At 23.4% G+C, this 57,671-nt stretch carries 66 protein-coding genes (2 of these 66 running past the window's edge); 31 read left to right on the top strand and 35 right to left on the bottom strand.

Annotation, left to right across the window (positions count from 1 at the left end; genetic code table 4):
• The 8 genes from AACK81_RS03630 to AACK81_RS03595 form a co-directional block, all read left to right on the top strand.
• A protein-coding gene (locus AACK81_RS03630; protein WP_338962750.1) for a hypothetical protein crosses the window boundary here: on the top strand, positions 1 to 131 show its final stretch. Its footprint begins 838 nt before the window's first position; the window shows 131 of its 969 coding nt (coding positions 839-969); its start codon lies off the left edge, out of view; the stop codon is at positions 129 to 131.
• 86 nt (positions 132 to 217) lie between these two features.
• Positions 218 to 1,168 (top strand): IS30 family transposase, encoded by a 951-nt coding sequence (locus tag AACK81_RS03625; protein ID WP_338960236.1) that lies wholly within the window; start codon positions 218 to 220, stop codon positions 1,166 to 1,168.
• Entirely contained in the window at positions 1,169 to 1,426 is a 258-nt protein-coding gene (locus tag AACK81_RS03620; protein WP_338962747.1) for a hypothetical protein, read from the top strand.
• A 14-nt stretch (positions 1,427 to 1,440) separates the two neighbouring features.
• Entirely contained in the window at positions 1,441 to 2,865 is a 1,425-nt protein-coding gene (locus AACK81_RS03615) for a hypothetical protein (protein WP_338962745.1), read from the top strand.
• Between the two features lie 297 nt (positions 2,866 to 3,162).
• The gene (locus tag AACK81_RS03610; protein ID WP_338962742.1) at positions 3,163 to 4,875 is read left to right on the top strand and encodes a hypothetical protein; all 1,713 of its coding nucleotides are present in this window, start codon (positions 3,163 to 3,165) and stop codon (positions 4,873 to 4,875) included.
• Positions 4,876 to 4,879: 4 nt separating this feature from the next.
• Positions 4,880 to 5,002 (top strand): hypothetical protein, encoded by a 123-nt coding sequence (locus AACK81_RS03605; RefSeq protein ID WP_255495924.1) that lies wholly within the window; start codon positions 4,880 to 4,882, stop codon positions 5,000 to 5,002.
• Between the two features lie 18 nt (positions 5,003 to 5,020).
• On the top strand, positions 5,021 to 6,262 hold the full coding sequence (locus AACK81_RS03600) for a hypothetical protein (RefSeq protein ID WP_338962740.1): 1,242 nt from the start codon (positions 5,021 to 5,023) through the stop codon (positions 6,260 to 6,262).
• On the top strand, positions 6,213 to 8,228 hold the full coding sequence (locus AACK81_RS03595) for a hypothetical protein (RefSeq protein ID WP_338962737.1): 2,016 nt from the start codon (positions 6,213 to 6,215) through the stop codon (positions 8,226 to 8,228). The genes AACK81_RS03600 and AACK81_RS03595 overlap by 50 nt, the downstream gene beginning before the upstream one ends.
• Before the next feature lie 10 nt (positions 8,229 to 8,238).
• Here the strand turns inward: AACK81_RS03595 and AACK81_RS03590 are convergent, their stop codons facing one another.
• The gene (locus AACK81_RS03590) at positions 8,239 to 8,472 is read right to left on the bottom strand and encodes a hypothetical protein (RefSeq protein ID WP_338962736.1); all 234 of its coding nucleotides are present in this window, start codon (positions 8,470 to 8,472) and stop codon (positions 8,239 to 8,241) included.
• 133 nt (positions 8,473 to 8,605) lie between these two features.
• Entirely contained in the window at positions 8,606 to 8,779 is a 174-nt protein-coding gene (locus AACK81_RS03585; protein WP_338962734.1) for a hypothetical protein, read from the bottom strand.
• Between the two features lie 300 nt (positions 8,780 to 9,079).
• Between AACK81_RS03585 and AACK81_RS03580 the strand changes: the two genes are divergently transcribed.
• Positions 9,080 to 10,201, top strand: a complete 1,122-nt coding sequence (locus tag AACK81_RS03580; RefSeq protein ID WP_338962732.1) for an Mbov_0401 family ICE element transposase-like protein — start codon at positions 9,080 to 9,082, stop codon at positions 10,199 to 10,201.
• A 222-nt stretch (positions 10,202 to 10,423) separates the two neighbouring features.
• Here AACK81_RS03580 and AACK81_RS03575 read toward each other — a convergent pair whose 3' ends face one another.
• A complete protein-coding gene (locus AACK81_RS03575) occupies positions 10,424 to 11,386 on the bottom strand; it encodes a hypothetical protein (protein ID WP_338962729.1) in 963 nt (320 codons plus the stop codon).
• A 122-nt stretch (positions 11,387 to 11,508) separates the two neighbouring features.
• On the bottom strand, positions 11,509 to 12,111 hold the full coding sequence (locus AACK81_RS03570; protein WP_338962726.1) for a hypothetical protein: 603 nt from the start codon (positions 12,109 to 12,111) through the stop codon (positions 11,509 to 11,511).
• A gap of 359 nt (positions 12,112 to 12,470) precedes the next feature.
• Here AACK81_RS03570 and AACK81_RS03565 point away from each other — a divergent pair, with 359 nt between their 5' ends.
• Genes AACK81_RS03565 through AACK81_RS03555 form a run of 3 tightly spaced genes read left to right on the top strand, consistent with a single transcriptional unit; the run spans position 12,471 to position 16,441 of the window.
• Positions 12,471 to 14,021: a hypothetical protein gene (locus tag AACK81_RS03565; protein ID WP_338962723.1), complete on the top strand. Its 1,551-nt coding sequence runs from the start codon at positions 12,471 to 12,473 to the stop codon at positions 14,019 to 14,021.
• Positions 14,022 to 14,042: 21 nt separating this feature from the next.
• The gene (locus tag AACK81_RS03560; protein ID WP_338962720.1) at positions 14,043 to 15,053 is read left to right on the top strand and encodes a hypothetical protein; all 1,011 of its coding nucleotides are present in this window, start codon (positions 14,043 to 14,045) and stop codon (positions 15,051 to 15,053) included.
• A gap of 26 nt (positions 15,054 to 15,079) precedes the next feature.
• Positions 15,080 to 16,441 (top strand): Sapep family Mn(2+)-dependent dipeptidase, encoded by a 1,362-nt coding sequence (locus tag AACK81_RS03555; RefSeq protein WP_338962718.1) that lies wholly within the window; start codon positions 15,080 to 15,082, stop codon positions 16,439 to 16,441.
• 52 nt (positions 16,442 to 16,493) lie between these two features.
• Here AACK81_RS03555 and AACK81_RS03550 read toward each other — a convergent pair whose 3' ends face one another.
• Both AACK81_RS03550 and AACK81_RS03545 read right to left on the bottom strand, forming a co-directional pair.
• Positions 16,494 to 16,619 (bottom strand): hypothetical protein, encoded by a 126-nt coding sequence (locus AACK81_RS03550; RefSeq protein WP_338962716.1) that lies wholly within the window; start codon positions 16,617 to 16,619, stop codon positions 16,494 to 16,496.
• 124 nt (positions 16,620 to 16,743) lie between these two features.
• Positions 16,744 to 17,643 (bottom strand): hypothetical protein, encoded by a 900-nt coding sequence (locus AACK81_RS03545; RefSeq protein WP_338962713.1) that lies wholly within the window; start codon positions 17,641 to 17,643, stop codon positions 16,744 to 16,746.
• Positions 17,644 to 17,883: 240 nt separating this feature from the next.
• Here AACK81_RS03545 and mnmA point away from each other — a divergent pair, with 240 nt between their 5' ends.
• Both mnmA and AACK81_RS03535 read left to right on the top strand, forming a co-directional pair.
• On the top strand, positions 17,884 to 18,999 hold the full coding sequence (gene mnmA, locus AACK81_RS03540; protein ID WP_338962711.1) for a tRNA 2-thiouridine(34) synthase MnmA: 1,116 nt from the start codon (positions 17,884 to 17,886) through the stop codon (positions 18,997 to 18,999).
• A gap of 197 nt (positions 19,000 to 19,196) precedes the next feature.
• Positions 19,197 to 19,889: a hypothetical protein gene (locus tag AACK81_RS03535; protein ID WP_338962709.1), complete on the top strand. Its 693-nt coding sequence runs from the start codon at positions 19,197 to 19,199 to the stop codon at positions 19,887 to 19,889.
• A 142-nt stretch (positions 19,890 to 20,031) separates the two neighbouring features.
• On the opposite strand, the gene AACK81_RS03530 is transcribed toward AACK81_RS03535, so the two are convergent.
• On the bottom strand, positions 20,032 to 21,180 hold the full coding sequence (locus tag AACK81_RS03530; RefSeq protein WP_338962706.1) for an Mbov_0401 family ICE element transposase-like protein: 1,149 nt from the start codon (positions 21,178 to 21,180) through the stop codon (positions 20,032 to 20,034).
• Between the two features lie 222 nt (positions 21,181 to 21,402).
• Between AACK81_RS03530 and AACK81_RS03525 the strand changes: the two genes are divergently transcribed.
• The 11 genes from AACK81_RS03525 (at position 21,403) to AACK81_RS03475 (ending at position 31,787) form a co-directional block, all read left to right on the top strand.
• Positions 21,403 to 21,720 (top strand): hypothetical protein, encoded by a 318-nt coding sequence (locus AACK81_RS03525; RefSeq protein ID WP_338962703.1) that lies wholly within the window; start codon positions 21,403 to 21,405, stop codon positions 21,718 to 21,720.
• Between the two features lie 161 nt (positions 21,721 to 21,881).
• Positions 21,882 to 22,277, top strand: coding sequence for a terminase small subunit (locus AACK81_RS03520; protein WP_338962700.1), 396 nt, complete (start codon positions 21,882 to 21,884; stop codon positions 22,275 to 22,277).
• The gene (locus tag AACK81_RS03515) at positions 22,271 to 23,623 is read left to right on the top strand and encodes a phage terminase large subunit (RefSeq protein ID WP_338962698.1); all 1,353 of its coding nucleotides are present in this window, start codon (positions 22,271 to 22,273) and stop codon (positions 23,621 to 23,623) included. The genes AACK81_RS03520 and AACK81_RS03515 overlap by 7 nt, the downstream gene beginning before the upstream one ends.
• A 3-nt stretch (positions 23,624 to 23,626) precedes the next feature.
• Complete coding sequence (locus AACK81_RS03510) at positions 23,627 to 24,877, top strand: hypothetical protein (RefSeq protein WP_338962696.1); 1,251 nt, start codon at positions 23,627 to 23,629, stop codon at positions 24,875 to 24,877.
• Positions 24,878 to 24,889: 12 nt separating this feature from the next.
• Positions 24,890 to 27,565, top strand: coding sequence for a hypothetical protein (locus tag AACK81_RS03505; RefSeq protein WP_338962694.1), 2,676 nt, complete (start codon positions 24,890 to 24,892; stop codon positions 27,563 to 27,565).
• Positions 27,566 to 27,574: 9 nt separating this feature from the next.
• Positions 27,575 to 27,748 carry a hypothetical protein gene (locus AACK81_RS03500; protein ID WP_338962692.1) on the top strand — a complete coding sequence of 58 codons (174 nt, stop codon included), beginning with the start codon at positions 27,575 to 27,577 and terminating at the stop codon, positions 27,746 to 27,748.
• Positions 27,749 to 27,764: 16 nt separating this feature from the next.
• Entirely contained in the window at positions 27,765 to 28,250 is a 486-nt protein-coding gene (locus AACK81_RS03495) for a hypothetical protein (RefSeq protein WP_338960942.1), read from the top strand.
• 4 nt (positions 28,251 to 28,254) lie between these two features.
• On the top strand, positions 28,255 to 29,049 hold the full coding sequence (locus tag AACK81_RS03490; protein WP_338962689.1) for a hypothetical protein: 795 nt from the start codon (positions 28,255 to 28,257) through the stop codon (positions 29,047 to 29,049).
• A 17-nt stretch (positions 29,050 to 29,066) separates the two neighbouring features.
• Positions 29,067 to 29,444, top strand: a complete 378-nt coding sequence (locus tag AACK81_RS03485; protein ID WP_338962688.1) for a hypothetical protein — start codon at positions 29,067 to 29,069, stop codon at positions 29,442 to 29,444.
• A 5-nt stretch (positions 29,445 to 29,449) separates the two neighbouring features.
• Entirely contained in the window at positions 29,450 to 30,229 is a 780-nt protein-coding gene (locus tag AACK81_RS03480) for a hypothetical protein (RefSeq protein WP_338960938.1), read from the top strand.
• A complete protein-coding gene (locus tag AACK81_RS03475) occupies positions 30,213 to 31,787 on the top strand; it encodes a hypothetical protein (protein ID WP_338962686.1) in 1,575 nt (524 codons plus the stop codon). The genes AACK81_RS03480 and AACK81_RS03475 overlap by 17 nt, the downstream gene beginning before the upstream one ends.
• Here AACK81_RS03475 and AACK81_RS03470 read toward each other — a convergent pair.
• The 13 genes from AACK81_RS03470 to AACK81_RS03410 all read right to left on the bottom strand — a co-directional run bounded on the left by AACK81_RS03470 (position 31,686) and on the right by AACK81_RS03410 (position 38,235).
• Positions 31,686 to 32,609 (bottom strand): hypothetical protein, encoded by a 924-nt coding sequence (locus AACK81_RS03470; RefSeq protein ID WP_338962684.1) that lies wholly within the window; start codon positions 32,607 to 32,609, stop codon positions 31,686 to 31,688. The genes AACK81_RS03475 and AACK81_RS03470 overlap by 102 nt on opposite strands.
• Positions 32,610 to 32,620: 11 nt before the next feature.
• Positions 32,621 to 33,679 carry a hypothetical protein gene (locus AACK81_RS03465; RefSeq protein WP_338962683.1) on the bottom strand — a complete coding sequence of 353 codons (1,059 nt, stop codon included), beginning with the start codon at positions 33,677 to 33,679 and terminating at the stop codon, positions 32,621 to 32,623.
• Between the two features lie 2 nt (positions 33,680 to 33,681).
• On the bottom strand, positions 33,682 to 33,873 hold the full coding sequence (locus tag AACK81_RS03460; protein ID WP_338962681.1) for a hypothetical protein: 192 nt from the start codon (positions 33,871 to 33,873) through the stop codon (positions 33,682 to 33,684).
• A gap of 9 nt (positions 33,874 to 33,882) precedes the next feature.
• Positions 33,883 to 34,080: a hypothetical protein gene (locus tag AACK81_RS03455; RefSeq protein WP_338960392.1), complete on the bottom strand. Its 198-nt coding sequence runs from the start codon at positions 34,078 to 34,080 to the stop codon at positions 33,883 to 33,885.
• Positions 34,081 to 34,082: 2 nt separating this feature from the next.
• Positions 34,083 to 34,457 carry a hypothetical protein gene (locus AACK81_RS03450; protein ID WP_338962680.1) on the bottom strand — a complete coding sequence of 125 codons (375 nt, stop codon included), beginning with the start codon at positions 34,455 to 34,457 and terminating at the stop codon, positions 34,083 to 34,085.
• Between the two features lie 11 nt (positions 34,458 to 34,468).
• Complete coding sequence (locus tag AACK81_RS03445) at positions 34,469 to 34,723, bottom strand: hypothetical protein (protein ID WP_338962677.1); 255 nt, start codon at positions 34,721 to 34,723, stop codon at positions 34,469 to 34,471.
• Between the two features lie 22 nt (positions 34,724 to 34,745).
• Complete coding sequence (locus AACK81_RS03440) at positions 34,746 to 34,952, bottom strand: hypothetical protein (protein WP_174480363.1); 207 nt, start codon at positions 34,950 to 34,952, stop codon at positions 34,746 to 34,748.
• 1 nt (position 34,953) lies between these two features.
• Entirely contained in the window at positions 34,954 to 35,187 is a 234-nt protein-coding gene (locus tag AACK81_RS03435; RefSeq protein ID WP_338962675.1) for a hypothetical protein, read from the bottom strand.
• Positions 35,187 to 35,435, bottom strand: coding sequence for a hypothetical protein (locus AACK81_RS03430; protein WP_338962672.1), 249 nt, complete (start codon positions 35,433 to 35,435; stop codon positions 35,187 to 35,189). Before AACK81_RS03430 ends, AACK81_RS03435 begins: the two co-directional genes overlap by 1 nt.
• A 2-nt stretch (positions 35,436 to 35,437) precedes the next feature.
• Positions 35,438 to 36,292, bottom strand: a complete 855-nt coding sequence (locus AACK81_RS03425) for a hypothetical protein (RefSeq protein WP_338962669.1) — start codon at positions 36,290 to 36,292, stop codon at positions 35,438 to 35,440.
• Positions 36,293 to 36,508: 216 nt separating this feature from the next.
• Positions 36,509 to 36,712, bottom strand: coding sequence for a hypothetical protein (locus AACK81_RS03420; protein ID WP_338962667.1), 204 nt, complete (start codon positions 36,710 to 36,712; stop codon positions 36,509 to 36,511).
• 59 nt (positions 36,713 to 36,771) lie between these two features.
• Positions 36,772 to 37,047, bottom strand: a complete 276-nt coding sequence (locus AACK81_RS03415; RefSeq protein WP_281748222.1) for a hypothetical protein — start codon at positions 37,045 to 37,047, stop codon at positions 36,772 to 36,774.
• A 231-nt stretch (positions 37,048 to 37,278) separates the two neighbouring features.
• Positions 37,279 to 38,235, bottom strand: a complete 957-nt coding sequence (locus tag AACK81_RS03410; protein WP_338962665.1) for a rolling circle replication-associated protein — start codon at positions 38,233 to 38,235, stop codon at positions 37,279 to 37,281.
• A 362-nt stretch (positions 38,236 to 38,597) separates the two neighbouring features.
• Here AACK81_RS03410 and AACK81_RS03405 point away from each other — a divergent pair, with 362 nt between their 5' ends.
• A complete protein-coding gene (locus tag AACK81_RS03405; RefSeq protein ID WP_338960498.1) occupies positions 38,598 to 39,017 on the top strand; it encodes a hypothetical protein in 420 nt (139 codons plus the stop codon).
• Positions 39,018 to 39,169: 152 nt separating this feature from the next.
• On the opposite strand, the gene AACK81_RS03400 is transcribed toward AACK81_RS03405, so the two are convergent.
• The 5 genes from AACK81_RS03400 to AACK81_RS03380 form a co-directional block, all read right to left on the bottom strand.
• A complete protein-coding gene (locus AACK81_RS03400) occupies positions 39,170 to 40,375 on the bottom strand; it encodes an ISNCY family transposase (protein WP_422397553.1) in 1,206 nt (401 codons plus the stop codon).
• 94 nt (positions 40,376 to 40,469) lie between these two features.
• The gene (locus AACK81_RS03395) at positions 40,470 to 40,844 is read right to left on the bottom strand and encodes a hypothetical protein (protein WP_338962662.1); all 375 of its coding nucleotides are present in this window, start codon (positions 40,842 to 40,844) and stop codon (positions 40,470 to 40,472) included.
• A gap of 224 nt (positions 40,845 to 41,068) precedes the next feature.
• Positions 41,069 to 41,908 carry a hypothetical protein gene (locus AACK81_RS03390; protein ID WP_338962660.1) on the bottom strand — a complete coding sequence of 280 codons (840 nt, stop codon included), beginning with the start codon at positions 41,906 to 41,908 and terminating at the stop codon, positions 41,069 to 41,071.
• 256 nt (positions 41,909 to 42,164) lie between these two features.
• A complete protein-coding gene (locus AACK81_RS03385; RefSeq protein ID WP_338962657.1) occupies positions 42,165 to 43,925 on the bottom strand; it encodes an APC family permease in 1,761 nt (586 codons plus the stop codon).
• 216 nt (positions 43,926 to 44,141) lie between these two features.
• Entirely contained in the window at positions 44,142 to 45,092 is a 951-nt protein-coding gene (locus AACK81_RS03380) for an IS30 family transposase (RefSeq protein WP_338960236.1), read from the bottom strand.
• A gap of 258 nt (positions 45,093 to 45,350) precedes the next feature.
• On the opposite strand from AACK81_RS03380, the gene AACK81_RS03375 reads away from it, so the two are divergent.
• Positions 45,351 to 46,844, top strand: coding sequence for a YfcC family protein (locus AACK81_RS03375; RefSeq protein WP_338962655.1), 1,494 nt, complete (start codon positions 45,351 to 45,353; stop codon positions 46,842 to 46,844).
• A gap of 74 nt (positions 46,845 to 46,918) precedes the next feature.
• Here the strand turns inward: AACK81_RS03375 and AACK81_RS03370 are convergent, their stop codons facing one another.
• Positions 46,919 to 47,392, bottom strand: a complete 474-nt coding sequence (locus AACK81_RS03370) for a hypothetical protein (RefSeq protein WP_338962653.1) — start codon at positions 47,390 to 47,392, stop codon at positions 46,919 to 46,921.
• Positions 47,393 to 47,722: 330 nt separating this feature from the next.
• Between AACK81_RS03370 and AACK81_RS03365 the strand changes: the two genes are divergently transcribed.
• A complete protein-coding gene (locus AACK81_RS03365; protein WP_338962651.1) occupies positions 47,723 to 48,643 on the top strand; it encodes a hypothetical protein in 921 nt (306 codons plus the stop codon).
• Between the two features lie 117 nt (positions 48,644 to 48,760).
• Here AACK81_RS03365 and AACK81_RS03360 read toward each other — a convergent pair whose 3' ends face one another.
• Positions 48,761 to 49,564: a hypothetical protein gene (locus tag AACK81_RS03360; protein WP_338962649.1), complete on the bottom strand. Its 804-nt coding sequence runs from the start codon at positions 49,562 to 49,564 to the stop codon at positions 48,761 to 48,763.
• 307 nt (positions 49,565 to 49,871) lie between these two features.
• Here AACK81_RS03360 and AACK81_RS03355 point away from each other — a divergent pair, with 307 nt between their 5' ends.
• Positions 49,872 to 50,333, top strand: coding sequence for a hypothetical protein (locus AACK81_RS03355; protein WP_338962647.1), 462 nt, complete (start codon positions 49,872 to 49,874; stop codon positions 50,331 to 50,333).
• A 76-nt stretch (positions 50,334 to 50,409) separates the two neighbouring features.
• Entirely contained in the window at positions 50,410 to 51,360 is a 951-nt protein-coding gene (locus AACK81_RS03350) for an IS30 family transposase (protein WP_338960236.1), read from the top strand.
• A gap of 162 nt (positions 51,361 to 51,522) precedes the next feature.
• Here AACK81_RS03350 and AACK81_RS03345 read toward each other — a convergent pair whose 3' ends face one another.
• From AACK81_RS03345 to AACK81_RS03310, 8 genes are all read right to left on the bottom strand, one after another.
• Positions 51,523 to 52,140 (bottom strand): ribonuclease HII, encoded by a 618-nt coding sequence (locus AACK81_RS03345; protein WP_338962645.1) that lies wholly within the window; start codon positions 52,138 to 52,140, stop codon positions 51,523 to 51,525.
• Positions 52,130 to 53,032, bottom strand: a complete 903-nt coding sequence (ylqF, locus tag AACK81_RS03340; protein WP_281747933.1) for a ribosome biogenesis GTPase YlqF — start codon at positions 53,030 to 53,032, stop codon at positions 52,130 to 52,132. Before ylqF ends, AACK81_RS03345 begins: the two co-directional genes overlap by 11 nt.
• 85 nt (positions 53,033 to 53,117) lie before the next feature.
• A complete protein-coding gene (gene rplS / locus AACK81_RS03335; RefSeq protein WP_338962642.1) occupies positions 53,118 to 53,483 on the bottom strand; it encodes a 50S ribosomal protein L19 in 366 nt (121 codons plus the stop codon).
• Positions 53,484 to 53,486: 3 nt separating this feature from the next.
• Complete coding sequence (gene trmD, locus AACK81_RS03330) at positions 53,487 to 54,248, bottom strand: tRNA (guanosine(37)-N1)-methyltransferase TrmD (protein ID WP_338962640.1); 762 nt, start codon at positions 54,246 to 54,248, stop codon at positions 53,487 to 53,489.
• A complete protein-coding gene (gene rimM, locus AACK81_RS03325; RefSeq protein WP_338962638.1) occupies positions 54,241 to 54,756 on the bottom strand; it encodes a ribosome maturation factor RimM in 516 nt (171 codons plus the stop codon). Before rimM ends, trmD begins: the two co-directional genes overlap by 8 nt.
• Position 54,757: 1 nt before the next feature.
• Entirely contained in the window at positions 54,758 to 54,997 is a 240-nt protein-coding gene (locus AACK81_RS03320; RefSeq protein WP_338962636.1) for a KH domain-containing protein, read from the bottom strand.
• Positions 54,998 to 55,028: 31 nt separating this feature from the next.
• Positions 55,029 to 55,403 carry a 30S ribosomal protein S16 gene (rpsP, locus tag AACK81_RS03315; protein WP_338962633.1) on the bottom strand — a complete coding sequence of 125 codons (375 nt, stop codon included), beginning with the start codon at positions 55,401 to 55,403 and terminating at the stop codon, positions 55,029 to 55,031.
• A gap of 260 nt (positions 55,404 to 55,663) precedes the next feature.
• Complete coding sequence (locus tag AACK81_RS03310; protein ID WP_338962631.1) at positions 55,664 to 56,536, bottom strand: hypothetical protein; 873 nt, start codon at positions 56,534 to 56,536, stop codon at positions 55,664 to 55,666.
• Positions 56,537 to 57,632: 1,096 nt separating this feature from the next.
• Here AACK81_RS03310 and AACK81_RS03305 point away from each other — a divergent pair.
• Positions 57,633 to 57,671 carry the beginning of a hypothetical protein gene (locus AACK81_RS03305; protein ID WP_338962628.1) on the top strand. It continues 939 nt past the right edge of the window, so 39 of the gene's 978 nt are visible here — the first part of the coding sequence; the start codon lies at positions 57,633 to 57,635; the stop codon falls past the right edge of the window.

Below are 57,671 nucleotides of genomic sequence, written 5' to 3'. Positions count from 1 at the left end.
TAACAGATGAAGAAACAACTTCACGCTGAATGTTATGTGCAATTGTTAATAATGATAAAAATGATTTAAAAACTAAAATTACAAGTTTAACAACTGATATTGCTGCAAATGTTGCTGAGTTATACTTGTAAGTGCAAGTAAATAAAATTGCAAAAAATTCTCATATAAAAATTTCATAATGCTAAATTTAGTTTAGAAAAAAGTAAGGAGTTTTTATATGAGTTATAAACATCTTGGCATAGATGAAAGGATTTATATTGAGAATCAATTGAAATTTAAATTTAAAATTAGTGAAATAGCTAAAAATCTTAATCGAAGTATTAGTACTATTATTCGAGAAATTAATAGAAATAAAGATAATAATCATTATTTTTCATTAATTGCACAAAATAAAGCTGAAAATCGAAAACAATCACATATTAGTTTTCATAAGTTTAAAAATAAGAATTTAGTAAAATATGTACAACAAAAATTACTATTAGGTTGATCACCTGAACAAATTTATGGCAGAATTAAAAATTTTCATAAAGAGTGAGTTATTAGTTTTAAAACAATTTATACTTGAATTTATTTTGGAATGCTTGATAAAGTTACTAGTAAAAATTTAAGAAGAAAAGGTAAAAAACGAAAATCTAAAGAAAATCGTGGCAAGTTTAATGGTAAATCAATTAAAGAACGAGATATAAATGTTAATGATCGTATAACACTTGGTCATTGAGAAGGAGATACTATAGTATCATCACGAGGTAAAAGCAAATCATGTTTAATAACTTTAGTTGAAAGAGTATCACGATTTACTTTAGCAATATTAGTTAAAAACAGAACTACTAAAGTTATTAATAAAAATGTTAGTTATTATTTATCAATTCTTCCTAAAAACATTGTTAAAACTATTACTTTTGATCGTGGCAAAGAATTTTCAAATTGACAACAACTTGAAAAAAATTTAGATATAAAAATTTATTTTGCCAATCCATATTCACCTTGACAAAGAGGTACTAATGAAAATACTAATGGTTTAATTAGAGAAAAATTTCCTAAAAAATTTATTTTTTCAAAAACTAATAAAAATGAAGTTCATAAATTTATATTGTCTTTAAACCAAAGACCAAGAAAAATACTAAATTATCTTTCACCAATCGAATATTTGGATAGAAAAATAATTTAGTTGCACTTACCTTTACAATTTAGCGTTAATAACAATAATAGTGAATTAAATACACAAATAAAAAGTACTAATGAACTTAAATCATTAAATCCTAATTTAACAAATCCAACTATTAAATATTTTAGTGATGCACAAGGAAAAACTAATGTAAGTAATCAAAAACAAAAAGCAGGTGACTTATATATAACCATTACTGCTAATGTTAATGACTTAAATTATAAAGGAACAACAAATCCAATTAAAATAACTCTTAAATAAAGGAAATTAATATTATGCCAATCGGTACAACTAGTACAGCAATACTTTTAAACATAAATAAACCAAAACATACTAGAACAAGTAACCAACAAGAAAACAAAAGTTTTTGATGAGAAATTTTAGAAATGATTGGTGTACAAGTTATAGCAGTAGCACTTGCTCCTTTTACTGGTGGATTAAGTGAAAGTGTAGCCCTTGGATTAGGTGCAAGTGATTTAATTGCTAGTATTAGTGCTGTTGGTGTAGAATTTTTAACTGATTTTACTATTAATCAAGTTTATGATTATTTAAAAGGAAATGTAACACCATTAAATACTTTTTTTAATATATTACCAGCATTTGCTGGACTTAATAAAATTAGTCGTGGTTATCGTACAACTAAATTTATTAAGTTAGCACAAAAAACTAAAACATTAGAACAAGTTGGTATTAAAGAAGCAAAAAACTTACAAGAAATTATTAGTCAAGTAAGTGGAAAAGAAATTTTAACAGATAAAATTATTGGTAATAAACGTTATTTAATGAAGTATAGTTTTACTCCTAATCGTGAAACAGTATTACGAGATTTAGGATATGTTGCTGAAAGACAATATAAGAATAATTTTCAAAAACTAGAAACAGAAAAATTAATGGAACACTTATTATTACAAAATACATTAATAAAATTAAGTCCACAATTAACTCCTAAATTTAAAATTAAAGATATTGAAAAAGCAAATAACTTTTTAAAAAAAATTAATACTGATTTAAAAGAAGTATTAAAAATGAATCAACATGATTGATTAAATTTAGTTCATACAATACATACAGAAAATAGATATGGAAAAACTTTAATTTTAGATTTACAAAAAATTCGTGCTAATGCTATTAAATTTAATTTTAAAAATAATGTTATTCATCAACTTGTTTTAAAAGCAAATCAAACTTTTAAATATTTTGATATTAGATTTTATTTAAAAAAAGGTTTAAATAAATTTTGAAAAGATACACCATATTTTGAAAAAATACGAGAAAGTATATATAAATTACAAGAAAAATTTGAAAAGTTAGAAAAACAAGTATTTGAAAAAATTCAGAAATTAAAAGAAAAAGCAACTGATTTATTTACTAGTGCAGAAAAAAGAGCAATTAAACACGCACAATTAATTCCATTAAATTCACCAGTATTTATGGGTTGTAAAATTCAACCTTTGTCATTAGATAAATGTGCAATTACTATTTATCATCGCAATCCTAAATATAAACCAATTACAGTTGTTGATAGTATTCTTAAATCAAAAACTTTTGTTACTCAAATACATCCATTCCATTGATATCGTTGATATAGTGGTTGATACATTGGTTATGGAGTTAATCAAAATAAATGATTAAAAGCAATAGCATTTGCTCCACCAGTGGTGCAACAAGTAATTAGAGATAGTTTTAAAGTATATAGATAAATATTTAGAACTATTAGAACTTATCATAAAGTAGTAAATGTTATTAATAATCCTATTGAAAATATTAACAAATCATTTAAAAATGTTGGTTTAAAATTTAGTGTTAATACTTTATTTGGTACTGGATTATTACATCATTTAGAAAAGTTTGCATATAGTCAAGTTGTAACAAAAAGTAAGAAAAAAATAAAAAAAGGTAAAAATAAAATACAAAAAGAAATTGAACATATAACACATAAAAAAACAAAAAAACATACTCATCATTATAAACAAACATTTTTTAAGGAATGATAAATTATGATTAATAAACTTTGAACTGATGTCAGTCTTGAAAATTATAATAACTGATATCCATTAACTGGAAAAATTACAGAAACACCACAGCAATACATACAAACATGACCTAATGTTAATGATTGATTTAAAACTTTTGCTATTCGTGCTCAAAATGATATTAATGCTTATCTTGATTTTATTTTATCTAAATTTCCTTTTGATAGTTTTAAAGATGAATTAATTAAAGAAACATTAAGAGATATGGTTTATGTAATGGTTGAACATTGAGTATTTAATCGTACACCAATTGAATTTAATGTTGATGCTACTATTCAATTTAATAATGGTACTCAATTTAGTGCAAATAGTACTCCTACAATTAATGTTTGAGATTTAGCACCTAGTAGAATGAAAATATGAGCAAGATTAACAGAATTAAAACAAATATTTTCAAGTTATAATGATGATGAAATAGATGTTGAAAAAATTGACTTAAAAGCATTTTATACTAGAAATCAAGTTGATGAATTAATTAAAGAACAAAAAGAATTTACATTATTAAAACAAATTAAATTATATGATGATTTAGTTGATGATAATGAAAATGAAATATATAGAGGTCCTATTAGTAAATTTGTTAATAAAGGTTATGTTGCAACTGGTTATGATAAAGAAACTGAAACAATGATTTTAGATTGACCAGATGAAATTGGAACATTACCACCTGAAGCATTACAAAATAATCCACAAATTGGTGATTTTACACATGCACCAACCTGTGATTTTTCTGCTAAACAACAAAAAAATATTACAGCCTTAACTAATACTAAACAAAATAAATTAATTACTGGCCATGGCATTAATATTACAGAAGATAATGTAATATCTGTAAGTTCTTATTTAATAACACCACAAGATTTTTTAAATAATCCACAATGAGAAGAGCAAAAATCAATGATTTTAACAAGAAATACATATTATCAAATTTTTTGGTCACCTAATATGTCAAGCAGTCAAGGACTTAAAGGAGTATTTTTCTTTTATGGTGCAGTACCAACAGCCCATAATGTAGCTATTGATTCAGCAGGTTATTACTCAAATTCTACTAATGAAATTAAAGCTCATTTAAGTGTCCAACCCGAAAATGATGAATTAATACTATCATATTTTGATGGTAATTCTTGAATAGTAACTAATCTAGATGGAAATAAACTAGGAACTAAAATATATAAGCCTAAAACAAGTAATAAAATTTATAGCATTAAAAGTAATACATTAGATATTACTTCACCAAGTGTAATTAATATAGATAAACCTATAAAAATTAATTCAAAAAATTTAGAAACTAATGAAATAGAAGAAAATAATTGAGATATTGAATTAAAAGATATTCCTCCAACACCAAGTCCAAGTGGTTCAAATTGAAAAGAAGTAGGTAAAGTCGTAGTAGATAAAAATAATATTACACATATAGAATATATATTTAAAGATAAAACACATTATAGAATATATTATAGTTTTGGTGATTATACTAGTAAAGAAAATAATAAAAATTATAGTTGACAAATAATTAATTTTTATTATCAATTAGATACAAATGTTTTAAAAAGTAGTTTATGAATATCAAATAATAATGTTAATGCGGATACTGAAATTAATATTTATAATAATAGAATAATGTGGGGTATGGGTAGAGATTATATTTTTAAAAAATTAGAAGAATTACAGGAATAATATTATGTTTTTTAAAATTATAAAAATTATTTTAGGTTTAATAGGAGTAATTTTATCATCAGCAACAGCAGGTTTAATTATATTTATCATTGTAAAAATCATATTAAAAATTAATCAAATATTTTAAAAAAAGGTGATGAATATTATGTTAAGTCTATTTAAAAGAAAAGAAAAAAGTAATATTAGTGATAATCAAAATGAAAAAATAAAATTTTTAACTAATAAAAATAAAAGTACACATGCTTCAATTTTAAATTATTTTGGTTTTAATGATTTTAATCATGAAACTTATTTTACTGATTTTGTAGCAGAAAATAACGCTAATTTATATAATGCTCCATTAGATATTAATAATGAAACTATTAAACAATATTTAATTAAACAAGAATTTTATAGAAAAAATTGAAACTCTATTTTTAAATTAAGCAAATTAGGAATTAGTGGTTATTTAATTTATATTGCTAATGATGACTTATATTTTCAAGTAGTAGATATACAACAAAGAGTTTATGATATTACTGGTAAATTAATTCAATGCACTATTTTTTATGATAGTTATGAACAAAATGCACAAATGGTAAGATTATTTGAAATTTATACATTAAATAATGAACAAGTCACAATTAACCGTGCAATTTATAGTGTTAATGATAGTAAAAAACAATTTCCATTATCTTTTAAAGAATATATTAATAATCCCAATTTAGAACAAGAACAAACATTAAATATTAATTATATTCCAATAGCAATTATGCGTAATAAAGCAAATGAGTTAGCAGATTGTAATAAAGTAATGGATAAAATTAAAGCATTAGATGTTATTTATGAACAAATTGTTTTAGATACTATTTTAAACTCACCAAAGTTTATTTTTAATCAAACTTATGGTAATGTTCAATCAACATTAGAAGAAGCAGTAAGAACTTTGGTTACTAAAAATTATATTTTTAAAAGTGGCGGAGATAATAACGAACAAAACGAAAATATCAATATGACAAATAGTAACTTTAAAGGTAAAAATTTAACTGATATATATGATTGAAATGTTAATGAAATATTTAAACGTTGTGGTATTCATATTCCAAGTCAAAAGAAATCAACACAACAATCAGTTCCCGAAAGTACAGCAGTAAATATTTCAACTATTAATTATATTGAACAAAAATTATGACAATTTAATATTGATATTCTTAAATTTATTCAAATATTAGTGAAAATTGATAAAGATTTATTAAATAGTAAAACATTTAATATTAATGATGAACAAAAACTTAATAATTTAACAGTTAAATTAAAACTATTTAATCCCGAAAATAACCAATTAATAGGAGAGAACAATGGAAAACAAAAACAAACCACAAACGAAGTTTCCACAGAAACAAACTAAACTTAATCAAGCAGAAGTAGAAAATGATTATTTAATTGATAATATTCCTTATGATTTTACTAATATGATGAGTGCTAGTAGTGACCCAGATATTAATAGAGCATACGATGAATTTAAAAAAAGAACTTTATATATTTATGAAATTGAGCGTTTATTTAAAAATAATGAAAATAATAGTTTAAAATTTTCAGCAAATACTATTAAAATAGGTTTTATTGATATTGAAAAAGTATTAAAAACTACTGCTGTTGAAACATCAGACTTTACTATGCAATTAAATCAAAGAGCAAGTCCTAATATTAATGATAATACAATTGAATATAGTATGACTGATATTAAAAATTTAATTTTTCAAGAAATAAATTTATTAAATCAATTTAAGTTATATGCAGTATCTATTAATGAACCATTAACTGAAAATAATATTGATAATTTATATATCATAAATAATTATTCACAACCTTATCAAAATCCAAAATCAAGAAGTACTAAAAGTATTACTATTATTAAAATTAAAGATTTTAAAACAAGAGATGGTTATCCCATTATTATTAAATTACAAAAACCATTAGATAAAGATACAAAAGTAACTGGTTTAAAAATTAAAGCCCCTAGAAGCATGATTTTTGGTAATATAAAAGTACTTGGTGAAGTTGACAATATGGAAGTATACCCTAAATTATTTGTTAAAGATAAAATAGCATTTCCGCTGTTATCAATGCCTATTGAAACTCAACCAAAAGTTAGAATATTACAACAATGATTTAGTGAACAAATTTTACCTTGAAAATTAGCAAAACAATTTATAGAACAAGAAAAATCAGTTTTAGATTTAATTGCTATTGGTGGTGGAAGTGAAACAAGAAAAGAAATTATTAATAATGCAAGAGTTACTAATGCTAAAATTGGTTATGATGTTACTAAAAATTCAAAAGTATGACCATTATCTGATGAACTAGAATTAAAAGATACAAAATTAGAGTCATGATTTTTAGCAGGTAACTATAATTTATTTATTTCTACAACAAATAAATTTCATGATGTTGAATTAGAAATAAAAGATAGACCAACAATTGATAGTTTACAAAAAGTATTATTAGATATGCTAACTTATACATATACTTATAATAGGAATTTTGATGGTTTTGACAAATCAAAACTTAATGAAGACATTGCAAAATTACGTAATAAATTTGAAAATCAAAAACCAAGCGATGTTATTACTAATTTATTTAAACAATGAGAGTTAGATTACCCAAATTATATAAATTTACCACAAGTTCAAATATTTAAACAAATAGTTATTATGATATCAAAAAATATTTATTCAACTATCTCTATTAATAATGGTTTAAATGATGACTATAAATTATTATTGCCTTATTACTTTGAATTAAAATCAAATCCTATACATTCTACACCTGATAAAGTTTGAGAATTTAAAGATGCAAAAGTAATATTAAAATCTGCATATTTTGATTTTATTGATATAAATAATATTAAATTAAAAAATAATGATATTAGTCAAAATGAATTATTCAAACTAGATGATAATCAATTTAACTGATTATCTATAACAAATGAATTAGAAAGCAATAATATTCCATCATTGATTCCTGCTGATTGAACACTTGGTAACGGTGAGTATGGAAAATATTTTACAAGAGCAATTATTGATAAAATAAAAATTGAAGATTCTTTAAATTTATATGGTTCAAATAAATCACAATTATTTTCTAAATTAGAATTTTATAAAGAAATTTTTAAAATTGATAATAGTAATGAATTTGAATTACAAATTGAAAATCCGATTAATAACTTAAATCGGTTAGAAATTAGTGGGATATTTGGTGCTGGTAATTATGATTTAATTTTAATAACAGATAAAAAAGAAATAAACTTAACCAATATTAATTTATTTGACAAATATAATGAAAATATTTCTTATATAAATATTGAAATTTAATATAATATATTTAATTTTGTAATTTATTATCAAAGTCACCATTTTCTATTTCTTTAATGAATTTTTTTCAAAGTTGAATTTCAAAGTCATTAAAGACTATCATTTCCATATTTTTTAATTCTGTTATTTCATCAGTATTTTTCAATTTTTTATTTTTTAATTTTAGTTGATTTTCTTTTTTTATTTTTTCACATATTTTAATTTTATCTTTTAATTTTTTAATTACTAATTCTTTACTAAGCATATTATTAATATCTCCTTAATTTATTTGTTAGTTACTAAAATATCCATCGGGATAAATTCCGTTTCATTTTATATCATTTTCAGATGTAGGTTTAAATCCAAAATAAAGTGATATTTTATGTTTATCACTTACTTTATATTCTCATATAGTTGCCCCCCCAGTGCGCATTACCCTCATAATCTAAATAATAAGTTAAATCATTTGTTTTATGATGTGATACTGCTCCAACTATTAATCCAGTTGTTGCTAAAAATAATGCTAAAATTGATGTTATTTTATAAAAATTTGTTTTTATTCATGTTTTCATATTAAATTACTCCTTTTTTCCTTAATTTTACTTTTAAATTGTACTATTTTTGATTATTTTTACAAGTATGCTTTTAAATTCAAAATAACTCCTAAATTAAAGGCGTTTATTTTATGAGACCTATACTATTAATTATATTGAAATTGTTTATTATATAGCAAATATGAAAGTGTTTTTTTAAATAATTTTTATTTTATTTAAAATTACACTTATATATTTATATAATAATTAAGTAAATTAATTTTTTAAATATATTTACAATAAATTTAGATTTTTTTAAAATAGTTAGGAGAAGTAAATGTGAATTTTAATTATAAATGAAATTTTAGAGAACAAAGTGCAAAAATTGATAAATTAGTTTTAGAATATATAACAAATAAGTGAGAAAAACGAGATTGAAGAATAAAAAATACAAGAGATAAAAAGAAATATAAAATTGTTGATTATCAATATCGAACAAGAAAAATAATGTATGGATTAGTAACTTATAAAAGAAGAATTTATGAATATTTTGATGAAAAATTACAAAAATGAGTTCGTATTTGTTTAGTTGATGAATGACTAGAATTACCTAAATATAAAAGAATTGGTGAAGATGTTGAACAAACTATTATTGAATATTTTGCTGATGGAAAAAGATATCATGATATTTATGCTATTTGTAAAAAAGCAGGTATTAGTGTTAGTACTGTTCATAGAGTTTTTAAAAATTTAGAAGTAATTGAAGCAAATCCAGTAAAAGTAAAATTAGAAAAAAATCAACCTATTTTTGTAGCAATTGATGATGGACATCGAAAGTTTTGAGATTTTAAACGTAAAGGTATAAAATACTCTATGAGATTAATAACAACATATACAGATAATATTAATCATAAAGTACAAAATAAAAGAGTAAAAGCAATTATTAGACCAACAAGAACAGCAATTGGAGTTAAAAAAACTGCTGAATTTGTTAAAGAACATTGTCAAAAATTTTATGAAAATGTTGAACAAGCAAAAATAATTATTTGTGGAGATAGTGCTGGATGAATTAAAGAAGTTGCTGATTATCTTGGTGCTGAGGTTGTTTTAGATAAATTCCATTTAATTAGAACATTATATCTTGGTATAATGGCGGGAAATAAAGGAAAATATTGAAGTGAATATAATAATTGTAAAGATTTCATTAATAATGGTCAATATGAACAATTAATTGATTATTTATATAAAGAATTAGATAATCATAAAAAGTTAAAAAAACAATATTTTAAAAATAATAAAAAAGGTATTAAAAATCAAGGTGCAAAATGAAATATTGGTTGTTTTACTGAAACAAATATTTGACATGTTTTAAAAGAAATGATTGTTAATAGAACATATAGTATTTTTATTTATATAAAAATGGTTATTTTTAAATGTAATCAAATAAATTTAAAAACATAATTTTACTTATTTTAAAATAAAAAATTAAAAAAACTTATTAAATTAAAAGTTAATAAGAATTTTTGTTATATATTTATGTTAATTAAATTATTAAAATGTTTTTATAATTTATAAAATTGAGTATTTTAATTGTAATATTTTTAAATTAGTAGTAAAATAAATTTACAATTTCATAAAAATCCAAATTATTTCTTGTCTAAAATATAATAAGACTACAACGATTTAATTTATTTCGGATTTTTGACAATCTCCCAATTCTTTTTTGCAAGTTTCAAAAGTTTTTGATTCATTTTTTTCTCTAGTTTGTAGCAAACAGTTTAAAATTCTTTCTTCTATTACTTCTTTTGAATTTAAAGATATGTCTTTTAAATATTGAACTTCTTCTTCTAAATTATTTGATCTATTTTCTAGTTCTTCTATTTTTTGTTCTAATTCAATTTGATACTTGTCTTTTACAATTGAAGACATTACTGGTCTTAATTTTTTAGCACATTCACATAAAATTTTGTAACAAATACCAGCAACAATACCAGCAATAGTAAAAGGTAATCAACCCATAATAGCACTTGACACAACAAATGTACTAATTATTGGTGTGATAATTATTTTAGCAATAGGAGATGTGGCACCCCACGCAATAAAAAATATTAAACCATGAAAAATCTTTCATATAAACCTTTTAAAAATTCAATATTTATCTTGTACTTCTTCTGTAATATTATCTTGTTTTTGATTTGTAATAGTTCTTACAAATTCTAAAAATGGTGTTCTAATGATAGTTGTATGTTTAGATTCTTTTTTTATAAGCTTTGCATTATTTTTAATTTCATTTAAAAATTGCTTATAACGTAAATGTCTAATTTGTTGAACAATTTCATTTTTTTCAAAATAAATTAATAATTCTCAAACTTTTTTTCTTTTATCATCATATAATCTTAATAAAAAAAAGGTTTTATCTTCTCTTTTTATTATTTCATCATAAATAAAATAATCTTCATTTTGTTTCTTAATAATTGTTCTAAATTGAAAACATTTTTTATCTTTTTCATCAAAATGATTTTCAAATTTACATGTTTCACCATGATGTCAATTTTGATGACACCTAATAAAATTTTTAGTAAATCATGTTAAATCTGCTACATTTCTTAATTCTTCTTCAATAATAGTTTTTGTTTGTAAACTCATTTTGATTCCCCCTTATTTAAATAAAAACCCATTATTTTAAAAATAAAAAACAATAGGTTTATTTAGTTTACACTTATTTTTGCTAAAGTTTTAAAATTATGCAATAAACTTTTTAATATTTTTTACAAGTTTGGTAAATTTAATTTAGATTTAACTGTTGATGATTGAGTTTGTAAATCAATTGCGTTGATATCTTTTTTTTCAATGTCATCAAAATCACTATCACATTCTAAATTACTTTCTAATTCATTAATTTTGTATTTTAATCTTTCTGCCAAATTCATATTGAAACTTTCAATATCATTTATTTTAAATCATTTTCCATCAAATAATAATTCATATACTATTGTTTCTTCAGATTTATCATTTGTATTTAATAAACCAGAATAATTAGATTCCTCTTTATTTGGATTTTTCAAAGTAACACTTAATTTATACATGCCAAATGATAAACATAGTTCATCAAGGGGTAAAGAAATATTTTTAGTTCAAATTATTTGCTTAGAATCTTTATTAATACAGTTCAATACTATTGATTGTAAATATTCTTTTTCTAATCCTAATAATTGCTTTGAAATAGTTATTTTTGTTGTTAATTTTTTACGAAATACTTGTGTTACTGCTACTCAAAGTATTTTTAACGCAGCTGATTCTTTATTAGGTGGCGTTTTTAACTTTAATCTATCTAAATGACTAATTTTTGTTTGACTTTTTTCTTTTTTCATAAATTTTCTCCATTCAAATTAATAATCTTTTTTAATTTTATTATATGACCAAGTTCTCCATTAATAATTAATATTTTAACTATTAATAAATTCATTATTTAAATAACATAGTTATTCGAAAATTATTATTTTTATTTATTTTACTGTTTTATTTAACATATCTTTTTATTTTCCTTTTCTCTAAAACTTTAATTTAATAAAAAGACTTTCATTTTATTTAAAAAACCAATATTAATTAGAATAATATATTAATATTATTCATTTTTCCAGTCCAATTAATTATACGACACTATCTTAATTTTTAATTTGATATAATTATAAAAAGAGTAAGTATATTAAAAATAGATTGGGGTATTTTTATGATAGAGGAAATAAATTCTAGTTCAATGAAAGAACCAAAAATTTATCGTATTGGTCTATATAGCAAATTAACAATTCTTATTAATGGTCTTCTAATTACTACAAGTTTAATGATAGGTTGGGCTTTATGAGCAACTATTGGTCGAGATGCAGTTGATAACTATATTAAATGATTCAATAATCCACAACAGCCTAATTCTAATTTACAAATTAGTTTCAATATAATAAGTATTATTGTTTTCATAGTTTCTGGTTTATCTTTAGCATTAGTAGTCGTACCTTTTATTTTTTTAAAAACTAAAAATAGTGTATCAGCACTTTTTTGTTTAATAAGTTTTATTTTTTCAGCAATATTTGTTATCTTTCTTATTGTATTTTTTATTTTTAGATTTAAAACTTTTACTTTCTTAGCTAATAAAAAAGACGGCGAAATAATAAATACAACTGGTAACTTTCTAATAACTTTTTTACCATGAATGTTGCCTGAGCTATTTGCAATACTTTTATTAATCCACAGTCTTTGATTAATTATTAATATTACCTCTAAATACAAATCAAATACACTATTAATGCCTATTGCTAAACCAAAAGCAAAACAAGAAACAGTAATAGCAAAACAAGAAGTTGATGATATGATAACGCTTCCTAACGTCGTACCAATACCAGTAACTCAAAATAATGAAGAACAACAAATAGCAAACCAAGAAACTAACAATACTGTTCTTAAGCAAGATCTAACACAAGAAAAAATAATCACTAACCCTTCAACAGCAACTGTCCATTATACTAATCATGAACTATCACAAACACCAACGCAAGGTGCCTATCATGCCGAAACTGTTTCACCAACACCAGGTACTCTTACTAAGAGTAAATCCGAATCTATTACAAATGAAGAAGAAATAAATGATAATATTGAAAATACAACAATATATTCAGAACCAACAGTTGAAAAAACAAGTGTAGAAGATACAACAATATATTCAAAATCACCAACAACAGAAAGTAATATTAATACCGAAACTAATTACCAACCAAAAAATCAAGGTGGTTTTGATGTTAAAGACAGTAGTTATTCTGAATCTGAAACATCTAATTTTAATGAACAAGCAACAACAATAACTGTTGAAGAAACACAACCAATAATAGAAAAAACAAACACAAAAACAAAAAAAGAAACAATCGAAGTGCAAAAAGTTACTACTCACCATTGAACATTAGAACAAATTGAAGCTGTTTGAGAAAAAGCGGAAATAATTGATGGTGTTAGTGATAAATTATATCGTAAAGATTATAGTGGTGCTTGAATGTTTCGTGATTCATTTACCACTGATTATAGCACAGCAGATAACTTAGAAACTTACTCTTGAACTATTGTTCTACATCGTCCTACTAGTCAACAAGGAACAACTGAATTATATAATCTAGATCCAATGAATATTGTTAATGCAAAAAGTAAAGGTGAAAATTACCCTTCTTGAAAAACTAAAATTTCTTCAAAAGGAAATAAAAATATTGCGAAAGAACAACATTGAAAAGCAAGAACATAATAAATATAGTATCATTTATTTATGAATACACAAACTACTATTGAACATTTATATATAGAAATACCTAATTTTAAACATGAAGTAAATACTAACTATTCTTATTTTATAGAAAGTATTAAAAAAGAATTAACAAATATAATAAATAAATACCAATTAAACTTAAAAACAATTTATCTTGCTAACAAAAATAAGTCAGTTTTACCAATTATTTTTTTAGAACAATTATTAATACTACTTAAACCATTGACAACCACTATCAAAGAATACAACTTTGAATGTACTATTAATAATACTAATTTCACAACTCTACAATTATTTTCCAAATTTCAAATTAATCGTTTAATTTGAAAAATAATTAGTTTTCAAAATCAATTAAATAACAAATTTAATTATCAACAAAGTATAAAAATTATTAATGATGCTATTAACTTAAAAATTAATAATTTCTCAATTGATTTAAAATATAATCTTCCTCATCAAACAGTAATTGATGTCAATAATGATTTACAAATATGTATGCAATTAAAAACACCTCATATTAGCTATGATAGTTATAATCACAAACAAAATCTTACTATTAAAAGATACATTAATAATTTCTTAAAAAAACACAAATATGATAACTATGAATACTATAGTTATAGTAAAAATACTAATAATCAATCAAAATATATTATTGCATATTGTTTATTAGAAAACTATTATGGAATTGGTCCAAATGCTGTTTCATATATTAAAACAGAAGATAAAGCAATAATAATTACTAATAGCAATAACATTAATAATAACAATCAAAAAAATAGTATCTTATCAACAAATGAAATTTTAATCCAAAAATTAATACAAGGTTTATTACTAAAAAAGGGAATAAAATTTAACAAAAGTAATAACATTCTAGAGCAGCCACTGATTAGTAAATTAATCAAAAATAAACAAATAAAAATAAAAAATAATCATTTATCTTGCACAAATAGTTCCTGATTATTGTTAAATGATTTAATAGTTGATATTATAACTAATACTACTATTTAAATTTATATATCAAGGAGTGAATAAATATGAAATTCAATGAAAAATTGTTAAAAGAAAAATATTTTCCGCAAGCACTAACAAAAATAAAAGAAATTGTTAAAATTCAATCATATGCTCAACCACCCACAACAACAGCACCTTATGGGCCTGGTGTTAAAGAAGTATTAGATTATGCTATTAATTTAGGGCAAGAATTAGGTTTTAAAACTTATCGTGACAAAAACAATAAATATGGATATTTAGAATATGGTGAGGGTAAAGAAATATTTGCCATATTAGGTCATCTTGATGTTGTACCACCAGGTAATTTAGAAGAATGAAAAATTTCACCTTTTTCGCCAGAAATTATTAATGATATTTTATATGGACGAGGTGTATTAGATGATAAAGGTCCAACAATTATTATTCTATACTGTTTAAAATATTTAAAAGATCATGGTTATCAACCAAATCGTCGAATTAGAGTTATCTTTGGTTTAACTGAAGAAACAACATGAGATTCAATTAACACATATATGAAGCAAGAAGGTACTCCAACTTTTGGTTTTACTCCTGATGGTATGTTTCCGCTAGTATATGCTGAAAAAGGAATTATTAACTTAGATATTATTGGTACAGGTCATAAATCCATTGTTATTAATGCAGGTGATGCTTACAATGTCACTTGTTCTACTAGTAATATTAATGGTGTTGATATTAAATCATTTGTTAAAATTGGGAAAAATAAGAACTATCGAATTGAAAATAATAATCAACAAATTACCATTCATGGTAAACCAGCACATGGGTCACGACCAGATGAAGGAATTAATGCAGGATTAAGAAGTTTATTAATTTTAAATAAACTTAAAATTGAACACAATCTAATTAAATTTGTTGGTGATATTTTACAAGAAGATACTGCTTTAACAAAATATTTTGGTGATTTAGATGATGAATCTGGAAGTTTTACTATTAATGTTGGCATCGTTGAAATTAATAGCAAAAATTCAAAATTAGGATGTAATATCCGTATTCCAGTTAAAACTGATTTACAAGAAATTTTAAATAGATTAACAAAAATATTAAAACCTTATAATTTAACAATAAAACAACAACATTATGATAAACCATTATATATGCCACAAGAATCAACAATTGTTATTAAATTAATGGAAATTTATCAAGAAGTTACTGGTGATAAAAAAGCAAAACCAATTGCAATTGGTGGTGGAACTTATGCTAGAGCAATGCCAAATTGTGTAGCATTTGGTGCAATATTTGATCATACTAACTCAACTGAACATCAATATAATGAATGTATTAAAGTTGACAAATTATGAAAATCAATGTTAATTTATGTACGTGCTATTAGTACACTGGGAAGTTTAGAAATTGGTAAATTATAAAAAAAGTTAGAATAGTTTATTCTAACTTTTTTTATTTTCATTCAAATAAATTTTATGCAATTGAAGGATTTCTAGGACAACCACCAAATGCAGGACCATTAATACTATTAATAACACTCACCAATTCATCATTAAAGTTATTAGTTAATTGTCGTTCATCACTACTATTAATACTCATATAATTACTATTAGTTACTATTTCCTCTAATTCATTATTTGGAGTAGACTTAAAAAATTTCTGTCATTGTTTTTTAGCATATTTATTTAATACTTTATTACCAATAGTATCATTGATAATATAGCTAACATAATAGCAAATTGAAAAAATGTAGATTCAATTCTAGTAATCTATCAGCAGTATACATAACAGCTGCAGTTTTAATTGCATTATCTATTATAGTTGCTATTACCATTGCTGTTAAATAACCACCACTTTTTAAAAGACTCATACATTTTGATTGTTGAGAAAATAATGATTCTAACTCATCATTTTCATTAATATTATTATTTAAACAATTAAAATATCTTTTGAAAGCAAACCACATATGTGTTTTTGTTAAATATTCTATACCCTTATCTATTAAGATAGAAGTATAACATAAAACTTCTGCTCGTATAATTGTTGATAAAATATTTGGTCCATAAATAATTTTACTTCAATATTCAGCTAAACTAGTTAAAGAACCAACTGAATACATACTAGAAGCAGTAATCATAAAATGATTCGAAATTCAATATCCAACTTTTGCTATTAGCATTTTTCCAAAAATAGATGTTTTTGAAAGACATGAATAACCTTCCTCAACACCAATTTCGGAATATAAAGATAAAAGTGGACTCATTTCTTGATCAGCAGTTCTATTAAATACTGTTCTTCCTTCTTGTCAAATTTTTTCTGCTCCCCATTTTCATAAATTCATTGCTTGTGTACTAATTACCAATTGTACTGGAGTTACTCCAAAATCAACTAAATTATTTAAAGGATTTACTTTATTTCAATCAAATGATCCAATACTAATAACTGCTACCTGAAATACTCGTTGTACAGTTTTCAAACCAACTGCTGCTGTTAATAAACCAGCTGTTCCAATTATTTTTTTAGTATCTGATCATATTAAACTACTTCAACTATTATTAATAGTATTTGCTTCTATATTACTATCTATATCATTATTTATTAATAACTCTTCTTCTTGTGGCATTTTTTCTCTTCTCTCTATTTCTTTATTAAAACATAAAAAACACATTAATAACAAACTTTACAAAAGTGGTTATAAACCATATTTTGTTAAATTGCTTTTATGTGTTTTAACATTAGTATAAAGGATTATCACTTAATAATCAATATGTAAATTCAATAATTTAAAAATATTTATTTGGGTATTTATTATATATTTGTTACAATTATTAAGCATTTATGAAAAGTACTAAGGAGTAATAAAATGACAGAAAAAAAACGCATTGTTGTTGGTATGAGTGGTGGAGTTGATTCATCAGTAACAGCAGCACTTTTACAAGCAGAAGGCCATGAAGTTATTGGTCTTTTTATGCGTAATTGAGATTCACTTTTAAATAATGATTTACAAAGTAACAATAATCAAGATATTTGTCCACAAGAACAAGATTATCTTGATGCTTTAACTGTTTGCCAAAAATTAAATATTAAATTAGAAAGAATTGATTTTGTTAAGGAATATTGAGATAATGTTTTTACTTATTTTCTTGAAGAATTTAAAAAAAGTCGTACTCCCAATCCCGATATTTTATGTAACAAATATATTAAATTCGATGCTTTTTTAAAATATGCACAAAAAAATTTACAAGCAGATTATATTGCAATGGGGCACTATGCACGAATTAACTACAACCCAATTACTAAACAATATCAGTTATTAAAAGGAATTGATGATAATAAGGATCAAAGTTATTTTTTATGTCAATTAACACAAAAACAATTAAAATATAGTTTATTTCCTTTAGGTAATAAAACTAAAACTGAAGTTAGGGAATTAGCAAAAATATATAATTTACCAACAGCAACAAAAAAAGATTCTACTGGCATATGTTTTATTGGTAATCGTAATTTTCAAACATTTTTAACAAATTATTTACCAACTAATTCGGGCAAAATTGTTGATATTAATACCAAAACTACTATTGGTAATCACAATGGTGTTTACTACTATACACTTGGCCAAAGAAAAGGTATTAATCTTTCAGGAATGAAAGTTCCGTATTTTGTTGTTGAAAAAGATGTTACTAATAATATCCTTTATGTTGCTAATGATAATGAAAATAAATGACTAATGAATAGCGGTTGTACTGTTAAATCATTGAATTGAATTAATAATAGTACATTAAAAAACTCTTTAAAATGTAATGCAAAATTTCGCTATCGTCAATCTGATGTTGCTGTTATTATTAATAATATTAATAATGATGAAATTAAGGTTGAATTTTCAGAAAAGATACGCGCTATTACGCCTGGTCAAACCGCTGTTTTTTATGATGGTGATATTTGTCTTGGTGGTGGAGTTATTGACCAAATATTTCGCTAATCAATTATTAAAAAACTAATATAAATAATAAAATTTTAATTACATATTTTTTTATAATTTTCAAGATTCAAAAATTACTATTAAACTATTTTTTTAGTTTTTAGATACTTTTATTACATTTTCTTTTTTACGTTCTTAAAATATAAAATAACCTATTATTATAAAAGTTATAGAAAAAAACAAAAAGGAGAGTTTTAATGAAAAAAATATTAACAATATTAACTACCTTAGCATCTACAATAACTATTGAAAATTGTATTAGTAATTTTAACTTAAGGACAATCACATTACAAAATGATTGTTTTAAAAAAAATAATGTTCATCAAAGCAATAATGATTTTATTTTTTCTGATTTATATAAAAATAATAAAGGCGAAATATATTCAATAACTAATGATGGTATTTATAAATATACTAATGATAAAAATACATTCATAAAAATAAAAGGCATAAATGGATTAATAATAAACTTAAAATTTGACGCAAAAGATAATATTTATGCTTTAAAAACTAATGGCATTTATAAATGTCTAGTCAATAAAAATGAATTTAAAAAAATGAAAGTAACAACTAATACTAATAATTATTCTTTTACAAATATTAAAATAGATTCATCAAACAATGTATATGTATGATCAAAGAAAGATGGTGTTTATAAATGTCTAGTCAATAAAAATGAATTTAAAAAAATAGGAGGTATCTATTTAAGTCAAGCAGATAATTTTAGAATATATTTACTTTTTTCAAAAAATAATGTTTATGCTTTAACAACTGAATATAATGATTATCATAATAAAATAATTTATAAACTTTTAGCTAATGAAAATGAATTTACTTTAATTGACGGACGAATAAATATAACGGATAGATTTTCTAACTTCAAACAATAAAACTAGCAAATCTAAATATTTGTTAATTAAATTATATCATAAATTTTAAAAATGTTAAAAAATATAATTATAAAATTACATTTAAACAACACAAAAATCCTAATCTTAAAATTAGAAACAAAAAATATTAAATTGTATTACTTTAAGCACTATTAATATAATTTCTACTATTTAAATAATTGGCTCTAGCCATTAACATATTAATTAACGTTGGATAAGCATATATTTTTGCACCTTTAGTTTGAGATTTAACTAAATGTTGAATATCACTTTCAGCACTACAGCCAATATTTCAATCAGCAGGTTGATTAATAATACCTTCTTTATTATTTTCAAAAATTCTTAAAGTTTCTTTATTTACTTTTGTTTCAATTAAAAATGCTATTAATTCATCATATTGACCATTACAAAAATATTTTCAAGCCTTTAAAAAGTTTTTTAAATTTTCTGGATTAACTTTATTTTTTCTTTTATCAGGTTTATATGCTGTTCATAAATAATAAAAAGCATGATATTTATCTAGTACATAATAAGCACCCAAATATTTTGCTAAATTATATATTCATCCAGCACCATCACCAGAAACTACTAATTTTGCATTTTCAAATTCATAATATTTTTTTAATCCATTTCAAGTAAAATCAACTGTAGGATTTGCTTGTAAATAATCTTCTTTAGGACTATATTTATAATCACCCATAAAAGTATAAATTTTATTTGATAATTTATTTCTATTTTTACCTATTTGTTTTTTACCAGTATTATATGAAATACTACGAATTTTTTGCATTTCTCTTTTATGATTTTTATTTCAAACTGGAACATAACAATCATCAGCATTAATATAAATAAATTCACTATTTTTAACTTTAAATTTTTGTTCTGGTAATTTTTCTTGAACTTTTGCATTTTTATGAATTTTACTAATTGTTACTTTTGAAACATAAGTAAATTTTAAAATATCTGGTATATATTGATAATATTTCTTTCTTACAATATATAATATTATTTCTTCTTTTAATCAACTAATAATTTTTGCTCTTTTTTCAATATTAAACTCTTCATAAACTGGATAATAATATTTTTTCTTTAATTTATCTCAATAAACTCTTTGATTAAAAATCATTTTACCAAATTCAAAAATAATACTAAGATTACATTTTTTAGCAACTTTATATCTATCTTTATCTCTATTTTGAAAAAAATATTCATCAAAAGCATGGATTTTATTAACATGATTTGTTATAATTCTATTAATTTCATATTCAAGATTATTTTTATAATTAAACATTTTTTAACACCTTTCTATTTATTTTTTTATCCTAACTATTCTAACAAATTTGTTAAAATATTAGTTGAAAAATGTTTGGTTTTAGAGTATAATATTAAAAAACGATTGAAATAATTAGCAAATCTATTGCAACGTTTAAAGATAACTTTTATTAGTTATCTTTTCTTTTTTAATAAAATAATGTACAATAAAAGAAAAATATAAATAGAAAAGGAAAGTAAAATGGATTATTTATTGTTAACTGAAATAAAAGAAGTAGACCCACCTATGACTGTATTTTATATTATGTTAGTTCCCTTATCATTAGCATGAATAGCATTTTCCCTTCATTTAATTAATTTAGGGTGAGAGTTATGTGAAAAAAATAATCCTTTTGGAATCGTATTGTTTACCATTTCTTTAAATATTATTGGTACTGTTATTGGCGCTATGATTATGTATAAATCACAACATCCAGAATTTAAGTTTTGAAAAAGTTTAGGAAATAAAGTTAAGAAAATGTTTAAATTTAAAAAAAGAAATAAAAAAATAGCAGTATAATGCTATTTTTTGTTATAATTATATTATAAAAATTAAATAAAAATATATATGAAGTAATTAATAAAGTTAATAAGTTATTACTACCAGTGTCTAACTTAAAGATTATATTAATTATATCATAAATTTTTGTGTTTTTAAGGCATATGAAAGGAGATTTTTATGTGCAAGAAGAAAAAATAAAAATAAGAACAATTTTTAATGATGCAAAAGCATTAAGAGAAAAATTAGAAGAATATTTTAATCATTGTAAACAAACTGAAGAAATACCAACTAAAATTGGTATGTTAGTTTATTTAGATATTACAGAAAATACTCTTTATAGTTGAAAACAAAAAAAGAGAAATACTTTTTTACAACAAATTAATTGAGCATATTTACAAATACGTCATATTAATACACAAAGATATTTAAAAGCAAATGCAAATAATACTGCATGATATTTAGAAAGAGCATTTGTGAAAGAATATCATTTATCTACAAAAATTGATATAAAAAGTAGTGATAATACAGCCCCTATAGCAATTAGTTTAGAAAATAAAGGTAAGAATAAATGTTAAGTAATTTTGGTTATTTATTAGATATTGCTAAAAGAATGTATTTAAAACAACCTTTAAATATTACTAAAATTAAACAATTAGGTAGTCGTAAATCTGGTAAAACATTTAGTAATATTGAATTCTTAGGTATTTTATTAATGTTAGATAATATTAATATTCATGCTTATTTAATTCGTAATATGTCAAAACAATTAAATGATAGTTGACAAGAAGTAAAAGCAATTATTAGACCAACATATCCTAGTATTAATTTTATTATTAGTGAAACTAAAAAAACTATTGAATTTAATGGTAGTAAAATAACTTGTAAATATTTACATTCACAAGATAATAGTAATGTTAAATTAACTGGATTAGCAAGTAATTATTTATATGATTATGTAATTATATGAAGTGATGAAAGATATGAAATTACTGAAAATGATTATCAAGATTTAAAAGATGCTATTCGTGGTGCAAATCAATTATTAGAAATTGAAAGTTGTAATCCTTGAAGTATTTTAAATGAATTTATTAAAAAAACTATAAATGCTTGTCCACAAAATGAAAAACAAATTATTAATGAATATGAACAATTTACTATTATTGATAATACTATTTATCATTATCAAAATTGAAAATTAAATACTCATTTAAAAGATAGTGATAAACAACAATTATTAGAAATAGAAAAATTAGACCCAATATCTGCAAGAGTAAGAAGTCATGGTTTAGTAGGTTATGAATCTGGTGGAATATATTCACATTTAATTCATAAGATTAGTAGATTATTACAACCAAGTTATAGATTTAGTGCTGGATTAGATTATGGGTTTAAAGATGATGCTTTAGCATGTTTATTAATAGGTTTTGATTATAATTTTAAATTTGTTAATGTTATTGATTGTTTAAAAATAGAAAATAAATTAATTCGTTATGATAATAAACAATTAGCAAGATTAGTAGTTGAGTTTTATATTAAATTAGCAAAAGAAAATAATTTACTTTATGAATATGGTTTAACTGTATATTGTGATTTTAGTAATTATACATTTATTGAAATGTTAAATGATACAGCAATTAAATATCAAGTTAATTCATGACTATATTTTAAAGACTGTGTGAAATTAAGACTTGAGTTTAGAATAGGTAAGAATGTGGCTTTAATGGCTTCAGAACGATTAAATATTAGTATGAATGCACAAGCATTATTAGATGAGTTTAGATTGGCTGTATGAGACCCTAAAAGTATTAAACAAATACCATTAGCGGGTAATGACCATTTACGTGACGCATTTGATTATGCTATAGAACCATATATTAGAAATTTAAGTGCAAATATAAATCCTTATTTTGAAAGGAAGTAACATATGAATAATCATAATACTGAAATATTAACTCCTAATTGATGTATGATAAATCTTCAAGAAATTATAGCAAATCATGCAAGTAAATTATTATGAGGTAATGGTTATACTTTAACAAGTGAACATGAAGAATATAAAAGAGCAATTGAAAAATTAAAAGAATGAAATAATTTAGATTCATTATTTTATCAAGATTGTCATATAAAGAGTGGATATGGTTATAGTATTGTTCAAATTGATAAAAGTAAAAGTGGTAGAATATCATTAAATTTTGCTCAACCGTATGCTCAATCAAGAGTTGCAAGAGTATTAGAAAATGAATATAGTGCATCAACATGGTCAAGATTACAATATGATGACCAAAGTATTTATGTTAAAACAACATATACTCGAAATCAAATAATTAGATATTTTACTAGTGATTATGTTACTTTAGATGGTTTACAAAAACAAATAAGTGATGATTTAAAATTACCTTTAATAGATAATCATAATTTAGGTATTATTCCAGTTAAATTTATGCAAAATTTACCTAAAAAGAATTTCTTTGGTGGAGTTATTGGTGATTATTATCCAGATATGACTCCAATTAAAAAATTACAAAAATTATTAAATAAAACATTTGAATCAATTGAACATGAACTTGAATATAATGTTACTCGTGTATTTTTAGATATTACTGAACAAGAAATAAATCAATCTAAAACTGCTTTTGATTTAAAAAAATTAATAGGTAAATTTATTTTACAAGCAAATTTAAGAAGTTTAGGAAGTACTAGTGGAACACCACCAATTGCTATTTTACAAGGTAGTCCAATATTAGATAAATATGCAGAATTTATTCAATTTATTATTGATAAAGCATTTGAAGGCTCTGGATATAGTCCAGTAAATGATACTACAAGTCAAAAAACTGAAGCAGAAGTATTAATTACTAATTCTCGTGATATGGAAACTACAAGAATTAAAAGAACTTTAAATCAAAGTGATTGAAATGAAATATTTCAAAGATGTTTTATATTAATGGGATTAGATGGTGATAAATCTAAATGAACATTTGAAATTAAAGAAAATACTATTACAGATAGATTAAAATCACTTGAAATTGATGAAGCAGAATTAAGATTAGAAATTACTAATATTAAAAGAATTATTGTTAAAAGATATGGTGTTAGTGAAGAAGAAGCACAACAAATTATTGAACAAAATAGAAAATATCAAAAAGAAGAAATTGAATTTAATAATACTTTTTAGGAGAAACTAAAAATGGGAATGATACCGAAAATAAATCATCAATTAATTAAAACTGTATGAAAAAGTACAGGGGAAATTGAGAAAGATTTTACACAAAATAAAGATTTACAATTTCGTGTATGTCCTTTTACCGTTATTTTAGGTGCTATAAATTCAACAGAAACGGGATATAAACCACCAACTAGTATTCCTAATGATTATACTAGTTTTAGTAAAATCTTTACTGGAAGAGAAGCAATACAAGCAGTATGAGACCATTCTTATTATCCTATTCAAAATAAAGATAATCCAGATGAAGCATATAAACAATTACAAAATGGTGATGTATTTTATGGAAATATTTTAAGTGACCAATTAGGTATTACTTATTCAGCAACTCCAGCAAATAATGCTTTTATTCAAGAACAAGCAATTAAAAATGTAGTAATTAATATTCCAAATGAAAAAAAGAATTTTAATTTTATTAATAATATTGTTTCAAATTTATATAAGTTATATATGATTCCAGAAATTAATAAAGCTATAAATACTGATAAATCAATTAAAGTTGATAGACAATGATATATTCTTGAAGTTGCTAGTAAAACTTATAATAATGAAAATAAAGAATTAGCGTATATTCAATGTACTTTTAGTAGTTTAAATGATAAATTAGCACATAGTGGATTAGCAATTAATCAATATGTACAATTAGGTGCGCCTGGCGACCCCGTAGCATTACCAGCATTAGATGAAAATAATAATATTATTTTAGATGATAATTATTTAACGCCATTACCAGTAACACATTGTCAAATATCTTTTTATGGTTCAGTAAAACCTATTAGTATAGCATTATGAGGAAGAGATATTGATAATAATCCTATTAATACTAAACAACATAAATATCGCCAATATCCAAGTAAATTATTATTTCCATGACAATATCAGTGTAGTACATATGACCCAGTAAGTTTTCAAGCATTACCAGAAACAAATTATGTATTAACTGTTCAAGGACAATCAACTATGGATGGTTATAATGAATGAAGAAAAGAAATATCACCATTATATGATGATGGTGCAACCCGACATTATGAAGGTCATTTACTTACTAATTTAGAAAAAACTAAAAATACTAATAAAGTTGATGTTTCAAATAGATTAGTAAATTATTGAGATAATAATTTTTTAAATGGTGCAGAAATTGAAGATTATAATTATGCAACTGCGGGTAATCCATATTTTCAATATTATAATAAAAATAATAAAAAATTTATTGGTAATACTCATTATAATATGAATAATAATAAATTTAAACAATTAAATACTATAAATGCTTTACATTATTTTATTTATAATCCTATTAGTGAAATACCATTAACAGTACGAGAAACTATTAAAATTAATCTTAATACTATTCCAGTATTTGGTTCATTTATGAATTTCTTTGTTGGTGGTTTAGATATTGGTGCAAAGTTAAGTAGTAACTTGTTAATTCCACAATTTAATTACATAAATGGTTTAATATCTGCTGAATTATATAATTTTTATACAACATTATTATATTCAACACCCCCAACTGGTAGTCCTATTCCCCTTGATATGTTTAGAAATGATACTCCAGATGCTATACAAGCAGTTGCTGGAACAGCAAGTCATATGACATCATTTACATTTAATTTAACTGATATGATTAATTTACAAAATTTTGATATTAATGATGGAAGTATTTCTTCACAAGGAATTTATGATACTGTAAATTTAGTTCAAAATGGTGCTGGTGGTAAAGATACAATTTCATTATTAGCAAAAGAAGATAGTTCAATTCCATTATTAAATGCTCCAAATTTTACTAATAATAATATAGTTAAATGAGCAATTGATATGATTGATATTAAAGTTGTAGGTAAAAGTAATTTTAAAATAACATTTTATTCAATGCCAGATAATAGAAATGGTGCTGTTAATGATAATTTTAGTATTTGAAGTGGTACTTATCAAACAGTTGGTAAAGCAAGTAATAATAGTAAATTAATTCAAAATACTTTTATTTTAGCAAATAATACTTTTAAATTTGACAAACCATTTAATTATCCACAAGCAATACACCCACCACCATTAATAGAAAGAGCGCATCCTATATTTATTGATTTAAGTAATCAAAGTCAATATGGAATTAATAATAATATTAATCCTAAAAATTTTGGTCAATCTAATCAATATCAAATGAAACCAATTATTTTAGAAGATGTTAAAGGTAAATTTCATAATAGTATTGGTATTTATGTAAATCAATATGGTTATGATAATATTGATAAATTTAAAGAAGATTATGAAAGTATAACATTTAATTTTACTATTAATATGAGTAATTTATTTTATAATAGTGTTTCTTTCGATACTTATACTAATTCTAAAAATTGATTTACACCTATTAAAATAAATTTAAGTGATATTGGTAATTTACCAGATAACCAAAATGATACCGCTCTTTTTCAAGACAATGATAATACCTATAACAATGATTCTGGAAATCATAATGATAGTAATAATAATTGAACATTTAATGTAAATAATCATGGAAATATACCCAATCAAACTGCTTCTTTAACAAGTGCAGAAAGATTAAATAAAATATATATTAATGATTTATTATGAACAAATGATAATCCAAGTAGTGGTCAAACCATTCCAAGTTCTACTTAATTTAAAATAATGGCTTTTAAAACAAAAGCATATCAAAGTCAAAAAGATAATTTAATTGTTATTGAATATCAATTTATAACCACATTTACTATTCGTGACCCTAAATTACCAAATAATAAAGAAAATGCCAATTGAAATCTTCAAACTACATCATTGGTAATTAATCCAAAAAGTTCAACTTAGAAAGGTGGTGGTAATTATGTTAAATGAAAATGAAATGAAAGAAGGTAATAATATGGAAGAAAAAGAAAAAGATGAACAAGAAGAAACTAAGGAAGAAGAAGTAAAATCAGAAGAAAATACTGAAAAAGAATCTGAAGCTGAATATAAAAAAGAACCAGAAACTGAAGAATCTAAAGAACCAACTTTAGAAGATAAATATAAAGAATTAGAAGAAAAATATAATGCTTTATATAAAGAAAAAACTGATAAAGATAGAGAAATTAGACATTCAGAAAGTTATAAAAAATATGATTTATCACAAGAAAATATTAATTTATTAAAAAGATATCTTGGAGATAAAGAAGATATTGATAAAGAATTATCATTATTAAATAAAGATTTTCCACATTTATTTAATAAAAATAAAGATACAAATATTAGTAATTCTTTAGATGTAAAAGATAAATTTAAAGAAGAAAAAGATGATGAAGTAGATACTAGAAAAATAGGAATGGTAGGTTAAAAATATGGCAATTATTACAACACAATCAACAACGATTAATGACCCAAGTAATCCAACTGGTAAATTAGATTTATCAGTTAAATATATTAAAAATTTAAAAGTTTTATTATCAAAAAGAGTTGCATTAATTAATGCAACAGTTAAAAATAGAGAACAATTAGATGCTGGTACTGCTATTTATAATATTACTAAAAGAAATCTTACAGATGATTATGATGCTGGTGCTGGTGCTAATGATTTAACAGCAACAAGAGTTGAACAAATTTTATTAGATAAAAAGAAACAAATAACTTTTGAAGAAGAAACACTTGATTTAAAAAGATTAGGTGCAAGATATGAAGATGGTAATGTTCTTGTATCAGATAGTTTAGCATCAAGTTGAATTGATGCAAAAGCAAAATCAGTTGAAACATATTTAGTAGCAAAATTATTAGCATTAGCAGTTAAAACAGCCAAAGATAATGGAATTATTAATATTGCATTACCAAGTACACCAAAAATAGATGATTATAGAATGTTATTATGATTAAAAATATCAAATACATTAGCAACCTTAAAAGCAAGAATTACTGATGAATATATCGGTACAGATGAAGAAAATTATACTTTATGAGTATCTAGTTTCTTTAAACCATTAGTATTATTATCAACTACAACTTTAGGTAGTGATAGTGCTTCACAAGCATTAAAAGATGGTAAAATTGTAGAAATTGGTGGTATTAAAATTGTAGAGTGTCCTTGATTAGGTAGAAATTATCCGATTGCAACTATTGATAAAAAGAAGGATTTAACTTTTTAGGATGTGATGCTGTATTAGTGCATAAAGAAGCATTAGCATTTCCATTTAATCGTGGTCAAGATAATATTTTTGTTTTACAAACTAATGGTAATGTTAAGAATTTTCATAAGTTTTTAGTTTCAGAAGGTAAAGCATTAAGACCAGATTTAGTTAAAGGATTTACAGTTACTTCAAGTATTGATATTGCAACAGCAATTGAATTTACTAATTTAGGAAAAATAACTATGGCTGGTGATACTCCAACAGCAGATGAAGTAGAAAAAGCAGTTATTGCTAAAAATCCTAATTATCAAAAAGGTAATGCTAATTTTTCAGATTTAACAGCAACAAGTGCTAATGTTGAAGGTAAAACTTTATATGATGGTTCTTTACAAGTAACTTTTACAAAGAAGTAATTTAAATGCCTATTATATTATTGTTAAGAATGATATTAGAAACTGCTGTTAGTGATATACAAACTGCTGAATTAATAGAAAAATTTAAAAAAAGTAATTCATTATTTAATAGTTTTTTAAAAAATCCAGCGGGAATATTAAAAAATCAATTAATGTCAAAAGTATTAGGACAAGGTAAATCTCAAAAAGAATTATCTGAATTTCAACAAGTTTTACAAAAATTAACTAATTTACCAGTAATTCATAAAAAAATAATGACACATATTACTAATAATAATATTGCTAAATTACAACATATTCAAAAACAATATTTAAATGGTAAGTCATTAATGGATAAAGGTAAAGAAATAATAATGAATTCTTTAACTGAACAAGATTATGACAGTATGATTGGAGTTTATGTAAATCTTTCAAGTTCTGCTCTTGCTGGCGGTATATGAACTCCAGTAGTACAAGCACAATCAGGTACTTATGGTATTGCTACATTAACATATAGAACAAATTTAAGTAAATCATATGATTATTTTAATGTTTCAAGAGAAACTTGAATTGATATGTGTAAAGCAACTGGTGCTTATGGTCATGGTGCTAATAAAATATTTATTAATCAATATTTAGGTGGAGTTCGTAAAACAAGAGAAGAAATGAATGCTACGGTTAGAAAAAATGTTAGTCAATTAAATAGAGCAGTAACTAAACCTAATAAATCAGTTATTAGTACAGTTAATAAATCACAAGCAGTACAAGGATATGGAAGGTATAAAGATTATGGAAAACAAAAATAATATTGATTGAAATGTAAATTTAAATTATATTACAAAAGATGATTTAAAAACTATATATGGTTTTATACCAGATGCAGACCAAACTACTACTGATAATACTAAAACTGATTTTACTATTATGGCAATTGCTATTTCAAGTGAAAGAATTAATACTATTACTGGTAATCAAATTGAAGTAATAGGATTTAAAAATCTTAATGAAACTCAACAACAATTAGTTAAAAGAGCAACAGCAAGAATGACTATATATTATTTAACTGATGGAATGGCATTTATAAGAAGTTCAGTATCTATTAATGGTAATGGTTTATCAAGTAGTATTAGTCCACCAAGTGAACCAGATTATGTATTAATGGAAGTATATAATTTATTACAACAAGCAAATTTACATACACCAAGAAAAGCAATTAATAATAGTATTTCATGTAATACAGATAATTTTAATACACCTAGTATATTTGATGAAAGTAATAGAAGAGTTATTACTTGAGATTCTGGTAATAAAACATTTTTACAAAAAATGGGAATAATTGAAGGAACTGGTATAAAAATAGATGATGTAAGTGATACTATACCTAAATTAAAAATTCATGTTGATAGTAATATTGATTCATTATGAGAAGTAAATAATGAAAATCCTAATTTTATTAAACCAAAAGATTATAAAGGTATTGATGTTAATGGTAAAAGAATAATTGATGTTGGTACACCTACATTTTTAAGTGATGCTACAACTAAAGTATATGTTGATAATTTATTAGAAAAAAAACAAAATAAATTAATTGCTGGTGAAAATATTAAGATTGATGAAAAAACTAATACTATTAGTGCTACTGGTGGTAAAGTAGATTTATCTGATTATTATAAAAAAGAAGAAATAGATAAAAAATTAGAAGATACAAAATCACAATTTCCTATTGCATTTCAAATAAATGCTATTGGTCAAGAAATTCCTAATTTAGAAACTACTAATAAAACTATTGTTGGCGCTATTAATGAATTAAAAGAAAAAATAAAAGATAAAAAATTTTCAAATGATTATTTTAAATATAATACTGAAACAAATGAAATTGCATTAAATGATGAAGAAAATTCATTACTTTGTAAAGATTTATTAGAAAATAATGAATATAAATTATTAAAAACTCAAAATAAAAAATTATTACAAGCCATTAATGAAATATTAGAAAAACAACCAACTCCAACTCCAAGTATAAATAATTGAAAAGAAGTAGGAACAAGAGAGAAAAATAAATGAGATAATTGACAAATTACTTATGATTTTCAAGACAATAAACATTATAGAGTTTATTATTCTTGAAGTATATATAATCCAGTTTATACTATTCAAGTATATAGGGGCTTTGCCCCTAGTTGCTTCGCAACTCACCCCAGTGGCGTAAACGCCACGGCCAACCAACCAAGGTTCTGGTTGGCTACGACCAATAATATAGGTTTACTCTATTTTAACATCTTTCTTATTTTTCTTAGAATATTTATTTCTATAATAACAAGCACGGCATACAGTATTTTCAATTTCTTTCTTTTCAGTTTGTAATATATTATCCAACTTATCTAATCCTACTGCTCTAATATCATCAACAGTAAAATCTAATGCTTGTGATTGTTCATAGTTTTTAACAATACTTAATTCACTCTTTAAAGAATGAATATAATTTAAAGCACGACTATTATATCTTTGTAAATAAGACCTAGGAAATCATAAACTAAAAGTCATAGTTTCACCACTATAACTAGGTGGTAATCCACCATGTTTAATTATTCGCTTTGTTTGTCTTTTAGATAATACAACTTTATTATAATCATCAACATTAGTATAAATATTTAGTTTAAACTTAACTAAAAATAACAAAATACGCATTCTTTTAACTTGCACAATATATTCCACTTTTTCACGTGCTTGTTTTAGTATTCTATCGGGGTGTTGTTCAATCATATACATAATTCCATTAAAATTATGACCTATTAATTTACAAAACATTCCTAAACTTTCTTGTGTTTCTTTAAATTCGGGTGATAAATCATTACTATTAATTTTTAAACCTAGTTCATCAAAAACAAGCATATCATTCTCTTTAAAAGCATAATTACTATTTAATTGATTAAATTTAAAAACATCATCATAAGAACAACGATAACTATATTCATTACGTACTTTAATAGGAATAGGACTTACTACCCTACCTTTATGTTTTTGTGCTAAACAACAAGCAAGGGCAGATTTACCAGTACGTGGTGGTGCTGAAATAATATAACTACCTACACGTTGTAATATCTTTATATTTTTTCTAGTTATTAAAAATGGATAAAGCATTATTAATAATATAACTCCTAAAAGTAAATAACCATATCAAGGCATTATTTCAACTCCTAACCAATTAAAAATCCAACAGCTTTTAAAAATACTCATAATGTTAAAACTTGTTCTAAACCACTAGTAAAATCAACATTTAAAACAGAACTAATAGTATCATCAAAAATACGTCTCAATAATCCGTCAAGTTTAGTAAAAAATTCTCTTAATGGTTCAACTGGTAAAACTTTACCAACAACACCATATAGTACTCACCTAAAAGCATTACGCAAATGACCAAAAACATCATATCAACTAACACGTTCATACTCAGGGTTAAAAGGACTATTTGGTGGTACTGGCGTAACTTTCTCACTTGAAAAAATATTAATTTGACCAAAATTTAATTGTGGTGAAAAAGTTGGTCTAGTTGATTCACCATGAACATCAAAAAAAACTGTTAAATGTCTTAAATTTGGAACACGAATAGGCATAGTAACAAAATTATATAAATCTTGCTGATAAATATCATTATCAACTTTACCTTTAAAAACATATTTTGTATCACCAACATTATCTAAAAAACTAAAAACAAAATTAGCAGTAAAAGTTTTAAAATATTCATATTCAAAATAAAACATAAAACCTTGAATATAAAAACTTAAAGGTTTATCAATTTCAAAATTTAACTGTGTTTGAAAATTTATAATTCTTTTACCAGTATTAACAAAATTTAAATTATTAGTATTATTCTTTGCAACATAATTATGATTAAACATGATACGTGAAAATTCATCTAATTGTTTTCTATTAAAAGTATAAACACCAGTTCCCATATCTATCATTTGTGACGGAACACCAACTGTATCACTATAATAATAACATGTATAAATACCCTCACCATTTCCAATAAATTCACCACTAACTAATTTTAAATTCGGTTGGTCAACATCAAAATAAGCAGAATTTCAAGGAATAGTTGCTCAATCATCAAAATCATGATATTTAACATGTTTAACCATTTCTTTTGTAATATCATAATTAACAACATTAGGGTCATTTGAAGCAATTAAACTAGTCGGCGCTTGAAAAGAAGTATTTACAACAAAAAATAATTTAGCAAACTTAAATCACATAATTATTTACCAAATAAACATTTTAAAATTCACCATCAACCATAAAATAAAACAAATCCAATAAAAAACTGTGTTCCATAAACTACTAAATTTCATAAAATATTAGTAAAATTGTCAACTGGATTACCTATAAACATAGTTCAATAATCAACAATACATTGATGTATTTTATTGTAAATTTCTAAAACACTCATAACTAACACCTATCCAAATAATGACCTAAAAATAAATTTAATACTACGATAAATAAAATTAAAAAATACACCTAATACTAACCAAAAAGTCAAATTAAACAAAATATAAACTTCATCAGTAATATTAGTTTGATTTAAAAATATACTAATATCATTACTAGAAAATATAAAAATAAAATGCAATATACTAAGAACAAAATTAGACATAATTAATCACCAATACCAAAGTCACGAGTTGAACTACCAGTAAACTTATTACCACCAGCACCACCTTTAAACTTACCTTGTTGTTTATTTCTTGTTTTTACTTTTTCAACGCGTCTTTGATAACTCTTAGCAATTTGTTGACCAGTACCAACACCCAAAGAAACAGAACTTTTACCAATGAACTTAACAACATATCCTAAACCTAATGTTGGTAATATTAATTCGGGTAAAATAACCCTAAATGCAAATCTAAGCAAAATTAAAAATATCATTAACGTACCCAAATTAAAGCCTAAATCACCAAGTGGAAAACTAAAAAACTTCATAAAAATTGAAGCAAATAATTGCATAACTGTTGTAATAAAAGGTATAAACATAATTTCACATCCTAATGTCTTGTAAATCTAAATAATCCCAAAATTAAATAAAATACAAAACTAACATTTATTAAAGCAAGAATAGGCAAAGGTAAAGTGTATAAACTATCATAAAAAAACGACTTAATAAAAAGTGTCACAGTATGTAACCCAGCAAAAGAACTTAAATACTGCATATAAATAGTTTGTACCAATGTATTAACAACCGGTAAAAGTCTACCTAATAAAGGTAAACCAAAAACCAAACTAAAAAATAACTTTACCATTTGCTTACTTCCTTTCTAATTACTAATGTGTTCCATGAATAATATGTCCCACAAATTGTTTGATAAACACTAATACCATAAATACAATTGAAATTAACACTGGTCAATTTGTAAGTGTTCCACCATCGCCAGTAGTAAATACTCAACCAAAAATATAAGTAAAAGCATTTAATAATTGTTGGCCAACACCACCAATCATATTTAATAATGCTGATAATCCAGCAGGCATATTAATCACCTCCTTTCTCTAATTCTCTTTGTTGTTTTTCCATTTCTAATTTACGTTTCTTCTTTTCAAAATCTTTACGACAAAAAATACAATCAGGCTCACTATCATTCTCCTTTATATGTTTTCTATGTTTATATTTTTCTATACCTTCACGTATTCAATTTCTGCAAAACCAAAGAATTAAACAAAAACCACCAATATATAACACATATTTTATAATTTCTTTCATATCCATTATTTATCACTTCCTTTTTTTCTTTTTTTTAAAAAATCAATTAAACTAAATAACTCATAAAAAATTACTAAAACAAAAAGTAAAATATTAATGCCTAAATCTAAACCAATAAAAAAATCAAAATTACCATTTATAATATTATGTATTTCAGCAACAGTTCAAACCATAGAAAAAAAACCAACAATAAAACAAAAAACATGAAATTTAGGAGTGTCATACCACTTTTTTTTAATTTCTTTATTTTCCATTATTAAACACCACCTAATGTATAAGCATAAGAATAATCTCAATTTAAACTTGCTCTATCTAAATTAATCTCAGACATACTATCATCATTTAAATCAACATCAACCATACTGTCATCTGTACTTTGATAATCACTAACACTGCCATTAATTAATCTTGCTCTTTCATCAGTAAATACTTCTTGCATTTGCATAACATTATTAGTATTTTCAAAAGGTAACAATAAAGTATTGATAATTTCACTTGCACCAGCAACTATTGTAGGAATAGCAAAATAATTATTAAAATCATTATTTATACCCAATGCTACACCACTACTAATCAAACATCCACCAGTAGCCATATCACAAATTTTTCTTACAAATTGAAATCTATTAGGTATTAATTCACTTAATCCACTAACAACATTTGCTATACCAAAACTGCTTAAAGATAAATATGTATCTCAATCTACAAAAGGCATATCAACTATTGGTTTAGGTGTTGGAGTAGGAATTGGTGGTTCAGTAGGACAAGGTGGCCAAAAACAAGGTTCATCTCTTAATAAAGAAACTGACTTATCTACATACTGAACAAACTTGGCATAGTTAATTAAACCAATAGTCCCTAAACCTAAAAATATCTTTTTATAACTATTAATAACTTTATTTCTAGTAGTAGGTCTTTGATTAATATTCCATATATCAATTCCTAACTTTTTACTAAATAACAAAGAATTAATACTTCCCAAAATTGGATTTTTTAAATATTGACCATAATAAGCACTAACTCCTACCATAGCACTTAATGGACTTAATCCAGTTCTTAAAATTTTAGTTAAAGTATAATTACTAGTTTGTTCTAATTCATTAATAGGCATAAATAAAACTCCTTACTTTATATACTAATAAGGAGCTTATTTATGAATTATAATCTAATCCATTGGGGCTTAATGAAAAATATATAATCCATATATAAGCCCTTATTTAATTTTTACTTATTTCTTTTATTCTCTTTTCTTATTCGTTCCATTTCATTAGCAACTCTATAACACATTTCACAACCAAATACTCTTTCATAAGTTCAATCACTACACTTATGTTTCATAATTTAACTTACTTTCTTGCTGTCTCATTGATTTATTTAAAGCAATATCTAATATACAATTTGGACAATAATATTTTCTAGTATATAAATTTTGCAAAACTCTTTTAGGACAAATAACTTGGTCACAAAGTTTACACATATAAATCGCTAAATGAAATGCTTGCTCACATGAACAATTATCATTTTTAACCATAATTTAAAATTAACTCCTAACATAAAATAATTATTTAAAATTACCCTTTTAATAAATAACTATTTTCAATTAGAAAGTTTTTTAATATTACCGCTTAAATCAAGTTCAAGTGAATAAAAATTACCAACTTTTAAATCAACAGTAGATAAACAATTATTAAAATCACTAGCAAATTCCGGATTATATCATTTATCACGTGTTTGACCAGTTGGCACGCTTGTTTGTTTATTTATTTCTACAAACTTCAAAACATCAAACTTTAATGTTTGACCTTTATTATTTTTATCGGGAATAATACGCCCTTTTTCAATATTAACTAACTGTACTTTGAACATAAAAAAAACTTAACCTCCTTAGCAAACGGTTAATTAAAACCAAGTTAAGATGTGGGTAAAACCATCTTAGTTATAAATATACAGATATTTATATATATTTCAAGTAAAAACAAAAAAAATGCCAAAATAAAGTAAGGCCTGCTAAGGTAACTTTAAATTATTTTGACAATAACAATTATATATATATATATATATATATACAAGTAAAAATATAGAAAAAATAGTTTTTTTCTAGTGTAAAACTTTTTTCTTAAAATCTATTATTTCAACTTTATTACCAAAAACTTTATCTACCCAAGTCAAAACATCTTTATCTCTTTGAATTAAATAACCTATTTCACTAGTTCGTAAATAATGTTTATGCGATAAAGCACTTAAATATACATATTTTTCATAATCTTCATACTCTTTAAAATAATCATTAACAACAGTACTTTCAATAATACCACCAATCATAACAGTATCACCACTACTATCTCTTTGAGATTTAAAATAAAATACATTTGTTGCATTAAAACTTGCTTTAATTATATCTTGAATTCTCATTTTTTTAATTCCACGAACTACAATAGGATTTTTACAATTACGACTAAAAGCATAAGCCTTTATACCTATGTCTGCTTGATTTAAAGACTTAACATCATCTAATGCTTTTGTAACATATTTACCTAAATATTTAATAACAAACTCATTTGTACCTTTTTTAACAACAATTAACTTAATACCTTGTTTCTCAGCATGTGGTCATCAATCAATTATCATACTATAAGGTATTTTACGATTAAACAATATATGAAAATGTACTGCTCCACGTTCTTGATATTCATAAACATAAAAATGTTTTAATTCACCTAAATATTTAGCACGTTTAGGGTCATTTCATCATTTCTTTAATTTAAGAAAAAATAAACGAATATCTTTTTTTGCTTTTCTAATATCTTGCATATTATCTTTATAAGTTAAAGTAAGAAAACTTAACATTTGACTATCATAAAAATTATGTAATGCTTTTTGTATCAAATTAGTTTTAGTACGAGAAGTATTATTTCTTAATTTCTGTTTATTACCAACATAAGATTTACCCCTAATATTTCCAACATTATTTAAAAAAGAAATAGGTAAAACAACGTTTTTAACATAAGAAACATAAAAAACCTTTTTAATATAAAAATCTTGTTGAGTATCCATATAAAAAATCCTTAGCAACACTATTATAAAAATAGCAAATTTTATATTTTAATAACAAACAAATTTTAACATAAAAAAATATAAAAGCAAACACAAAACAAAAATTGTCATTATTTAGTGATAATTTCCTATTAGTTATCGAGTAAAAATTTCCCAAAAATATTTATAAAAAAATAAATTATTTTGGAAAGTTACAGTGTTAAATAAATATAAACACGAATTCCAAATAAACGTTAAAAATTTAGCTTTAAATTTTGATTTGCGAACTTTTTTTTGTATAATTTAATTAAGTTTAATATAAGTTTTTAACTCATTGTTTTAATTTCAAAGTAAATGAGTTTTTATTTTGAAAGGATGAAAAAATGAATAAAAATTTACAAGAAGAATATGAATGAATTAATAGAGAATTGAAAAAAATAATTATTAATAAAAATCAATTTACTCCAGAAATTATTAGTAATAGAGTTAATTTAGCTCAAACTACTATTGTTGATATTAATGAAAATTTAAAAAAACAAAAGATTAGCAAATTTAAAAAAATTAGTTATTCAATATTGAAAATATTTACTTTTGGAAAAATTGATAAAAATAAAATAATTAAAGAAAAAAATGATTTTTTTATAAAAATATCAAAAGAACTTTTTGGAAATATTAAAAAAGTAAAAGAATTATATATAAGAAAATCAAATAGTGAAATAAATATAGATGTTAATAAAATTAATAATGTAACTTTAAATAATTTATTAATAAATCCGACTAAATCAAACTTACCACAAATGTAAAAACGAGAGATTGCAATTACAATTTCTTTTATATTTAAAATCAATTTTAGAACACCAAATTTGCTCATACGCAAACGTTTTAAAATTTTATATGGTTTAGTATTTATAAAATTAAATATCTTATAAAATAGATTTTTAATTTTAATTAAGAATTATTGATATCCATATCTTCAAGGATGATTTTTATTGGGTATATAAACTTTTTTAGTTTTTATTAAATTTTCTTTTATAATTGGTTTTTGTGCTATTTCTTTTAGTTCATACATTTGATTATTGTAACTAAGATATAATTCATTAATAAATGATTTAAGTACAATTACATCAGTTCTAGGTTGTATGTATTGAACTTTGTTATTTTTATAAGGAAAATACTTTTTACCATAATATGTTATGGTTGAACCACTATCTGTTTTTCTTTTAGAAAATCTTGAAAGATAAATATTGATTTCTTCCTGTGTAGGAGCTTTAACCATAGCAGATTTAGTATCATCAATAGGAAAGGCAAATTGTTTATTAAAAGTACTTATGTATGTTTTAAGAAATTTGTTAGCTTCTTCTAAATTTCTAATTTTATTAAGTCGTAATTCACTAATTAAACGACTTTGAAGTGTTCCAAATAAGCGTTCAACGCGACCTTTAGCTTGCGGAATTGAAGTTCTGATTATTTCAACACCTAAATCATTACAGGACTTTTGAAATTGAGTATAAGTGTCATTTTCTGTATTTATTTTTCCTGCATCAACTTTTTTCTTATATCCAAAAACTGTTCTATTATCGGTATAAAATGTTTTTGGTATTCCATAATTAGTTAAAATTTGATAAAAAATATTATAATAACCATCTAATGTTTCTTGATGATCAAATCATAGTCCAACAATATTTCCTGTAGCATCATCAATTGCAGTATGTAAAAATGATTTTGGTTTATCGTTATCAAATCAATGATGATTACTGGCGTCCATTTGAATTAATTCACCAAAATTTGTTCTTCGATTTCTTGTTGGATGTAAGTTATTTTTTTTATTTTTATGTCTTTTTGGTGAAGTAATTTTTTCTTTAATTAATATAGTATAAAGTGTGCTATATGAAATCTTAATTTTTTCTTCATTAATTAATTTCTCATGAAAATATTGAAAATTAAAATTATAATATTTTGTTTTATACAAGTTTATAATCTTAATTTTGATTTCAAAATTTGTTGCCTTATTAGAAATTTTATTACGAGATTTATGAATAAAATCAACTTTACCTTCTCTATTAAAAATTTGAATTAATTGGTTAATTCTTCTAATAGTTAGATTAAGTTTATTCTTGGCTTGATGTTTAGATAATTTATTAATAATAATATCATTTATAATTTTGTATTTATATTTTTATTTCATAGTCATACTTCTTTCCATATTTATCACCAAGTATATTTAACTTCACTTTTGGGAAATTTTTACTCGATAACTAATAGGAAATTATCACTAAATAATGACAAAAGTAAATATTATTGTTGACTAATATTTTACAAGTATTAAGATTAACATACAATTGCATATTGAAGTCAAAATTATTCTTGTCTAACTTTATAATTTTAAGACAAATTTGAATCTTATTGATAACATCGGTACGCTCCCAATACGTTCCAAGATTATCAAAATTTATTACTTCATCAATTATACTTGTATTTTCATCACTATATCATCCTAATAATTCTGCATATTTGCCATTTAATTGCGGATTATTAGGAATATTTGAACCATTATTACCGCATGCAACAACTGAAGGAGTTGCTCCTGCTGTTAATGCAAGGGCACCCATTAATCTTAATATATTTTTCATATTCACATATACCTCCAATAATATTCTTTAAACTTATTATAATAACTATAAATTAACAACTTAGTTACTTTTTTCCAAATATAATATCATATAATAAGTTATCCAATATTTATTATATACTATATGTTTATAATGTTTAAAAATATGAAAAAATAAACATTTTGTAAAATAAAATACTCCTTTTAAATTAAAAGGAGTATTAATATTATTTTTATTTTATAAAATTATGCAAGTGTTAATTCAGTTTTTGCTTCAAAAGTAACATCACCAGTTTTATAAGTTATTTCTAATTTATCACCAGCAGCTCAAGCATCACCAGCAGCAGTAATTGTTCCTAAATTTGCCCCAATTTTTAAAGCAGTTAGAGTATTTAAAGCAGTAAACTGTTTTACTTGATCTGATTCTCCTTTAATTTGTATTGGTTCTCCTGGTTTTTTTGCAGTTTCTGGAATTGTAGTACCATCTACAAACATAATTTTTTGATTTGTAGTAACATCAGTATCTACTATTTTAATTTCAGCAGCTATTGTAGTAAGAGCAGCAGCAATAACACCTTTTGTTTTATCAGCTTTTAACTTAATACCATAAACATCACCAAGTGCCTCTTCACCTTTTTTAAATTGGAAATTAAAAGTACCACCAGTAATAGCATAATCTTTACCATCATCCATTTTAGCTAATTCTGGTTTAAAATCAGTAACTGCACCAGTAATTTTATCTAATTCTTCTTTATTAAATTTTCTATCTGTAGCTGTTTGTTTTAATTTACCAGTAAGAAAATCAACACATGCTTGATTAGCAGCTTTATTATCTTCTCCTAATAATGCACTAGCTTTAATTGGTGTTTTTAAAGCATCAACAGTTCAAGTAACATTATCCTTGACAGTTGTATCAAGTGAAGCTGCTTGTACACCTTCTCCTTTATCATCTGTTAACCCTAATTGTTTTGATACTTCTACGTTCATGGCTACACCAGCTTTATCACCACAAGCAACAACTGAAGTAGTAGCTGCTGTTGTTAATGTTAATGCACCCATTAATCTTAATATATTTTTCATATTCATATATAGTACCTCCAATAATATGACTTTTGAACTACAAATACAATAACCACAATTTAGAATTACTTCTAAACATAATATTGAAATGAATCCAATTAACATTATACATCATATTTTACTTTCTACCATCAATATACTTTATAATAATATAAAAAAATATTCATTATTAACACCTTTAATATTACTATAAAAATTTGTCAAAAATAATAAATACTAAAAATGTATTAGTTATAATAACTAATACATTTTTAAACTTTTTTTATTCTTCATCTTCACGCCATTCGCCTTCTGACATCAATAATTCTTTACGTACATTTTTAGCAATTATATAATTAGGGTTTTTATCATCACCATTAATTAAAACATTACGTACTAAATAATTTTCAATTTCATTTTGTAGATTTTTTGCAACAAAAGGTCAATCATCTTTCGCTCTAAATTCGCTATCCAATTCTTCTTGTAATTTAGGATTTGTAAGCATTCTTTTTCTTTGCATTGGTTTATAATAAGCAAAGTATCAAATTAGAGCAAACGCAATGCTAGCAATTAAATAAACTAATTGTAAAACATTAGAAGTTATATCAGATATTCCTTTTGTAGTATCAGTTCCACCTTTACCAATAAGATTTGCTCCTGAAATTAAACCATTGATTAAAGATCTTAATCATTCTTCAAATTGTCAAACTAAGAAAAGTATTGCTGCAAGTCAAATAATAATTTCAAAAATATTCTTTTTCAATTTCTTTTCTATAGACAACTTAATTGCAATGGAAAGTACAAAAACATAAATAATAACCATAATAATACCGGCTTCAGCAGTTAATGTTCCATAATTAACAATCGAACTTAAAACTAATTGTCCATCCTTATAAACAGGATGTAACGTATCAACTATTACTCCAATAATATCAGGTAAAATTAATCATACAAAAGCTGAAGAAAAAGTAATAATTAAATTTAATCTAGAAGCTTTAAACGGAATGTTATCTTTTGATAATTCTTTATATTTAGGTGAAATATACCCCTCAACAGATAATGGTTCTAAAATAGCACCACTATATAAAGCATTTTGCATTCCAGCATTAGACTTTAATGAAATAGTACAAATTAACATTACAAGGATACCAATTATTCCTAATCATTGTGCATGAGCTTTATCACCTAAAATTTTAAAAATACTTAAGTTGGGATTATCTGAAAAATTGCCAGCAACAACACCAATCATAAGAATTGTTACTGCCATATAAAAAATAGTAGATAAAATCATAACAATAACTAATGAACGACTAATATTTTTTTCAGGATTTCTAATATTTTTACCAATTGTTGAATAGGTTTCAAATCCTAAAAAGAAAAAGAAACACATGGCAAAAGCTTGTGAAAAGTTATTAGCAGTTAATTGTTGATGAGAAGTAGTCATATCTCAATTTGAAGTTCCTGCCATCACAAATAATATAATAGTTGCTATGATTAATAAAAAAGTTGTTCCTCATTTTAAATAACTAGAAATATTCACAAATTTTTTAAATGCAGCCATTCCTAAAAACAATACACAAGAAGCTAAACCATAAATTAGAATTCCAATCAAATCTAATCCTAAATGTTGTCATACTCCTCAATTAGCATATAAAAAAGAAGATGGATCAGTAAAGTTAATTCTAATCATTGATACAATTTGTGAACTAACTATAACAGGTAAAGTAGCATACTGTAAAAAAGAAATTAATCAACCTCAAAAGCGACCATAACTACTTCTAACATAAATATAAGCAGCACCATTATTACCTGAATGTACTCTTGAAAGTCTTGAGAAAGCTCAAGCACAAGTTCCTGCAATTAAACCTTCTACTAAAAAAATTCAAATCATATGAGAACCTAAATTTAAACTATCTTTATTAATTAAAATTGCAAAGTTAGCAGTAAAAGTAATTCCAACAGTATAATTAAAACCAAACCAGACTAATTCTGATAAAGTTAATTTATGATTTGTCCTTTCTTTTTTCTTAAAAAGTTTTAACATAATATTCTCCTTTCAATTATAATAATTATATACCTTTAAAGTGATTTCATTAATTAATGAAATAGTCAATAAAATCAAAAAAATAAAAAAATATATGTAATTTATAATAACTAATTTTATTTTAAAATACTACTAATATTTAATTAAATTTTCAAATAATACTAATAAAAAAATAACATTTTTTTAAAAACTGCTAAATTGTAAAGGTAAGTGCAACTAAATTATTTTTCTATCCAAATATTCGATTGGTGAAAGATAATTTAGTATTTTTCTTGGTCTTTGGTTTAAAGACAATATAAATTTATGAACTTCATTTTTATTAGTTTTTGAAAAAATAAATTTTTTAGGAAATTTTTCTCTAATTAAACCATTAGTATTTTCATTAGTACCTCTTTGTCAAGGTGAATATGGATTGGCAAAATAAATTTTTATATCTAAATTTTTTTCAAGTTGTTGTCAATTTGAAAATTCTTTGCCACGATCAAAAGTAATAGTTTTAACAATGTTTTTAGGAAGAATTGATAAATAATAACTAACATTTTTATTAATAACTTTAGTAGTTCTGTTTTTAACTAATATTGCTAAAGTAAATCGTGATACTCTTTCAACTAAAGTTATTAAACATGATTTGCTTTTACCTCGTGATGATACTATAGTATCTCCTTCTCAATGACCAAGTGTTATACGATCATTAACATTTATATCTCGTTCTTTAATTGATTTACCATTAAACTTGCCACGATTTTCTTTAGATTTTCGTTTTTTACCTTTTCTTCTTAAATTTTTACTAGTAACTTTATCAAGCATTCCAAAATAAATTCAAGTATAAATTGTTTTAAAACTAATAACTCACTCTTTATGAAAATTTTTAATTCTGCCATAAATTTGTTCAGGTGATCAACCTAATAGTAATTTTTGTTGTACATATTTTACTAAATTCTTATTTTTAAACTTATGAAAACTAATATGTGATTGTTTTCGATTTTCAGCTTTATTTTGTGCAATTAATGAAAAATAATGATTATTATCTTTATTTCTATTAATTTCTCGAATAATAGTACTAATACTTCGATTAAGATTTTTAGCTATTTCACTAATTTTAAATTTAAATTTCAATTGATTCTCAATATAAATCCTTTCATCTATGCCAAGATGTTTATAACTCATATAAAAACTCCTTACTTTTTTCTAAACTAAATTTAGCATTATGAAATTTTTATATGAGAATTTTTTGCAATTTTATTTACTTGCACTTACAAGTATAACTCAGCAACTATTATTATAATAATGTTACTTAAATAAAAATACTACTTTTTTAATAAGTTATTTTAAAAAATAAGCTTAAACATCTTTTATTCTACATGATAAATAGTGTATTATATAATAATACTTTTAAAAAAATAAAGAAGGAGGTATTAATCATATATGGGAATTACTAAAAAGAAAAAATTTCGTTTATTTCCATTTAAAATGCCAACAGCAATTACAGTCTTATTCTTTATTATTGCTCTAATTATCATTATTTCTTGGATTCCAGGAACAACAGGTAAATGATTAGAAGATGAATCAAAGCCTGTAAACACCGATAACCCTTGACAAGACGGTGGGCCATTAGGTATCATGGACTTATTTTTGGCTCCAATTAAAGGTTTCATTGGTAGCAGTGATATTATTGTTTTTGTTTTAGTAATTGGTGGATATATTGGCATAGTTATGAAATCAGGTGCACTAGATGCAGGAATTGGTCGTTTAGTTAAACGTCTAAACGGAAAAGAAATTTGAATTATTCCTTCAATTATGACTATCCTATCGATTGGTGGAACAGTTGAAGGAATGTGTGAAGAAACTATTCCTTACTATTTAATTATTATTCCAGCAATGTTAGCTGCTGGTTTTGATGTTGTTACAGCTGTATTAATGATTTTATTGGGTGCTGGTGTTGGTGTTATGTTTTCAACACTTAATCCCTTTGCTATTGCTACAGCTTCACAAGCTAGTGGTTTAAATCCTGGTGATGGAATCATCTGACGTTTAATTTGTTGATTTTTAGCAACTATCGGTACTATTGCTTTTGTTATGTGATATGCAATCCGTGTTAAACGTAATCCTGAAAAATCAGTTGTTTTTCACTTACATAGTGAGCATCATGAAGAATTTATTAATAAAGAAGAAATACCTGAATTTACTAAACGTCGTAAAATTATTTTAGCACTATTTGGATTAACATTTTTAATTATGGTGCTTTGTATTATTCCATGAGGTAAAATTACAGGAACAACTATTTTTGATGATTTTCACAATACATTAATTAAATATTTTCCATATTTCACAAGTCAAATTAATGCATTTGGTGACTGAAACATTGAACTGTTAGCTTTCTTATTTTTCTTTGTTTCAATTATCATTGCAGCAATTGATTGAAAAGGCGAAGAACAATATGTTCGTAATTTTATTAGTGGTTCTTCAGAATTATTAGGTGTTGCTTTAATAATTGCTGTTGCTGGTGGAATTGGCTGATCATTACAACATTCAGGAATGCAACATGTTGTTGTTGGACAATTGCAAAGTATTGATAAATTACCAAGATTTGCTATTGTTATTATTGGTTTTTTTGTTTTTCTTTTGATTGCCTTTGTTATTCCTTCAACATCAGGATTTGCAAAAGCCGTTTTCCCTATTATTTCAAAAATAGTAATTCCTTTAGGATTAGGTTCAGGAATGATTACTACTTTTGTTATGGCTAGTGGTTGAATTAATTTATTTGCACCAAGTGCAGGTGTAATGATGGCAGGACTTGCCATTGCTAAAGTTCCCCTAACAAGTTTTTATCGAGCAATTTGACCATATACTATTGGTATTACTGTCTTTGCCTTAATAATGTTAAGTATTGGAACTTTATTACCTCAATCAATATTTTAGTAGAATTTAAAGCACTATGTTAATTAAAACTTTTCTCTAATTAGAGAAAAGTTTTTTTATTTTTTATTTCATTTTTATAAAATTAAACAGCATTTGGGAAAACATTCACTTTCACGATTTGTTTGCGTTTGTTCATTATTTAGTAGACTTAATTGATCATCTGCTAATTCTGAAATTTCTACAATTTCTACAACTTCATCTTCTGGTAAAAAAATTTGTTCTAATATTTTATTAATATTATTTCAATCATTTACAAAATTTTCACTCATTTTACTGTCTCTAATTATTTTTCCAGTAGCAGGATCATATTCTGTTGATTGACAAGAATTTAACAACATTTCTTCAACAAAAGCAGAAACTTTATAAATAATTAATAATTTTTGGTTAATATTATCATCACTTTTTTCTTTCTGTAATTGCTGTTTATACTTACTTAATTCATCTCATAATGATTTAATATTTTCCTTTTTTGCTGCTATTTTTCTAAAAATTTCTATAATTTCTTTATAATCAAATTTTATTTCAGATAGTAAAGATTTTAAATTCATATTTTTCCCCTTTCAAAATAAAAAACCTACTTGCTTAAAACTTAAACAATAGGTCAAAAAGTTATATTTTTTTATTTATAGAAATATTATACTTTATTATTTTTATTTTTTTTCAGATATTACTTTATAACAATAAATACTAATATAATTTTACTATTAATAATTTACAAATACACTCTTAAAGGTGTAAAAAAACCATAAAATTTTTTTATGCATTATAATAGTGTTAGTGAGTTATTTAAAATAATATGTTTTACATAAGATTATTGAAGATAATTTCTCACATCTATTCTAGATTTAACTGAGGAGGTTAAGAGAAAAATGAGGAATATGAGAACATTATTAAAGTTATTAGGTGCTAGTGTCATAACAACAGTACCAGTAACTACTGTTATAGCTTGTGGTAACAACAAAGAAGATCAGGTAAAAATATTACTAGATCAAGTATCAATAAATTTAGGTTTAACAAATAATGAAGGAAACGGTTTAAAAACTATTAGACTTAATTGAAAAAAAGATACATCCTTTTTCTGAATTGATAATTCCGATATTTTGGTTACTAAATTATTAGAAAAAGAGGCAACTACTGGTCAAGCCAAAGCTAAACATAAAGACAGTTTCTATTTTTTAAAATCTGTTTTACAACAGAAATTAACATCAGGAACAACACCTGAAGATGGTAATTTTGATGCAACGGAAGTTGCTAAAATTAAAAATAAAATATCTAATATAAAAGTTTCTACTAGTAAATTTGTAGAACCAAATGATGATGAAAAACTTGTAGTTGGTGATGGGACATATAATTTACAATTCTTTAAAGAAGATGGTAAAACAAATTTAGGGGATAAATATACAGTAAAAGTAATGACTGGAACTGATGCTTTATTTAATATTTTTGCAAGTGATAGTCCTGCTAAGTTAAGTTATAATGAATTTGTTTATGAAGGAAGTTCTATTGAGTATTTCCAAGCGGGTTATAAATTAGAAGAAACTGTTAATAAATGATTAAAAGATAAAACAGAAGTACCATTAATAAGCAAAAGCAGAACTGAAAAAGCTATTAAATTTAATAACTTTGAACAATTGGTTGGTTGAAAAGCAAAATTTAATGTTATAAATTTTGAAAGAACAGGAATACCTCGTCCAAATGATTTAACAGACGGAGATGAACTAACACTTTCTATTGCTTTAGTAAAAAACCAAGAAACTATTTCTTTAAAGTCAACAATAATAATAAGAATAAACAATTAATAGTAAAATAATAATGATATGATTAGCATAAAATTATTATTCAACTTTTCTAAAATATATTAATTAAGGTAATACTAGTCTAGTATTACCTTATTTTTTACTTCAAAATAATATATATTATTTTAATTCTTCGCTATTAATTTTCATTGCTGAGATTTGTTTTAATTGAAATTGTTCATGCACTACTGCTTCAAATTCTAAAACAACACCTACTTTAAACTTAAGAAAAGCATCATTAACATATTTTTTATTATTAAAAATTAAAACTGCCAATTGTTCAAAAGCATAATTTAAAATTTTATCAGAATTTGGTTCTAAAGAAAGATAACAAAATATTTGTTCATTCCTTAAATATTGCGATATCTCAAAACTATTATTTAATTTATCTAATTGTTTTCATAAACATGGTGTTAAAATAATTTTAGCAATACCATTATCACTATACTTAATACCATCTCTTTCGTAAGAAAAACCATTATTAAAAATAATGGTATTCATTCCTAATTCTTTATAATTAATAGTATATTCGGTTATTAACTCTGCAAAAATATTCTCATTACCTACTCAATCAGCGCTAAATTCTAGATTTTTATTAACAGTAATAATAAGAGCATTTGTTATTTTTTTACTTCATTGTAAAAATAGTTCTCATCGTTCAAGAATAACAAAAACTATTTCATCAATCAAAGTATATGGCATTGAAGATTCTTCTGCTAAAGCTGAAATTTTAGAAACAATATTACTACTTAAAAAATTAGATAATAATCTTACCTTATCACTTATTTGTAAATTTTTATTTTTCTTGTAAATTTTAATAATATGTTTACATGTACTTTTTTTCAAAACTAATTTAGCAGTACCGCGACGTTGATTTGAAAAATATATAAATGTTAGTAAATTATAACCGAATTTCTTTGTCATTATAATTCCCCTGACTATCTTAAATTATAAATTAAAAACTATTTTACTTTAAATTAATATAGTTTAATTATAACAGAACTAGAAAATTTAATAAACATATAAGTTTATTTCAAAAAAATTAAATTAAAAATCTCAATAAGATTTGTCCATAATTATGAAGAAAAGCAATAATAAAAAATAAATAGTATTATTTCATATTTTTAGATATAATTATTTTAATTTAATAAATGTATATATCTAATATAGCTATTTTTCTATATTAGGATTTTTATTAAATTAAATATCCAAATAAAAAAGGAAAAATAAAATGTTAAAAAAAATATATAAAGAAATATTTTCAACTATGTTAGTAATTGATAATAAAGATAATAAATTTTGTTTTAAAATAAATATAATTAAAACTTCTAATAAAATTAGACAAAAATACAATATTAAAAAAGAAATAATCAATGACTTATTATTACCATATAAAAATGTTACTAGTTATTCTACTGAATTATTTCCACTACACTATTTATTAGAAAATATTAGCAAAGACATTATTAACAATAATGCCTTTCAAAAAATATTAAATAAAAATATAATAAATAAAATAGAAAAAATCTATAAAAAATATCAAGATTTTGACCATGACTTTCAAAAAAGATTCTTTTATTTAGAAGTTGCCTATAATATTAAAACACCTACAAGCCAATTAGAAAAGAATTTACAAAAACATGGCCTTCAATCATTTAAAAATATGCTGAGTTATACTTGTAAGTGCAAGTAAATAAAATTGCAAAAAATTCTCATATAAAAATTTCATAATGCTAAATTTAGTTTAGAAAAAAGTAAGGAGTTTTTATATGAGTTATAAACATCTTGGCATAGATGAAAGGATTTATATTGAGAATCAATTGAAATTTAAATTTAAAATTAGTGAAATAGCTAAAAATCTTAATCGAAGTATTAGTACTATTATTCGAGAAATTAATAGAAATAAAGATAATAATCATTATTTTTCATTAATTGCACAAAATAAAGCTGAAAATCGAAAACAATCACATATTAGTTTTCATAAGTTTAAAAATAAGAATTTAGTAAAATATGTACAACAAAAATTACTATTAGGTTGATCACCTGAACAAATTTATGGCAGAATTAAAAATTTTCATAAAGAGTGAGTTATTAGTTTTAAAACAATTTATACTTGAATTTATTTTGGAATGCTTGATAAAGTTACTAGTAAAAATTTAAGAAGAAAAGGTAAAAAACGAAAATCTAAAGAAAATCGTGGCAAGTTTAATGGTAAATCAATTAAAGAACGAGATATAAATGTTAATGATCGTATAACACTTGGTCATTGAGAAGGAGATACTATAGTATCATCACGAGGTAAAAGCAAATCATGTTTAATAACTTTAGTTGAAAGAGTATCACGATTTACTTTAGCAATATTAGTTAAAAACAGAACTACTAAAGTTATTAATAAAAATGTTAGTTATTATTTATCAATTCTTCCTAAAAACATTGTTAAAACTATTACTTTTGATCGTGGCAAAGAATTTTCAAATTGACAACAACTTGAAAAAAATTTAGATATAAAAATTTATTTTGCCAATCCATATTCACCTTGACAAAGAGGTACTAATGAAAATACTAATGGTTTAATTAGAGAAAAATTTCCTAAAAAATTTATTTTTTCAAAAACTAATAAAAATGAAGTTCATAAATTTATATTGTCTTTAAACCAAAGACCAAGAAAAATACTAAATTATCTTTCACCAATCGAATATTTGGATAGAAAAATAATTTAGTTGCACTTACCTTTACAATTTAGCATATTTTAATAAATCAAGGAACTAAACCAATTAAAGAAATTTTTAATATTCAAAATAATAAATTATTAGCAACAGATATAAATAAATTAGATAATAACTTATTACCAATAAATAATTGTAATAATAAAAGTTTCTCTATTATATAATCCCACTATATTTTTTAAGGGGCGCACAACTAATACGATGAATATCACAAATACCATAATTTTGTAATGCTATCTGATGATTTTTTGTATAATACCCTTTATGATTTTTAAACCCATAATTAGGATATTTAGTATCATAATCAATCATAATTTTATCTCTTACTACTTTAGCAATAATCGAAGCGCTAGCAATATTAAGTGATTTTTGATCACCTTTAACTATTGCTTCAACTTTTCCTAGAAAATTAGGAAATTGTGGTTTTTCAAAATCAACTAAACACACATCAGGTACTATTTTTAATTTATTAAATGCTTCTATCATTGCTAAAATACTAGTCTGCTTAGGATTATGAATATTAACAAATTGATGACTTTTAATACTAACAGCAACTGTTAGTGCATTATCAATTATAATTTGATACATTGCTATTCGTTGTTTTGTTGATAATTGTTTTGAATCTTTAATTAAAGGATGATTAAAGTTTGGTTTAAGAATAACGCTTGCAACAACAATTGGTCCTGCAATAGCTCCCCTTCCCACTTCATCAAAACCAGCAATTAATGTTCCTGATGAATAATTATCAATTTCGTATCGTAAACTACTTTTCATGTTTTAAAATCTTAGGTGGTATTTCAAATGAAATTAATCCTAATTTCCCTACTTGTAAATCATTAATAAATAAATTCATGGCACGATGAGTATTATCTTCATCATTAGCCAATTTTAAATGATATTTTTGTGCTAATTTCTTAAAATAAAGAAATAATGTTTCATCATTAATATTTTTAATTTCAAAATTAATATTATAATATTTTACTAATCTTTCATAATAATTCTCAAGTAAAAAGGTTAAAGCAAAATTAGCCATTTCTTCTAAAAATAAATGTTTAACAGGAATTGCTTTAATTAAAGCTAAAATCATTACTACTTTTTGATCATTCATTTTTGGTGGTAAAATACCAGGACTATCTAACAAATCAATCGTTGGATTTAATTTAATTCATTGTTGACCTCTAGTAACACCAGGTATATTAGCAGTTTGTGTTACTTTACGTTGTAATAAATTATTGATAAATGTTGATTTCCCCGTATTTGGTAATCCCATAATTAATACCTTAATTTTTGGATTAACAATACCTTTTGCCAATTGTTTTTCCATTTGTGGCTCCATTAATTTAGTAATTAAATTTAATAACTGCGGTTTCATTTTTGTAGTTAATGATTTTGCCAATAAAACAGAAAAACCTTGACTTTCAAAAAAATTAACTCATTCTTTAGTAAAATTATCATCTGCTAAATCAACTTTGTTAAGAACAATAATTCTTATTTTTTTCTCTAATAAACGATCTAATAAAGTACTTTTTGTTGCTAATGGTGCTCGTGCATCTAAAACTTCAATTGCAACATCAATAATTGGTAACTTAGTTTCAATTGCTTTAATGGCTTTCATCATATGACCAGGGAATCAATGAATTTGATTATGGGTACTTTCATTAGGCATTTTTTTAACTCCTTTAATACATTTTATTATTATTTTATATCAATTTAGAAAACCACCATTGATTTTAATAACGGTGGTTTAATTATTATTTAACAGGTTTTACTGTTTTAATTTCTTTAATTCTAGCAGCTTTACCGCTTAATTTACGTAAGTAGAAAATACGTGCTCTTCTTACTTTACCCTTACGAATAACATTAATTTTATCAATTAATGGTGAATGTAAAGCAAATGTTTTTTCGACACCTTTACCACCAACAGTTTTACGAACAATAACATTTTGCGTAATTTCTGAACCTTTGCGAGCAATAACTACCCCTTCAAACATTTGAATACGTTCTTTTTTTTCTTCTTTAATTTTAGAAAATACTTGGATTGTATCTCCAGATTTAAAATTAGGAAGATTATGATTTAGTTGACTTTCACTAACTAATTTAATAATTGCATTTTGCATGTTTTATTTCTCCTTTCGTTTATTTTTTTTAAGTAAAGATTTATATTCTTCAATTATTATTTTATCTTTTGCAGATAATTGATATTTTTTAAATAAATCAATTCTTTTTTTATAAGTATTAATTAATGCTTGTTGATGACGATATTCTGCTATCTTTTCATGGTGACCACCAATTAGAACCTCTGGAACTTTCATACCTAATACTTCTTCTGGTCTTGTATATGTTGGATAATCCAATAATGAATTATTAAAAGAATCATTAAGATGAGATTGATGTTGAATAACGTTAGGAATTAACCTAGTAATACAATCAATAATAACCATTGCTGGTAATTCACCACCAGTTAATACATAATCACCAATTGAAATCTCTTCATCAATATAAGACATAATGCGTTCATCAATACCTTCGTAATGACCACAAACTAAAATATAATTAATATTTTTTTGACTATATTTATAAGCTAATTGTTGATTTCATTGTTGACCTTGTGGACTAAGTAAAATTGTTTTAGCCTCAGGATATTTAAGTTTTACGCTATTAATAGCATTAATTACTGGCATTGCTTGTAAAACCATACCATTGCCACCACCATAAGGAGCATCATCAACTTGTTGGTGTTTATTATTAGCAAAATTTCTAATATCAATAATATCAATGCTAATTTGTTTTTTAGTAATAGCTCGTTTGATAATTGATGTTTGCATAAAATCATTAAAAGCATTGGGAAATAAAGTTATAATTGTGAATTGGTTTTTAGTCATTATTAATTAATCCTTCAATAATATTAAAATAAACTTTTTGTTCTTCTTTATTAATTTTATTAATAAATACTTTATTATTAGGAATAAAAAAGGTTTTTTTATTAGTCATTTTTATTTCTCATAAACCTTGATGATTATTATCTAAGAAAGCAATAACTTTTCCTAAAAAAGCATTATTCTTAGCATCAAATGCTTCATAATTTAGAATATCTTCATAAAATCAAGGTAAGTTGTCATTAATTATTTCTTCAGTATTAATAACTAAATTTTTATTTTTCATACCTTCTACTAACTCAATAGTATTATAATTTTCAAATGTTAATAATAAAAACTGCTTATGATTTCTTACTCTTGAAATAATTAAAGGTGTTAGTTGTTTAGTTTCTTCTAAATAAACTGTTGTTTTTTCTTTTCATGAAAATTTATTACCATAATAATTACATAAAACCTTAACTTCACCAATAAGACCATGAGTATTAACAATAGTACCTAATTCTAAATATTTCATCTTAAAACTCATTAATTACTAATTTAATAGTATTATTTTCTAAATATGCTTTACTTTCAATAATTGTTGATAATGCACGAATAGTATTTCCTTTTTTACCAATCAATACTGATATTAATGATTTTGGTACCATTAATATTAAATCATAGTGATTTTTTTCTACTAATTCGCGAATCTCAACTTCACAAATTTTATCAAGTAAAATTGGTTCAATTAAATGTTCTAACAATGTTACATACATATTAATTAATCACTTGTAGCATATTTTAATATTAAGTAGCAGGTGCTTCTTCTTTTTTAATAGAATTAGTAGTAGCAGTTTTTTTATTTTTTACAGTAAGTTTTTTTGTTATTTTTTTAGGTTTGCTACTTTTTCTCTCTTGTCTTAAATTATGAAATTTAGTCATAATTCCTTCTGTTGATAATAAACTACGAACAGTTTCTGTTGGTTGAGCACCATTTGATAAAAATTTTAATGCTTTTACTTCATCGATAGTTACTTGTTTTTCTTTGCTTGTTGGATTATAAGTACCTAATTTATCAATATATCTACCATTAAGTTTTGTTCTTGCATCAATCGCAACAATTCTGTAACTAGGTTGCACTGATTTACTTTTTCCTGTTGGTATTAAGCGTAATTTAACCATAAATTACCTCCTTCTATTAATTTGTGGCAAATAAACCTTTTTAATAATATCTTATTCACATAATGATGTCAAGTTAAAATACTTAACAGATAAAAAGATTTTAAAATAATAATTTCTTTATTTTTACTAAGTTACATATTTTTTCTAAATAAATAAGTTTTTTTATTAAAAACACTTACTGATATAAGTATTTAAATAATTTATTTATTAATATTTAATTATTAAAATAATTGTTAATTTTAATAACTACATTTATCTATTTATATTTTTGGCAAAATTGGTTTACTAAAAATACTGGTTGATTGAGAACTTACATCATCATCATTAATAAATGGATTTAATTTTTCTGGATAAGAAGATTCTTCACTATCGCTACTTGCATTTGAGTCAAAACCACTATCTTGTGAACAAAATGACCTTCTTTTTTTACTTAGTACTTCAATTGCTTCCTCTGCAATTTCACATTCAGGTTCATTATTAGTTTTTTCACTGAGCATTTTTTTAAATTCTTCTTCTAAAATGTCAACTTCTGCAAGAACACTAGTTATTTCAAACATATTTTTCTTTAGTTTTTCAATCAAAATAGTAGTTTTTTCTTCTTTTAGTTTTTCATTTTCTAATTCTTTCGCTTTTATCAATTCTTCATTATTAATTTTATAATTTTCTAATTCTTCTTGTTGAACTGTTATTTTTTTATTTCAATCTCAAAAACCAAAAGTAATAATTTTTAAAAAATTAGTTTTTCATTTACTAATTTTTTTATTATTTAAACTTGTAATAATATTACTATATTTATTATTGACTACTAAACAATTATCAATAGTTTGTTGATTTTGATCTAAAATTTTGGCAATTTGTTCTATTTCATATTTATAATTTTCCTGATATTTTTTCTTAGTTTTTTTTATTTCTTCTTTTAAAAAAATAAAAAAAATATTATATTTTTGTTCTTCTTCTATAGTTATATTAAATAATGAAAAAATATTGTTTAATTTTTCAATTAATTCATTATATATTTCTATATTTTCTCTTATTTCATGATAATAATATTGTTGCATCAAATCTATACTATTAATATTATTTGTATTTAAACTTTTTATAAACTTATTTATATTAACTAAATCATTTATCATTCTTCTTTACCTCTTATTTTTTTTATTAATAAACCCATTTACTTAAAAAAAGCAATGGGTAAAAAACTTATATTAAACTTAATAATTATATTGTACATATTATTTTTTGTTTTACAAAATTTATTTATTTTTCATAAAATTAGTTTTTTACTCTTATTAAAGCCAAAATACTACGATTTTAATAATCTATTTTATAATTAATTTATAGTAAAAAATGCTTTTAACCAATAATTATCGCTAATACTAAAGTTTTTTTTACAATTAATAATAATTTCCAAAAAGAAGAAGTTTCAAATATTATGTGTTAGAATAAGAATACAAGATTCACACTATCACATCTTGTCCCATAAGTGTTTAACTAAGTTTTTGATTATAAAATTAATATTTAAAAAATTAGAAAAAATATAAAAGTTTATAAAAAACTTGCATAACAAATTATACTTATTTAAAAATTATTAGACTCCCTTGTATAAAGAATTTGAGATAAAATATGAGCATTACTTCAATTTTAAAGTATATGTTGATGTTATATAAATATAATAATAACCTACTTTAAAATCATTAAATAATTTTAAAAATAACATTTTAGAATTTAAAGTTAATAATATTTTTTAACTTGTTTAAAAAATATTAAAATTGGTAATTTTTATTAAAATTTAAAAAAGTCATTTATAATGATAGAAGATTAAAAGAGATAACTGACTTTTAAAATATATTTTAATTAAAAGTTATCAAATTATAAAAGAAAGTTAGGTGCCAAATAATGTTAATTAATATAACAACTAATAATTGCATCATTAAAATAGAGTTTTTTATTTCAATGTTTCATTGATACAAACTTAACTATTGAACAAAAAAAATACATCTGATTATCTAATGATTTAAAAAATTTTTAAATATTTTTTCAAGTTATTTAAAAAACTAAAGTTAATAGTCATTTTTTAACTTGTTTAAAAAAATATTAAAATTGGTAATTTTTACTAAAATTTAAAAAAAGTCATTTATAATGATAGAATATTAAAGAAAATAGTTGACCTTAAAACACTTTTTAATTAAATTATTAAAACTACAAAAAAAGAAAGTTAGGTGCCAAATAATGTTAATTAACAAAACAGCTGATGAGTGTATCATTGAA

Origin of the sequence: Spiroplasma endosymbiont of Lasioglossum villosulum (assembly GCF_964020195.1) — a bacterium.
Classification (GTDB): Bacteria; Bacillota_I; Bacilli_A; order Mycoplasmatales; family VBWQ01; genus Spiroplasma_E; species Spiroplasma_E ixodetis_A.
This window is presented reverse-complemented; position numbering and strand designations above follow the sequence as displayed.